Origin of the sequence: Lacrimispora amygdalina (genome assembly GCF_003432035.1) — a bacterium.
Lineage (GTDB): Bacteria > Bacillota > Clostridia > Lachnospirales > Lachnospiraceae > Lacrimispora > Lacrimispora amygdalina.
In genome coordinates this window covers 1-57,671 of sequence record NZ_QOHO01000029.1, presented here as the reverse complement: position 1 = coordinate 57,671, position 57,671 = coordinate 1, and the positions used below count along the sequence as shown (strand labels likewise).

The following is a 57,671-nucleotide window of genomic DNA, read 5'->3' as shown; positions in this document are numbered from 1 at the left end:
TAAAACTTACTCCTATCGAATTTGATATCCTGTATCTGCTGGCTTCCAATCCGGGAAGAGTGTTCAGTACAGATGAGATATTTGAAAAAGTGTGGAATGAAAAGGTATATGAAGCCAATAACACAGTAATGGTACATATCAGGCGTCTGAGAGGTAAGATGAAGGAAGACACCAGACAGAACAAGATCATCACAACTGTTTGGGGGGTAGGATACAAAATTGAAAAATGATATCAATCGCCGTTTCCATACCCGGGTCATTGCCAATATATTTTACAGTGCAATTGTTACGGTTCTGATCGAGATATTTCTGGTAACCAATGTATCCCTGATTGCATCATATATGAGGAGCGCTCAAAAGGACAATGTTTTCCTTGAGATGCTCACCTCTTTTGATGTGGTGGTGATACTCATCTATGTTGTATTTGGAATCGGCATATTTGCAGTTACGTTTCTCCTTCTTCAGGAAAAATCCATGCGTTATATCGGGAGAATCTCCGATGCCATGCAGAGAATTTCGGAAGGAGATTTAAACATAACGGTGGACATTGAAGGAGATGACGAATTCTCCGTCATGGCTGCCAGTTTAAACAAGATGGTGGGGGATTTAAGGGATTTAATGGATAAGGAGCGGGAGGCAGAACGGACTAAGAATGAACTGATTACCAACATCGCTCATGACCTGCGGACTCCCCTTACTTCCATCATCGGTTATCTGGAGCTCTTATCCAAGGATGGAGCCATCGACCAGGACGTGCAGAAAAAGTACATAGGGATTGCATACGTAAAGACAAAGCGGCTGGAAAAGCTGATCGAAGACTTATTTGGTTTTACAAAACTTAATTACGGAAAGATTTCCATGAATGTAACAAAAGTGGATGTCATAAAGCTTTTAAGCCAGCTTCTGGAAGAATTTTATCCCAGTTTTATGGATAAGAATCTTTCCTATGAGCTGCAAAGCAATGTCCCCGTCCAGATCGTTTCAGCAGATGCCAATCTTCTGGCCCGTCTGTTTGATAATCTCATTAATAATGCAATCAAATACGGAGCAGATGGAAAACGGATCCTGGTAAAGGTACATGGCAGCGAAGGCCTTGTGTCAATCCAGGTGGTAAACTACGGTTATGTGATACCGGAAGAAGAACTTCCTCTGATCTTCAATAAGTTTTACCGTGTGGAGCAATCCCGTTCCACCAATACAGGAGGAACCGGACTTGGGCTTGCCATTTCCAAAAGCATCGTGGATATGCATGGAGGAACCATCGATGTGACCAGTGATTTATCCGGAACTGTATTTACGGTAAAGCTGAAAACTAATTTTGATGTGAATAAAGAGAACTTTGGAAAGATAGGGTGACAAAATGAAAGTCAGACAGATATCCCTGATTTGTGCCATGGCGCTCACGTTGGCAGGCAGCACTTTGCTGCCTGCTTTCGGCATGACCGCGAATGGCCCGGAGAATGGAGGGAATGGGGAAAGCTCCTATTCCGAAGAATACGGCGGTGAGAATCATTCTGGTATTGGCATGGAGGTTTCCTATGGATACGATGGGAATGCCAAGTCAGACCGTTATGTTCCGGTAAATTTTACACTGAAAAGCCAGTCAGATGCCCCCTTTAACGGCACAGTACGTGTGGAGGCGATGGAATCCGACTATGATATCTATCAATATGATTATCCCATTTCTTTAGAGGCTATGGGGTCTGCAGAGGAATCTCTTGATGTTCCGGTAGGTAGGGCGGATATTTTATATGTAAAGCTGTTGGATGCCCAGGGAACGGAACTGATACGTAAGCGTTTAAAGATGAATGTCCCCACTGACGTAGCGGAGCTTTATGTAGGAGTGCTTTCTGATGAGCCGGATAAGCTGTCCTATATGGAGGGAGTAGGTGTCAATTACAGCGCTGTGAAAATAAGGACGTTCCAGCTACAGACGGAGCAGCTGCCGGATCATGTGATCGGTCTGGATCTGCTTGATGTTCTTCTTATAACAGATTATGATACCAGGAAACTGTCGAAAGATCAGATCCAGGCTATTATGGAGTGGGTGAAGGAAGGCGGCACTCTTCTGATAGGAACCGGTGCCCGCGCGGATGATACACTGTATGCCTTCCGGTCAGATCTTTTGAATGAAGATTACGCAGTACCTGCGGAAAAGTCTGTGGATATGGGCGTGGAATATGCTACCAATGGGCCTGGCGATTCCTTTATGAACCTGGTCTGTGCTGATATTTCTTTAAAAGGAGGAACCGGTGTCCTGGCAAATGACCAGTTTCCGGTTCTTACCGCAGCAGCCAGAGGGAAAGGAGTCGTAGGAGTTGCAGCCTATGATTTTGTAGATATCGCGCCATTCTGTGAGGTACAGCGGTCCTATGTTGATAAGCTGTTTACCGCATTGTTAGGGGATACCAGATTAAATAATTTATCTTCTTTTTTATACAGCGGTAATTCCGGCCAGTTCTGGTCAGTTCAGAATATGCTTAATACCGGGGATGTAGATAAGCTGCCGGGACTTGTATTCTATTCCATTGTCATTTTGTCCTATATAGCACTTGTAGGACCAGGAACCTATCTGTATTTAAAGCGGAAGGATGGCAGACGGTATTACCGGACCGCGATTGTGGCTTTATCCCTTTTATTTACTGTACTGGTTTATTTAATGGGGGTAAGGACACGTTTTCGAGATACCTTTTTTACATATGCTACGATTTTTGATAACTCGGAAAAATTTGAAGATGAATATACATATATCAATATGAGGACCCCTTATAACCGGGCCTATTCCATACTTCTGGATCCTTCCTACAGTCTCCTTCCCATAACCAGGAGCAAGTCTTATGAAAGGGCGCCTGTTCCGAAATTTACCGGAAGTGAAGATTATAATGTCCGGATCAGCTATGAGGATGACGGTACAAGAGTTTCTGTACAGAACGCGGCTGCATTTGCTCCCAAATACTATGCATTGAAGAAAAGAACCTTAAATGAGAACCGGAAGGGCCTTTGGGGTGATATCACTCTGTTTAAGGGGAATGTCTACGGAACAATCACCAATGAATATCCTTTTTCTGTAGAAAAAGTGGGAATTCTCATGTATGGGAAAATGGTGGTCATCGATGAGTTAAAGCCCGGAGAGACCCAAAAGCTTGATGGTACCCCTGTAATTAATTATCCCATAAACAACTCATTCCAGGTATCCGCCAGAGTGACAGGAAGCTATCAGTATTTAAAGGCGGATATTGAAGATCCTGATTATATGCTGGCTTTGTCAAGAACCAATATATTAAGCTTTTATCTGGACAGATATTCATCCTTTTACAATCAGGAAGCACGGATCGTGGCATTTGGCGAGGATCAGAAAGACAGCCAGTTCCTTACGAACAGTGGATATGAGACTTATGGAGTGACGATGTATACTTCTACCATTGATGTGAAATCAAGAAAGAATGATGAGACATACCGGTCTGCACTGATGAAAATGCCTGTGACAATAAGCGGGCAGTACTATTCGGATTCCAATGCCATTTACGGTGTAGATCCGGTTTCCCTGGAATATTCTCTTGGAAATGATTTAAGTGTGGAAAAACTCATGTTTGAGTATCCTGCTGAAGAATTTTTAAATAATCAAAGCACCAATTATACCAATATATTTAAGGGAAAAATTTACTTTTATAATCATGATACCGGCAATTACGATCCCATGGATTCAGAAAAAACAGAATATACAGCAGGAGAACTAAGCCCATATTTGTCGCCAGGCAATACGCTGACAGTCAAATATGTCTGTGAGGATACCGTGGAAAACAACTGGTATGTTACACTGCCCATGCTGATGGTTCTGGGGAGGGATAAATGATATTAGAGATTAAAGATTTAAAGAAAAAATTCGGGAAATTCCATGCTTTAAATGGTTTGGATATCATGATTCCGAAAGGTTCCCTTTATGGTTTTGTAGGACCTAACGGAGCGGGAAAGACGACCGCCATTAAGATTATGACAGGACTTCTGTTTGCAGACAGCGGTCAGGTATTCATTGATGGGACCGACGTATCTGACGGTTTAAAACAGCTGAAAGAGAAAATAGGTTATGTACCTGATTTTTTCGGTGTGTATGATAATTTAAAGGTGAATGAATACATGGAATTTTTTGCATCCTGCTACGGTATTAATGGTCTGAAAGCAAGAAGCCGCTATATGACTCTTTTGGAACAGGTTGGACTGGAGGATAAATCAGATTTCTATGTAGACAGCTTATCAAGAGGGATGAAGCAGCGTTTATGCCTGGCCAGGGCTTTGATCCATGATCCCCTTTTGCTGGTCCTCGACGAGCCGGCATCCGGTCTGGACCCCAGAACACGGTTTGAATTTAAGGAGATTTTAAAAGAACTGAGAGAACAGGGAAAGACCATATTGATCAGCTCCCACGTATTATCTGAATTGTCAGAACTGTGTACCGATATCGGAATCATTGATCAGGGAAAGATGGTTTTAAACGGCAGCATGGAAGAGATTTTAAAACGGGTGAATGCCACCAACCCCCTTGTTATCTCCATTCTCGGCAGTAAGGAAAAGGCACTTACCATTTTAAAAAGCCAGCCCTGTGTGCAGACGATTGCGGTGAAGGAAGGGGATATCCGTGTGAATTTCATCGGAGACCAGCAGGATGAGGCACTTTTGCTTCAGCAGCTGATTGATGCGGAAGTGATGGTCCATGGATTTTGCAGGGAACAGGGAAGCCTGGAATCCTTATTTATGCAGATTACAGATCCTGATAAAGAAAAGGCGGTGCTTGTACATGAAAATGAATCCGGTTTATAAACGGGAGACAATGGTCAGCGCCAGAAGCTTCCGTCTGGCACTGATTCTGGTGATTTTTAACTCCATACTGGCTCTGGTAATTCTGCTGAATATGTATTCCGTAGTAGAACGGGTGAAACTGACGGCTGAGATCCAGTATTCTTCTTTTATCAATTTATACGTATTTGTTGCAGTCGTGGAATTTGTCCTTCTGATGTTTATCATGCCGGCACTCACTGCGGGAAGCATAAGCGGTGAAAGAGAGAGGCAGACTCTTGATATTCTGATGACTACCACCATGAAGCCGTCAGAAATTATCTGGGGGAAGCTTTTATCGTCTTTCAGCACCATGTTTTTAATGGTCGTATCCAGCTTCCCTTTGCTTGCAGTTTCTTTTGTATACGGCGGAGTGATGGTTTACGATGTGTTTCTTTTACTGCTGTGTTACCTGACAGTGGCACTTCTTTGCGGAAGCATGGGAATCTGTTTTTCCTCCCTGTTCAAACGGTCTACTGTTGCCACTGTGGTGAGCTATGGAGTATTGGTTTTTATAGGAGCCGGAACTTATGCAGTGAATATATTTATGCTGTCACTGGCAAGAATGAATGTAAACAGCTCATACGTATCAAGTATAAACGGAGTGACCGATCAGGCCAGTTCCGGGGCATGGCTGTATCTGCTTCTTTTAAATCCGGTGGCAACCTTTTATGTCATGATTAACCGCCAGGCAGGTGATAATCAGGTGATTAACAGCTTAAATACCTGGTTTGGACCTCATCCGGATAACTTTATCATGGAGAACTGGGTGCTTCTTAGCATCTTAATCCAGCTTCTTCTGGCAGCCATATTTATTTTTATTGCAGTCAGAGGGGTTGGCCAGTCGAAGCGAAGAAAAATGAGAAGAAAATAGGAAGGAGAATTTTATGCTGACAATCGGCTGTCATCTTTCTTCTTCCAAAGGGTTTCTTGCCATGGGCAAGGAGGCTGTGAAGATTGGTGCGGATACATTTCAGTTTTTTACAAGAAATCCCAGAGGTACCAAAGCCAAAAAGATTGACCCGGAGGGTATCCGGCATTTTCTCTCTTTTGCAGAGGAGCATGGTATTAACAGAATTCTGGCTCATGCTCCCTACACACTTAATGCCTGCTCTGCAGACGAAGGGTTAAGAACACTGGCCAGAGATACCATGAGGGATGATTTAGAACGGATGGAGTATATTCCGGGAAACTGCTATAACTTTCACCCCGGAAGCCATACCGGTCAGGGGACGGAAGCTGGGATCCATTATATTTCTCTTATGCTGAACCAGATTTTAGAACCGGATCAGAAAACCACGGTTTTATTGGAAACCATGTCAGGTAAGGGCAGTGAGGTTGGAAAAACATTTGAAGAGCTGCGTGAAATTCTCGACCGGGTCAGGGAGAAAGAATGTATGGGAGTCTGTCTGGATACCTGTCATATTTGGGATGCAGGCTACGATATTGCCGGAGATTTAGACGGGGTTCTTCATGAATTTGACCGGATTATCGGACTGTCTAAGTTGAAGGCCATTCATTTAAATGACAGTTTAAATCCCCTTGGTTCCCACAAGGACCGGCATGCGGCAATTGGACAGGGAATGATTGGATTTGATGCGTTAAAACGGATTGTGGAACATCCAAGCCTTAAAAACCTGCCGTTCTATCTGGAAACTCCCAATGATTTACCTGGATATGCAAAAGAAATTGCCATGATGCGCGGCAAAGGATAGCCAGAGTATCATATATGCAGTATAATATGAAATAAAATTCTAAAGGAGGAATCGGAATGGGAATTGTGAAAGCATTGACTTCAGCAATCGGAGGCTCACTGGCAGACCAGTGGCTGGAAGTGATAGAGGCAGGCAGTATGGGAGACCAGACCATATTTACCAGCGGGGTAAAGGTCCGGAAGGGATCCAATACAAAGGGAACGGATAATACGGTATCAGACGGGTCCGTCATTCATGTTTATCCCAACCAGTTTATGCTTTTGGTTGACGGAGGAAAGGTGATTGATTATACAGGAGAACCAGGCTATTTTACCGTAAAAAATTCCTCCATGCCATCTCTTTTTAACGGGCAGCTAAAGGAAGCAGTAAGCGAATCCTTTGACCGTGTCCGGTTTGGAGGTCAGACACCTACCTCCCAGAAAGTATATTTCATTAATCTCCAGGAAATCAAGGGAATCAAGTTTGGTACACCCAATCCCATTAATTATTTTGACCAGTTTTATAATGCGGAGCTGTTTTTAAGAGCTCATGGTACGTATTCCATTAAAGTGACAGATCCTATCCTTTTTTATGCAGAAGCTGTGCCAAAGAATGCAGAGCATGTTGAGGTAGAGGACATTAACGGGCAGTATTTATCGGAGTTTTTAGAAGCGCTCCAGTCTTCCATCAATCAGATGTCTGCAGATGGAATCCGTATTTCTTATGTATCCTCAAAGGGAAGAGAACTGGGGCAGTATATGGCCAATGTGTTAGATGACCAGTGGAGATCCGGAAGAGGAATGGAAATCCAGTCCGTGGGAATTGCAAGCATCTCCTACGATGAAGAATCAAAAGCTTTAATCCAGATGAGAAATCAGGGAGCAATGCTCAGCGATCCAGGTGTGCGGGAAGGTTATGTACAGGGGGCGGCAGCCAGGGGAATAGAAGCAGCCGGAAGCAATGCGAACGGATCTTTGGCAGGCTTTATGGGCATGGGTATGGGAATGAATACAGCGGGTGGATTCATGGGTGCTGCGTCAGCGGCCAATGCAAACCATATGCAGATGAATCAGGCAGCGAAGAGTGCAGGTGCACAGGAGACATGGACCTGCAGCTGCGGCAGTGTTAACACAGGAAAGTTCTGTCCGGAATGCGGAAGTAAAAAGCCGGAGGGTCCATGGACCTGCGGGTGCGGAGCGGTTAACACCGGTAAATTCTGTTCTGAATGCGGAAAGCCAAGGCCATGAGTGAGATCATTTCATATAAGTGTCCCAACTGCGGGGGACCGTTAAAGTTTAATCCTCAAAAGCAGAAATATGCCTGCGAATACTGTTTATCTGAATTTGCCCAGGATGCATTCATGAATGAGGAAGAAAAAACGCAGGAAGAAAAGAAAGAATCATCTGGGAAGGCAGAGACGTTACTATACACCTGCCCCAGCTGCGGAGCTGAAATTGTAACAGATAATACCACTGCGGCATCATTTTGTTATTACTGCCATAATCCGGTCATATTGTCCGGACGGCTGAGCGGGGAGTTTCACCCGGATTATGTCATTCCCTTTTCTTATGGAAAGAAAGAGGCGGTGGAAGTATTCCGGGACTGGATGAAAAAGAAGCGGTATGTTCCTAAAGCATTTTACAGTGAGGATCAGATTGAAAAGATCACTGGCGTATATTTTCCGTATCTTTTATATAGTTGTACGACTCAGGGAAGCGTGGAGGCGAGTGGGGAACGGATCCGGGTATGGGAAAGCGGTGACAGAAGATATACGGAGACCCAGACATATGAAGTACACCGGTCCGGTTCCATGCCTGTGAAATATGTACCGCGCAATGCACTAAAGAAAGCAAACCGTAAACTTGTTGAAGGAGTTCTGCCTTTTGAGACTGACAAATTAAAACCCTTTCAAATGGGGTATCTTTCCGGTTTTGTAGCAGAGCGGCGGGATATGGAGAACCAGGAGTTTACGGAAGAGCTAAAGACCGAAATCAGGAACTTTGCAGAAGATACCCTGCGTAACAGCATTTCGTCTTATGATCACGTAAGAGTCCAGAATCAGGATATCCGGTTAGAAGATGAGACCTGGGAATATGCACTTCTACCAGTGTGGACACTTACTTATAATGATGGGAGCAGAAATCGGATTTATTATTTTACGATTAACGGACAGACCGGAAAAGTATGCGGTGAGCTTCCGGTAGACAAAGGTAAGCTGATGCTTCTCTTTGCCCAGGTATTTGTTCCTGTGTGTCTTTTGATGCTGCTTGTGGGGTATTTTATATGAGGATAACAAAACTTTTTTCCGGAATTTTAATATTTTTATATACTGTGCTTCTGTTATTTGGAAGAATGCCGGTGGCTTATGCTGCACAGAATCAGGAAACCAGCAGTAACGAAACCAGGGTTTTTGATGATGCAGGTCTTTTCACGGCGGATCAGAAGAAGGAATTTGAAACCACAATCCAGTCTATGAAAAAAGAGATGAATATGGATGTGGTGATAGCAACTGCCGATGATGCCGGGGGAAGAACAGCAAAAGAGTATGCGGAAAACTTCTATATTGAAAGAAAATTCGGAGTGGGAAGTGACTACCGTGGTGTTTTATTTTTAATAGATATGGATAACCGGGAGATGTATATTCTTCCTGTAGGTAAGATGAACCGGTTTTTGACCGATAAGAGGTGGAATTCGATTCTTGATGATGCATATAAACAAATCAGCCAGGGTGATTATGCTGCCTGTGCCAGGACTTACCTGGACGGAGTGATGAAGTATTACCGGGAAGGAATACCAGGAGGACAGTATAATTACGATGCGGATACGGGAAAAATAAGTGTTTACCGCAGTATACAATGGTATGAAGCTGCTTTGGCAGTGTTAATTGCAGCTGCATCCGGCGCAGCAGTGTGCGGCGGTGTGATGAGCCGGTATTCGATGGGAAAAGAGAGAGGAAGAGCGCGCAATTCCCTGATGGCCTACCGGGCAGATTGTGAATTCCATTATTCAAGCCGGAATGACAATTTAGTGAACACCAGTGTAACCCACGTAATCATACCGCGTAACACAGGAGGAAATCGGCCTTCAGGCGGCATGTCATCCTCAGGGAGAAGTACTACTCATACAAACTCCGGCCGCACCATGGGAGGCGGAGGCAGAAGATTTTAACATAAAGCAGCAGGAAACGGTTATGAATAATCAAACTTGGTAAAACAGGATAGAAGCAGGAAAAATCTGTATACGGCACAGATTTTTAAGTTTCTATCCTGTTTTTAACTTATAAGCCGGATTTACCAGAGGCAGGAAATTTATTTATAACTAGCAAGGAGAATTGTTCTCCTGCCATGGTAATTCCTACGCCTGCGGCGACCAGAAGACCGCCGGAAAAGGTGGCCATTGTAAAACCTTTCTGTGTGATCAGATCCAGTAATATGCCGGTAAAAATCTGCCCGGTGAAGGATAAGAGTGTAAGTCTGAATGAAGGTATTTTGGGAACCGTTACATTAAAAAGCAGAACAGTGATAACTCCTAAAATTCCTCCCAGGTAAATCCAAACATGATGAGAAGGTATACCCCCTTTAAAAACTGCTTCATTTCTTCCTAAAAGAAGCAGAAGAATCAGTGTTACCGGCAGTCCCGTCAGATGATTGATAAAGGAACCCTTAAGCGCTCCGGTCTGTTCCGACAGGCCCGCATTGACCGTGCGGGAGAGAACTACGGTAATCCCGCTTAAAAGAGAAATAAATACTGGCAGTGCAGTTCCGTAAAATGAATGGTTCAACATGACGGCAATGCCAAGAAATGCCACCATCACTCCTGCCAGTATATGCTTTTTCGGCGGATATTTGGTCATTCCAAAGAGTCCCAGCCAGTCTATGACAAGGGAAGCGATTGCCTGTCCCAAAAGTCCTAAAGCTATGATTCCTGTTATACTTATTTTACCATAAGCAAAATTACTAAATGCGGTAGTCAGTACTCCGATTATTCCGCCGGTATACAGCCACCAGGAGATTTTTCCATCTGTCTTCCGGCTGGAGGAGGGAAGGAGCTTAAGCAGAAATAGCGCAAAGAAAACACCAACAATATGAATGATGACAGCAGCTCCAAATATACCGTATTTTGAGGTCAGACCGCCATTGACTGCAAGCATAAACGAAATAATCACGCCAGCCAGCAGTGAGAGAAAATTATACATATTATCACCTCCGATTTCGGTTTTAAGCATAGCATATCCCGTTGACAAAGCGGTATGACATATGTCATACTCCCAGAAAGAGAGAAAGAGGGAGCAATGAAGATGAATATCACAGAACAGAGGATAAAACGTTTGCTTTTTCAGTTTCATTTATCAGACATGGATATAGGCAGTTCCGCTATACTTCGGTTTGCACCGGGAGAAACCGTCTTACAGGAAGGCAGGGAGATGGAATACCTCCTTCTTGTTGTTTCAGGGAAAGCAAAGGTCTGTTCTGCTTCCGCGAATGGGAAGGCTCTCCTGCTTTGCCATTATATTTCAGAGGGAATTATTGGGGATGTGGAGTTAATGACAGGTTCCCGCATTGCAAGCGCTACCATCAGTGCAATGACGGAATTTATCTGCATCGGTCTTTCCTATAAAAAATATGAAGAGGAATTAAAAGGTAATCTGCTTTTTATCAATGAGATAGGAAGAGAACTGGCATTAAAGCTTTTAGGAAGTTCTAAAAAGAGTGTGATTACTGCTCTTCATACCTGCGAAGAACGGCTTTGTGCGTATATTCTGTTTGCGGAACAGGAAGGTCTTTATCTGGAGACATTAGCAGATACGGCAAAATCCATCGGAGCCAGTTACCGCCAGACATTCCGCATTATAAATGCTCTTTGCAGGGACGGTGTAATAAAAAAGGAAGGCAGAATATACCGGATTGTTGACCGCGGGGAGCTTTTGTCCCGCACCCCGGAATTATATCTGGAGTGAGGGGCAGATGCCCGGTCAGTCTATGAAAACAGGAACCGGCTGGTCCACAGTCATTGAATTCTCCGTAACCTGACAGTCATATGCAAGGATGTGAACTCCTGCAGAAGAGGCCTTTTTCAGAGCTTCTTTGAATTCCGGATGAGTTTTCCCGTTAGGAGAAAAGCGGGTCATTCCTTTCATCTGGATTACAAAAAGAAGATATGCTTCATATCCGTCTTTTTTCGCATGGATCAGCTCTTCGATATGCTTTACTCCACGTATTGTGGGGGCATCTGGAAAAAGAGCATGGTTATGTTCCTCTAAGGTCACTCCTTTTACCTCCATGAATGCCGGGATATCCGTCATATTTCCGGAGCCGTCCTTTTCAATTAACTGAAAAGCAAGATCAAATCGGGACTGACCGTATGTTACCTCTCTTTTTACTTCACGGATGGCGGGCGAACCCAGAACCCATTCATAAGCGGCCAGATTGGGAGCCTGGGAATCCATATTGATTAACAGTATATCTTCTTCTCTTTCCTTATAGACCCCAATCAGAGAATATTCTGTTTTCCTGCCGAGGACAGAGGCTTCCGGATGATATTGAAGGAGTACTGTGACGCCCGGCAGCAGAAGCTCTTTACAGCGTCCTGTATTTTTTACATGGCAGACAACCGTCTTTCCTGCCGCTTTTCCTGTTAAAATCTGGACGTAAGCGATGAAACGGTTGGGACGGTTAATAAAACTGCCCTTTACAATATTTGGATAGTTCAATGTAACAGCATCTCCTTTCTGTATTTCTGACAGTATCTTATCACATCATTGCAGGAGATGCAAATCAGGAAAATGTCCTCTATACAAAAACATATGTCCGTAATAAGAAAACTTTTTTGCCTGTTTTTCTTGCACAGGGGATTAAAGTGTGCTACAATGCTGGCAAGGTTTTTTTGATTCATACTTAATTAGAGAGAGCAGAAAGGAACGCGATACCATGGAATTATCCTATCAGAGTACCAGAGGCAAAGAGGCCAATGTGACGGCTTCCCAGGCAATTTTAAAAGGACTGGCAGCAGACGGCGGGTTGTTTATGCCATGCTTTATACCCAGGCTTGACAAGACCATGAAAGAACTTTCTACATTGACATATCAGGAAACTGCTTACGAAGTCATGAAGCTGTTTCTAAACGATTATACAGAGGAGGAATTAAAAGGCTGTATTAACAGTGCATATGACAGCAAGTTTGATACGGAAGAGATCGCTCCTCTGGCTAAGGCAGATGGTGCGTATTATCTGGAATTATATCACGGCAGTACCATTGCATTTAAAGATATGGCGCTTTCCATACTTCCCCACCTGATGACAGTTGCTGCAAAAAAGAATCAGGTAAAGAATAAGATTGTGATACTGACGGCTACATCCGGCGATACCGGCAAGGCAGCCATGGCTGGATTTGCCGATGTGGAAGGAACGGAGATTATTGTTTTTTATCCTAAGAACGGAGTAAGCCGTGTCCAGGAGCTTCAGATGGTAACACAAAAAGGTACGAATACCCATGTGGCAGCCATTCACGGCAATTTTGACGATGCCCAGACAGGCGTGAAAAAAATCTTCGGAGATAAGGAATTTGCAGCTCAATTGGAAAAGAAAGGTTATCAGTTATCATCTGCCAATTCCATTAACATCGGAAGACTGGTGCCTCAGGTGGTTTATTATGTGTATGCTTATGGGAAGCTGCTGTCAGGCGGAGAAATATCTGATGGAGAGCGGATCAATGTAGCTGTTCCGACTGGGAATTTTGGCAACATTCTGGCCGCTTATCTTGCCAAGCAGATGGGGGTTCCCATTGAAAAATTAATCTGTGCCTCCAATGAGAATAAAGTTCTTTACGATTTCTTTCAGTCAGGTACCTATGACAGAAACAGAGATTTTATTCTCACCAGTTCCCCTTCCATGGACATTCTGATTTCCAGCAACTTAGAACGCCTCATTTATTTAAGCACCGGCTGTGATGCAGAGGAAAATGCAGCACTTATGAAAGAGCTTAGTGAAACAGGCAGCTACACTGTTACACCAGCCATGAAAAAGTTCATGGAGGATTTTATTGGGGGATTTGCAGGAGAGGCAGAAAATCAGAGAACCATTAAAGATCTGTTTGACCGCACCGGATATCTGATTGATACTCATACGGGCGTTGCCTCTTCTGTATACCATCAGTATAAAGAGCAGTCAAAGGATGAGACGAAAACGGTTATCGCCTCTACAGCCAGTCCTTATAAGTTTTCCGGAAGTGTTTTGGAGGCTTTGGAAGGGGAGAAGTCTGCAGAGGACGAGTTTAAAATCATTGACCGTTTATCAAACGTATCCGGAATTTTTATTCCCCAGGCAGTTGAAGAAATCCGCACCGCACCAGTTCTTCATCAGACCGAGTGCGATGTGGATAATATGAAAGAAACCGTTATGGGATTTTTGGCTTAGTTTAAACTTCGCATTGCATAGCGGCGCCATTTCCCGCTTAGAACCCGGGTTGTGAAAAATATGGCGCGCACAAGCCAGTCGATTGTCATTGCAATCCAGATCCCCATCAGGCCGAGTCCGAAATAAAGACTTAACAAGTATGCCATTACGATCCGGCAGATCCACATGGAGCAGATGGATACAGTCATGGTAAAACGAACATCATTGGCCGCCCTGAGACCGTTGGTCAGGCAAAATGACAGAGGATGAATCAGCATGCAGCAGATGCTGTGATAAACCATAAGTTCGATCGCCAGCGCACTTGTCTCAGCGGAGAGCTGGAACAGACCGCAGATCACTTTTAAGAAGGGAAGAAGGGACAGATTCAGAACCAGCAGCCACAAGTAAGCTGTTTTTACAAGCCTGCCCATATAATGGCGGGCTTGTGAAAGTTCACCGGCTCCAATGCACTGGCCTACTACGGTTACCATTGCGATTCCGATTGCATTGGCTGGTATGATTTCAAGCCCGCAGATGGTGCTGGCGACTGCGTTTGCTGCGATGGCAACAGTTCCGAAGCCGGCAATCAGACTGGATAACAACAGCTTTCCCAGCTGGAAGATACTGTTTTCCAGTCCGTTTGGTACTCCAATGTAAAGGATCTGGCCAAGGATGCGTTTATCCGGTTTAAGCCGGTATTCTACAGAAAATTCCCCCTGTTTTTTTAACAGAATAAGAATTAATACAGCCGAGATGATACGGGAAATCAGGGTAGAAATTCCTGCACCAGCAACACCTAAGTGAAAAACATAGATAAGGAGGGCGTTTCCGGCTATGTTGAATAGATTAGAAAACAGGGAAATCTGCATGGAGACTTTGGAATTGCCCACTGCCCGGAACAGTGCTGCCGCACTGTTATAAAATGCCAGAAAGGGATAGGAAATTGAGGATATATAAAAATAGATTCTCGCATTTGCCATTACATCCTTGTCAATTGATCCATAGATAACCCGAAGAAGCGGCTTGTTGAAAATAAGCGTAAAAACCATTAAAAAAAGGGAGAGCCCTCCGATTGCCAGAAAAAGCTGCCCTGCAGCCCGGGCTACATTCTGTTCATCCTTTCTTCCAATATATTGGGCGGTAACAACGGAACCTCCGGCTGCCATGGCTCCAAATAAACCGATTAAGAGTACACTGATGGTATCTACGATCGAAATGCCTGATACAGCCGCTTCTCCGCAGGAGGCCACCATTATGGTATCTGCCATTCCCATAAACACAGCCAGAATCTGTTCAATCACCAGAGGAAAGATCAGTCGTTTCAGCTGTTGACCTGTAAACAGATCCGGGTGTTTCGGGTTAATTTCTGATGCTTGTTTTTGGTTTTGGCTGTTCAGACTGCCGAATCTTCTCTTATGTCTCATAAAACTCTCCTGTTATTTTTTTCTTTGTTTGCATTCATTATAGAACAAAGAGTTTCTGAAAGCAAAATGTAACTTTGTTATAAAAAAAACAATCTTCAAAAAATAATCTTTCCAAATAGGACAAAATGGTATATAATGAAAAAATGTAAGACAATAAAAAATATGGAGGTTTGTGATATGTTAGTTTCAGCAAAAGAGATGCTTGAAAAAGCAAGAGATGGAAAATACGCAGTTGGACAGTTCAACATCAACAACCTTGAGTGGACAAAGGCTGTTTTACTGACAGCCGAAGAACTGAAATCTCCGGTTATTCTGGGAGTTTCCGAAGGCGCTGGTAAATACATGACAGGCTATAAAACTGTAGCAGCTATGGTAAAAGCTATGATTGAAGAATTAAAGATTAGCGTACCGGTAGCACTTCATTTGGATCATGGTTCTTATGATGGCTGTTATAAGTGCATTGAAGCTGGTTTTTCTTCCATCATGTTTGATGGTTCCCATTACCCAATCGCAGAGAATGTGGAAAAGACAACAGAACTTGTAAAGGTTTGTAATGAAAAGGGACTTTCCATTGAAGCGGAAGTTGGTTCCATCGGCGGTGAGGAAGACGGCGTAGTTGGTATGGGTGAGTGTGCAGATCCTGATGAGTGCAAGCAGATCGCTGATTTAGGCGTAACCATGCTGGCAGCAGGAATTGGTAACATCCATGGCAAATATCCGGCAAACTGGGCAGGCTTAAGTTTTGAAACCCTGGCAGCCGTAAAAGATAAAGTCGGTGGTATGCCTCTGGTACTTCACGGCGGGACAGGTATTCCGGAAGATCAGATTAAAAAGGCTATCAGCCTTGGCGTAGCTAAGATCAATGTTAATACAGAGTGCCAGCTTACTTTTGCAGAAGCAACCCGTAAATACATTGAAGCAGGCAAGGATTTAGAGGGTAAGGGATTTGATCCCCGTAAGCTTCTTGCTCCGGGAACTGATGCCATCAAAGCAACAGTGAAAGAGAAGATGGAACTGTTCGGATCCGTTGGAAAAGCATAAAAACCTTCTAAAAAAATTTTTTTTTCAAAAAGTACTTGATTTTTTTAGGAAAATGGTTTATTTTAATTAAGAACAATGGCGTTCTCCTTATGACGGGAGGGCGCCTTTTCTGATTTATGCGCATATTCAGATAATGAGGAGACTAAAAAAAACGATTAGACTTAATTTTATTAAGTGGAAATTAATATGAGAGGATGGAAAATTTATGAGCGAAGTTGTGAATGTAGCCGAGCTGTTCGGTAAGAATGTATTTAACGAGACCGTTATGAGAGAGCGTCTGCCAAAAAGTGTTTTCAAGAAGTTAAAGAAAACCATTGAAGACGGTGCAGAACTGGATCCTTCCATTGCAGATGTAGTAGCTCATGCAATGAAGGATTGGGCAATTGAGAGAGGCGCAACTCACTATACACACTGGTTCCAGCCGCTGACAGGCATTACTGCCGAGAAGCATGACTCCTTCATCTCCTCTCCCACATCAGAAGGTAAGGTAATCATGGAGTTTTCCGGTAAAGAGCTGGTAAAAGGCGAACCTGATGCCTCTTCCTTTCCTTCCGGTGGTTTAAGAGCAACGTTTGAAGCAAGAGGATATACTGCATGGGATTGTACCTCCCCTGCATTCTTAAGAGAAGATGCCATCGGTGTAACTCTTTGCATTCCCACTGCTTTCTGCTCTTATACAGGAGAAGCGCTTGATAAAAAGACTCCTCTCTTAAGATCAATGGAAGCGGTTGATGAGCAGGCTTTAAGAATCTTAAGACTGTTTGGCAATACCACTTCAAAACGTGTGACACCTTCCGTTGGACCGGAGCAGGAATATTTCCTGGTTGACCATGAAAAGTATTTACAGAGAAAAGACTTAATTTACGCCGGAAGAACGTTATTCGGTGCAATGCCTCCAAAAGGACAGGAAATGGAAGACCACTACTTTGGTTCCATTCGTGAAAGAATTGCAGCGTATATGAAGGAAGTAAATGAAGAACTCTGGAAGCTTGGCGTACCGGCAAAGACTCAGCATAATGAGGTTGCACCGGCTCAGCATGAGCTGGCACCAATTTATGAGCAGGCCAACGTAGCAGTTGATCATAATCAGCTTGTTATGGAAACCTTAAAAAAGGTTGCAGGACGTCATGGATTAAACTGTCTGCTTCATGAGAAGCCATTTGCAGGCGTGAATGGTTCCGGTAAGCATAACAACTGGTCTTTAACCAGTGACGACGGTATTAATTTATTAAATCCAGGCGAAACACCTCATGAGAACATTCAGTTCTTACTGGTATTATCCTGTATCTTAAAGGCAGTTGATAAGCATGCCGATCTTCTCCGCCAGTCTGCAGCAGATGTTGGAAACGACCACAGACTTGGTGCAAACGAAGCACCTCCTGCAATCATCTCCGTATTCATCGGCGAACAGCTTGAGGATGTAGTAGATCAGCTTTGCAGCACTGGTGAGGCAACTCACTCCAAATCAGGCGGTACCTTAAAGACAGGCGTTAAGACTCTGCCAGACTTATTTAAAGATGCAACTGACAGAAACAGAACTTCACCATTTGCATTCACCGGCAATAAATTTGAATTCCGTATGGTAGGTTCTTCTGATTCCATCTCATCACCGAACGTTGTATTAAATACTATTACAGCTGAGGCATTTAAAGAAGCAGCGGATGTACTTGAGAAAGCAGAAGACTTTGATACGGCTGTACATGATATGATTAAAGAACAGCTGGCAGCACATAGGAGAGTAATCTTTAACGGCAATGGTTATTCTGATGCATGGGTAGAAGAGGCAGAGAGAAGAGGACTTCCAAACATCAAGGCAATGGTTGATGCAATTCCTGCACTTACGAAAGAAAAATCCATCAGCATGTTTGAATCATTCAAGGTATTTACAAAGGCTGAGTTAGAGTCCCGCGTTGAGATTGAATATGAGACCTATTCAAAAGCCATTAATATTGAAGCAAGAACCATGATTGATATGGCAGGAAAGCAGCTTATTCCGGCAGTTGTAAAATATGCAACCGTTCTTGCAGATTCGTTAGGCAAGGTAAAATCAGCATGTCCGGCTGCAGATACCAGTGTACAGGAAGAACTTCTGACTGAAGTAAGCGCATATCTTTCTGATATGAAGGTAGCACTTTCTGCTCTGATTGATATCACTGACAAATGTGCAGCAATCGGAGAGAACAAAGAGCAGGCAGCTGCTTATCACAGTGAGGTTGTACCTGCCATGGCAGCACTCCGTGAGCCGGCAGATAAACTGGAAATGATTGTGGATAAGGAGATTTGGCCTCTTCCAAGCTATGGCGATCTGATTTTTGAAGTATAAGAAAGAATGATTAAAGGCTGCAAAGCCAGATCCGGTTACCCCGGCTGGGCTTTGCAGCCTTTTTTCCATATTCTTAAGTAGATTTCCTTTTATAGATCTGCTAAAATAGAAAAAAACCAGAAAAGAAGGCAGATATTATGGAAACCATGACATATGTAACAAACATATTGGAAAAAATTGTGAATATTCCAAGTCCCAGCGGATATACCAGACAAGTGCAAAAAGCAGTAGAAGAGGAAGCTGCAGGGTTCGGATATACCACCTGTTATAATAAAAAGGGCGGTTTAATCATTGAAGTTCCGGGAGAAGAGAAGGAAGTTCTGGGCTTATCCGCTCATGTTGATACCTTAGGAGCCATGGTTCGCTCCATTACCTCAAAGGGAATGCTCATTATGGTTCCTGTAGGCGGATTTATGATGGAGTCCATAGAAGGCATGTACTGCAAAGTACATACCAGAACCGGAAAAACCTATACCGGGACCATACTCACCAAAGAGCCGTCGGTTCATACTTATGACGATGCCAGAACTTTGGAGAGAAAACCAAAGAATATGGAAGTACGTCTGGATGAGATGATTGACAGCGAAGAAGATGTAAGAAGGCTGGAAATCGCTCCCGGGGATTATATCAGCTTTGATCCCATGTATGTGCATACGGACAGCGGCTATATTAAATCCCGTCATTTAGATGACAAGGCTTCAGTGGCCGTTCTTTTAGGTGTTTTAAAGGATATCAGAGAATCAGGAATTAAACCAAAAAAGACTTTGAAGATTGTGATCAGCAACTATGAAGAGGTGGGCTTTGGTGCCAGCTGGATACCGGAAGATATTGAAGAATTTATCGCAGTGGATATGGGAGCACTTGGAGATGATTTATCGGGAGATGAACGAAAAGTATCCATCTGCGCTCTTGATTCAGCCGGCCCCTATGACTACGAAATGACCAGCCGCCTGATTGCCCTGGCAAAGGAAAAGAATATAGACTTCGCAGTGGATGTGTTCCCTCATTACGGCTCTGATGCAGGAGCAGCAATACGGGGAGGACATAACATCAGGGCAGCATTGATCGGGCAGGGAGTACATGCTTCCCATGGAACGGAGCGGACTCATGTAAAGGGAATGGAACAGACGTTAAAGCTCGTTGAGGCTTACATAGAGCTGATTTAATACTTACTTTGACAGTCCTGCCAGTGGAAGATATTAAATAATAAATACAAAATAAAAAAGTACGCATACCGGGCGCACTATATCTATATGATATCCCATCCGAAAGAAAAAGTCTATATATTTATAAAATTCTATTATATAATCTTCATTGCTGCAGCAAAAAAATGAAAGATTGATAGGAGAATAAATATGACAAAAACTAATGCCCCGTAAATTATCTCTGTAAAGTAATACAGACAATTCCCATATTTGATTTTACGATGTTTCTTGGAGAAATTGTTGCCGCATATGCAGATGAGGAATGTTTAGAAGAAGGAAGACCAAATGCGGCAAAAGTGAAACCCACCATTTTAATGGACAGCGGATATTTTGACATCAATAGTCGGGTTGGTTCCATATTTAAAGCCTGCAGTGGCAATAAATAAGCATAGAAATACAAAGTAGAATAAATTTATCATAGCAAAGCAGGGTATTCTGAGCCATATGATTCAGAATACCCTGCTTATTAAAATGCAGACACTTTTCAGTATTGTACTATCAGGGTGTAGTTTACCCCCTTTTTAGCCTTCTATGGAGATGTAATTGTTCTGTTCAATTTCAGTTTTCTTATTCTTAGGAACGGACAGCTTCAGAATACCATTTTCAAATCTGGCACGGATATCTTCTTCTTTAACGGCATTTCCTACATAGAAACTCCGGCTCATACTTCCGGAATAACGTTCCCGGCGGATATAGCGGCCCTCCTTGTCTTTTTCCTCTTTATTCTCCCCTTTTGAAGCTGTTATGGTTAAATAGCCGTCTGTGAGACGGGCTTTGATATCATCCTTTTGAAAACCAGGAAGATCGATATCCAGTTCATAGCCGTTATCAACTTCCTTCACATCGGTTTTCATAAATTCTTTCGTACCAAAAACAGAACGGTCGAAGGGAAAATCCATCCAGTTACTAAGCAGACTCTCTCCAAAAATACTAGGCATCATCATAAGTCATATCTCCTTTCCAATGATTTAAATATTTATTTGTTATATGTGTAATATAACACGCATTGTCAGCACTGTCAATAGGCGAGTGCTAATTTAATGAAAAATTTATTTTTTAAGATTATGCCGGGTAAATTCTTTCAAAATAATGAATATGGTAGTATGTTTTATTATTTTTATGATATAATCATAGCCAGACAAAAACAAACGTATTCTTTGAGGTATATAATGAAACCACATGCATTTGCAATCTGCGCGTACATGGATTCTCCTTATCTGGAATCCTGTATCCGGTCTATTAAGGCACAGAGTGTGGAATCCGATGTAATTATGTGTACTTCCACGCCCAGCTCCTATATAAGCGGGCTTGCCGACAAGTACGGGATTCCTCTTTTTATCAGGCACGAGAAAAGCAGTATCCGGGACGACTGGAATTTTGCCTATTATATGGCGGATGCCACATTTGTGACAATCGCCCATCAGGATGATCTATATCAGAAAGACTATGTAAAGATGCTTCTGGATTGTTATGGAAGTTACCCGGACATGACTTTATTTACCGGTGGTTATACCGTTGTAAAAAAGGACAGGCTTGCGGTTTTCGAACCGGTTGAATTTATCAAACGGTTTTTACGTCTGCCTCTGCGCCTGCGTTTTATCAGTCATTTATCCTGGGTGAAAAAAAGCGTCCTGCTTTTTGGAAATTCCATATGCTGTCCTGCATGTGCATATAATAAGGAACAATTGGGGGAACTACTCTTTACCTCCCCCTATCATTTTGCCCTGGACTGGGATACGCTTTATAAGCTGTCTAAGCTGCCCGGACGTTTTGTCTGCGTGGAGAAACCCATTCTTTATTACCGGGTTCATGAGGAGGCGGCGACGAAGGCAGCCATAGAGGACAACAGCCGTTTAAAAGAAGAGACGGAGATGTTTAAAAAGATGTGGCCGGAACCAGTTGTAAAGGTGCTGATGCATTTTTACCGGAAGGCTTACCACGAATATGAATAAAAGAATGACAGGAGGAAGAAGGATGAAGGTTGTATTATTAGCAGGGGGTCTTGGAACCAGAATCAGTGAGCAGAGCCATTTAAAACCGAAGCCAATGATTGAAATCGGTGAAAAGCCTATATTATGGCATATTATGAAATATTATTCCCAGTTTGGATTCCATGATTTTGTGATCTGCCTGGGATATAAGCAGTATGTAGTAAAGGAGTTTTTTGCAGATTATTTTCTTCACACCTCAGATGTGACGTTTGATCTGGCAAACAACAGCATGGAGGTACATAATAATTATTCGGAACCGTGGAAGGTAACCCTTGTGGACACAGGACTTAATACCATGACTGGCGGGAGAGTCAAGCGCATTCAGCCGTACATCGGTGAGGAACCTTTTATGCTTACCTATGGAGACGGAGTCTGTGATGTGGACTTAAATGCGCTTTTAAAGTTCCATGAAAGCCATGGTAAGACAGCAACCATGACAACGGTTAATATTGCCCAGTTAAAGGGAGTTTTAGACATTGATGAAGGCGATGTAGTGCGTTCATTCCGGGAAAAGGACGAGACAGATGCCAGCCTGATTAATGGCGGCTTCATGGTATTCAATCCGGAGATTTTCTCTTATCTGGAAGATGATTCCACAGTTCTGGAGCAGAAGCCATTACAGAGACTGGCTGCAGAAGGAGAATTGATGAGCTTCCATCACACCGGATTCTGGCAGTGCATGGATACCCAGAGGGAGATGAAAAAGCTGGAAGATTTATGGCAGTCCGGGAAGGCACCATGGAAGATATGGGAGAAATAATATGACGAATAAAACAAATGACTGCTGGAAGGAATTTTCTGAGTTTTATAAAGGAAAGAGAGTACTTCTTACCGGGCATACCGGTTTTAAAGGAGCATGGCTCAGCCGTATGCTGATAAAAGCAGGTGCTAAGGTGACGGGGTACTCTATGAAATCACCAACTGATCCTGCTCTGTTCGAGGTGGCAGATATATCCGGGCAGATGAATTCAGTAATTGGGGATATCAGGGATCTTGCCCATTTAAAAACTGTTTTTCAAATGGAAAAACCGGAAATTGTATTCCATTTAGCAGCACAGCCTATTGTAAGAGATTCCTATAAAGATCCGGTTTACACCTATGAGACCAATGTGATGGGCACGGTCAATATTTTAGAATGTGTTCGCCTCACTGAGACGGTCCGGTCTTTTCTTAATGTAACTACGGATAAGGTGTATGAGAATAAGGAGTGGGAATACGGATACCGGGAATGTGATCCCTTAGATGGCTATGATCCTTATTCCAACAGCAAGTCCTGTTCCGAGCTTGTGACCCATAGCTATGCTAAGTCCTTTTTTTCCGGAAGGAATACGGCAATCTCTACCTCAAGGGCAGGCAACGTCATAGGCGGAGGGGATTTTGCCAATGACAGAATTATTCCGGACTGTATCCGGTCTGCCATGAAAAAGCAGGAAATCGTATTGAGAAATCCCTATTCCACAAGACCTTACCAGCATGTATTGGAGCCGCTTGCTGTTTATATGACAATTGCCATGAAGCAGTATGAAGACCCCTCTTACCAGGGATACTATAATGTTGGCCCTGACGATAAGGATTGTGTCACAACCGGAGAGTTAGCCGATTTGTTCTGTGAAGCATGGGGCGAGGGGATTACATGGTCTGCACAACCGGATGAAGGTCCTCATGAGGCCAACTTTTTAAAGCTGGACTGCTCAAAAGTAAAGAAGGTCTTTGGCTGGGCGCCCAGATACGGGGTGAAGGAGGCCGTTCAAAAGACCGTGGAATGGACCAGAGATTATCTGGCCGGAGCAGATATGATAACGGTGATGGACCGTCAGATCGGCGAATTTTTTAACCAATAGAACAAGAGAGGAAATAATTTTATGATAGATAAAAAAACAGAAAAAGAAGCCAGGGAAGAAATTCTGGCACTTGTAAAGGAATATTGTGATACCTATCACAATCAGAAGAAACCGTTTGAGGACGGAGACAGAATACCCTATGCATCAAGAGTATATGACAGTAAGGAAATGGTGAATCTGGTAGACAGCTCCCTGGAATTCTGGCTTACTTCAGGACGCTATACCGATGAATTTGAGAAAAAATTTGCCAAATATTTAAATGTCAGGTTCTGTTCTCTGGTCAATTCCGGATCCTCAGCCAATTTACTGGCATTTATGGCGCTTACTTCTCCTCTTTTAAAAGAGCGTCAGATCAAAAGAGGCGATGAAGTGATTACGGTAGCAGCCGGATTTCCCACTACTGTAACACCTGTGATACAGTATGGAGCAGTTCCGGTATTTGTTGACGTGACAATTCCCCAGTATAACATTGATGTGACTATGCTGGAGGCAGCGCGTTCAGAGAAGACGAAAGCTGTGATGATCGCCCACACTCTTGGTAATCCATACGATTTATCTGCAGTAAAGGCGTTCTGCGATAAATATGGTTTATGGCTTGTAGAAGATAACTGTGATGCGCTGGGTACGGTTTATACCATAGACGGAGAAGATCGTTTCTCCGGAACCATTGGAGATATTGGAACCTCCAGTTTTTATCCGCCTCACCACATGACTATGGGAGAGGGAGGTGCCGTTTACACCAGCGATTCCCTGTTAAACCGGATTATCCGTTCCTTCCGTGACTGGGGACGGGACTGCGTCTGCCCTTCCGGGACGGACAATTTATGCGGCCACCGGTTTGACCGTCAGTATGGAGAACTTCCTCTTGGATATGACCATAAATATGTCTATTCCCATTTTGGCTATAACTTAAAGGCAACTGATATGCAGGCATCGATTGGCTGTGCGCAGATTGAAAAGTTCCCATCCTTTGTTGAGCGCAGACGCCATAACTTCAGCCGCCTTTATGAGGCGTTAAAGGATACAGCGGAAAAGCTCATTCTTCCGGAAGCCTGTCCGGGATCAAAACCAAGCTGGTTTGGTTTTCTGATCACCTGCAAAGAAGGAGTTGACAGAAATCAGCTGGTACAGTATGTGGAATCAAAAGGTGTTCAGACCAGAATGCTTTTTGCAGGAAATTTAACCAGACATCCATGCTTCAACCAGATGCGTGAATCAGGAAGCGGATACCGGGTTGTAGGTGAGCTAAAGAATACAGACCGGATTATGGAGGATACGTTCTGGATTGGAGTTTATCCCGGTATGACAGATGACATGATCGACTATATGGCAAAAACCATAAAGGAAGGCTTAAACCAGCAGGCTTAGGCTCCTGTTTCTTAATTCAGTCAGAATGGAGGAATTATGAAGGAGTATGATTTGACGAAGGTGCATCAGGCAAATCTGCGGATTTTAAAAGAGATTGACCGGATCTGCCGGAAGCACCGGATTCAATATTTACTGGATGCGGGGACACTTTTAGGCGCTGTGAGGCACAAAGGATTTATTCCATGGGATGATGACGCAGATGTGGCATTTACCCGTCCCAATTACCAGGCCTTTTTACGGGTGGTGAGGTCGGAACTTCCGGAAGATATGGAACTTCTCGAACCTGGGGATTTGCGGGGAGGGAAGGCATTTTATGATTTTACAGCAAGAATTATCTATAAAAAAAGCAGAACCCATGATGATACAGCTGAGATGAAATATTATGAAGGCAGATTAAATCATCTGTGGGTGGATTTGTTTACCATTGATGAGCTGCCTAAAAACCGGGTGGCATCTACCATAACTTTGCTGCTTCATACGGTAATATATGGCCTTTCCATGGGACACAGATATAAGGTTGATTTAAGTAAATACAGTCTGTTAAACAAGATATGTGTTGGAATTCTGGCATTGGCCGGCAAGCTGATTCCCATGAGTATCTTGAGAAAGCTTCAGTACTGGGCGGCTGTAAAAGACCGGAAGGGGAAAAGCGGTCTGCGCTACTACAGTAATTATCAGCCGGATTATTTGTATGTGACGCTGAAGAAAGAGTGGTGTGAGGAAACGGTAGATCTGGAGTTTGAAGATACCAGATTGATGGCACCAAAGGGCTGGCATGAAGTTCTTACGTGGATTTACGGAGATTATAAAAAGCTTCCGCCAAAGGAGAAACAGGTCCCTACTCACTCCAGTACGGAAATTCAGATTTTTGAATAGAAAAAAACAGCTGCTGCATATTTTGCAGCAGCCTTTTTTTACGGCTGATTTAAATATTCTTTCGCATCCCGAAAGAAGCTTAATATGATGAGAAGTATGATAATGCCAATTGGAAATGCGGCGATGATGGACACAGTCTGTAAGTTTGCCATTGAATTTTCTGAAAAAATCAGGGCAATGGGGAATAACATCAGTAGAATTGCCCAAAACAGTTTAACATGTTTATGGGGCTCTTCGTGATCAGGCAGTTCCTTATAGGAATAGGAAGCAGCAACCAGTGTCAGTGCATCAAAGGATGTGGCATAAAAAGCAATCATGGTAAGGGCTAATAGCACCAGACCCATTTTATAAAATGGAAGTGTTACTAAAACTGCCATAATGGTCTGATAAAGGTTCTGTGTTGCATGATAGATTCCCATAACATCAAGAATCCCCTTAGTCTGAAGAGCAAGGCTGTAATTGCCTAAAATAATAAAGGAAGTAAAGGTTCCTGACAACCCAAAGAAGTAACCGCCAAGAACGGTCTGTTTGATTGTCCGTCCCTTGCTGATGGTGCCAATGAAAAACGGAGTGGCTACGCACCATACCATCCAGTATGCCCAGTAAAAGATCGTCCAGTTCTGGGGAAAGGATGAGGAGCGCAGTGCATCAGTCCATGTGGACAGACCGATGAAGTTCTGTGTCAGGTTTCCAATTGCGGTGATTCCTGTTTCAATGGTATATCTCGTCTGGCCTCCGCCGATGAGAACGTAAAGGAGAAGTCCAAAGAATAAATAAGTACAGGAATCAGCAAGCTTTGAAACTCCCTTCATGCCAAAATAGACGGTAAACGTATATACTGCGCAGATAATGACCAGGATGGCTATGGTTAAAAATCTGGATTCAGGCAGTCCGGTTACCCTGCTGACAGCCATGGAAAGGAGTGGAGTTGCCAGGGAAAATGTGGTGGCAGTTCCTGCCAGCAAAGCGAAAACAGCGATTAAATCAATGAGTTTTCCGGCAGGTCCGTCTACCAGCTTACCAAGGATTGGACGGCAGGCTTCTGAATATTTCTGTTTCGTCCGTTTCTTGACATGAAGCATAAAACCAAAGGCAACAGCAAGAACCAGATAGAAACTCCAGGGGATGGGACCCCAGTGAAACAGAGGGTAGGTGGAAGCCCAGTCCTGTACAGAGCCTAATTCCGTTATGTGCGGTTCACCTGCATAGAGCAGCCATTCACAAAGAGAGTAAAATAAGATGTCAGCCGCCAGGCCTGCTGTAAACATCATGGCTCCCCATTTAAAATTAGAATATTGAGGTGTTTCGCAGTCTCCCAGTCTGATTGCTCCATATCGGGAAAAAGCCATGTAGAGGGAGCAGATAAATGTGAATAGTCCTATAATAAGGTAGTAGCTGCCCAGCTCATCTCCGAGAAAGGACCGTATGGAAGCCAGCACGGTTCCTGAGGCCTTGGGGTATGTAAGAAACAGAATGCATAATAACACGATCCCTGCAAACGGTACCAGGGTAGTCATAATATCCAGCTTTTTTATCAACGATATTTTCTCTTTGTGGTTCATGACGCGGCTCCTTTATAGTTCAAAAATAATATTTATAACTTATTATTGAACATGATACCACGTACTATAAAAAAATGCAAGGGTGAATAAAATAATTTTATATCTTTAAAAGCGGTGAACCATAAGGAGGGGGAGTTTTGGTGAATTATATGGAATCTAAGGAAAAACAAGCCACTAATACCAGAAAAAAGTCTGACGCATTTGTGAAGTTTTTCTGACTTTTTGCTGAAAGCACTACAAAAAAAGCATTGGATCGGATATAATGGTGATGTTCATTAAGGAGGATATTATGATGAGGAACAAAGTGCTAATGATATGTGCCGTATCAGCAATGCTGTTAACGGGCTGTACCCAGAGCCATATTCTCGCAGGCGGAGGTCCTGCAGAACCTGTCTTTGAAACACAGCAGGGAATCGTATTGGACTGGACTCAGATTGGAAATGATATGGATGAAGAGTTTGTGGATAATAAAGATTATCCCATGGCTCTCAGCGTTAATTACAGCGTGGATCAGGAAAAGAAAAGTATTGATTTGACATTAATTGTAAAAGCAGGTACAACTCCGGAAGAGGCAGTAACATTTGGGGATGCAGCAGTGCGCTATTTGAACGATGTAGCGGCAGATCAGGATTTTTCCTATGAGAGATCAAGTGAGACCTCTTATGGCGGCTTTTTTAAGAATTATGACCTGCATCTGATTGTAATGCCCGATTATACAATGAAAGAACAGCAGTACTGGCTGGTGGATATGGATATTCCAAAAGGTTCTGATGAAAAGATTGTACCGAAGGAAGGTGCTGTTGTGATGGAAACAACGGCAGCTGACGATACAGAAGAAGCAGACGAAACGGAAACGGAAACAGAAGCGGAGCAGACACAGGCTTCCAAATAAAAGCTGTTAAAAAAGCATGGACCAGAACGCGGCAGGCGTTTTACGATCCATGCTTTTTTTAACAGAATACAATAATCAGTCATTGTCCACAGCCAGACCGCTGTGATAGGAATAATTACCCAGCTCACGAAGCAGTTTGTTATGATCCAGACTGTTTAAAGGAACCGGGGAAGCCAGTTCCTCGTTTAACCGGAAAAATACATTTCCGCATTTGGACATGCACTGATGAAAAAGCTCCGGAAATGATGCCTTCGAAGCAAGTCTGCGGTCCCAGGGATTGCACCATGTATCATGGTTTAAATTAAACGTGATTACAGGATCAGAAGTCATATCGGTAACCAGTTTCCGTGAAGCAACGGGATTTTTAAGGAATAAGGATTCCACAAATTCGATGCTGTTTTTCTTACGGCTGTTTGGATCGGCAAGCGTCCGGCAGCCCAAGCGCATCGCCAGAATAGAACGGGATACCATACGGGGAGTGACCTGATAATTATTACGGTAGTTTAAGGGATAGTATGTTTCATTGATACAGGCAGACAGGAAACCGGAGATAAACTGCATCTCCTGACCATTTAAGCAGATGGTGGCAGCCTGATTAAACTGGGATGGCTTTTTCTGCTTATATATCATTAACAAGAGAGCATCAATATCATTCTCAAGCATGGCATGAAGCCCATGATAATAGTTTCCGGAATTTTTAATATCGTACTCAATCCTTCCATATACATAAGGGTGGCAGATAGAGTCTCCGATATAATGGCAAAAGTAACCGCTCATGTATGCAATGGCCTGCTCTCTCTGCTGTCTGGACTCAATGGCTGCGATGTGGTTTAAGCAGGTAACAAAAAAGCTGTTCACATGATTTTCATGCATATAGGAACCAACGTTACGGTAATCTCTGTGACGAAGTATGGGAATATTATAAAAAAACATATCCGGACCCTGAAGCCCCAGCTGATAAAGCCAGCGGTATTTGGATATTATTCGTTTTAAAGGAGAGTTTGGCATATTGTTATAAACCTTGACACCTAATAAGTAGTGGGTAGTAAAACCGGGCATATTGTCACCTCGTATTGTTGTATATAATTCGGCACATAATAAGATTATACCATAGTAAAGTGAAATTTGTATAAAAATGAATGGAAATTTTCATACAATCCTCCCAGAATGAATATGTGATAAAAAGGACATAAGGGAGCATAAGGAATGATTCATTACATACATGAACTGGTATGGGGACCCTGGCTTTTAATCCTGTTTCTGGGGATCGGAATCATCTATACGGTAAAAACAGGCTTTTTTCAAATCAGGAAACTGACCTTTTGGTGGAAGCAGACCATTGGGAGCATACAGGAAGACGAAGACGGGGACAAAGGAGATGTGACCAGATTTCAGACCGCCTGTACCGCTCTTGCAGCGACCATTGGTACTGGAAATATCGTGGGTGTGGCAACTGCGCTGACAGCAGGGGGACCCGGAGCCATCTTCTGGATGTGGGTGTCTGCTGCGATCGGCATGATGACAGGATATGCAGAGACCATGCTGGGTATCCGTTACCGCTACCGGGATCAGAACGGAGCATGGATCTGCGGACCTATGGTCTATCTGGAAAGAGGTTTGAAACTGCCGGTCCTTGGTATGATTTACAGCTTTCTCTGTATTATGGTATCACTTGGGATGGGAAGTATGGTCCAGTCCAACTCCATTGCGGATACTCTTAACTATTCCTTTCAGGTTCCAACTGCATTAGCCGGAATCCTTCTGACCGGTCTGGTTCTTTTCGTTGTTTTGGGCGGCATCAGCCGGATTGCTTTTGTATCCGAACGCTTGATTCCTCTGGCATCCGGAATTTATATGCTTTTTTCCATGGTTGTTATTATGTCCTGTTATGATAAAATTCCATATATTTTTCATGTTATTTTTCAGGATGCATTTCGGCCTGTATCCGTTTTTTCAGGAGCTGCTGGTTTCGGGATCAGTAAGAGTCTCCAATACGGTATATCCCGGGGAGTTTTCTCCAATGAAGCAGGTCTTGGAAGCATGGCGGTTTTACATGGGGCAGCAGAAAATACCACACCGGAAAAACAGGGAATGTGGGCAATGTTTGAAGTGTTCTTTGATACGATTATAATTTGTACCATGACTGCATTTGTAATACTGTGTATGTCTGAAGGAGATGCAGGCGGCTCCGGCTACGATGGAGCCGCCCTGACGGCATACAGCTTTTCCAGGCGCCTGGGCGGTCTGGGAGAATATGTGGTGTCAGGCTCCATGCTGGTATTTGCATTTGCTACCATTATTGCCTGGTATTATCTGGGAAAGCAGGCTGCCGGGTATCTGGCAGAAAGCCTGAAAAAACGGGGACGTTTTTATCTGATGCAGCGGGTTTTAAGAGGAAAGATATATACCTTTCTCTATTTGTGCGCTGTATTTGTGGGGTGCCTGGCGAAACTGGAAACGGTTTGGGAATTCTCTGATATCTGGAATGGTTTAATGGCAGTTCCCAATATTGTTGCGCTGATTTTTTTAATGAAAGAAGTGATAGTGCCGGAATAGAAATGGAAACAGAACGTGCATACTAAAGAAAAAGAAAGAAGGTGTTTTTATGAAAACAGAGGTTGTACCAAATAAGCTGATAAACGAAAAAAGTCCATATCTGCTGCAGCATGCATATAACCCAGTTAACTGGTATCCGTGGTGTGAGGAAGCATTTTCAAAGGCGGAAAAAGAGGAGAAGCCGGTCTTCTTATCAATTGGATATTCTACCTGCCACTGGTGCCATGTCATGGCTCATGAGTCCTTCGAGGACCAGGAGGCAGCGGATGTTTTAAATGAAAATTACGTGGCAATTAAAGTAGACCGTGAGGAACGCCCTGATATTGACTCAGTCTATATGTCAGTTTGTCAGGCGCTCACAGGATCAGGCGGCTGGCCCCTCACAGTCATTATGACCCCGGACCAGAAGCCTTTTTACGCAGCAACCTATTTACCAAAGCATTCAAGATGGGGGAATACCGGACTGATCGAGGTCTTAGATGCCATAACCGGGCTTTGGAAAAATGACAGGAAAAAAGTTTTTCAGGCAGGAGAGGAGATTACCCGGTATTTAAATGAGGATAGGAATGATGGTGAGAACAGTGCTTCTGATCCTGGTAAAGAACTGTTTTTCTCTGCCGCCCGGCAGCTTATGAATTCCTATGATAAAACATGGGGAGGTTTTGGAAGAGCGCCCAAGTTTCCCATGGCTCATAATCTTATTTTTCTGATTCGCCATTCTGTTTATGAGCAGGATAAGAATGCCCAAACCATATGTGAATCAACGTTAAGACACATGTACCGGGGTGGAATTTATGATCATCTCGGAGGCGGATTTTCCCGTTATTCTACCGATGAAAAATGGCTGGTTCCCCATTTCGAAAAAATGCTTTATGATAATGCACTTCTTTCTTACGCGTTTCTTGAAGCTTATGAGTTAACAAAAGAATCATTTTACCAGTTGGCGGCAAGAGGAATTCTCGGTTATATTATGGAAACCCTCACAGACAAAGACGGCGGGTTTTACTGTGGAGAGGATGCAGACAGCGAAGGGGTGGAAGGAAAGTTCTATGTTTTTGAAAAAGATGAGATTACAAAGGTATTAAAGGAAGACGCTCCCTATTTCTGCCATTGGTTTGGAATTACCAGTGACGGCAATTTTGAAGGAAAAAATATTTTAAACCTCATAGATAATAAAGACTATGAAAAAAAGGATGATAAAATAAGCAGGCTGTGTCAGATACTTTATGATTATCGTAAGCTAAGAACCGTTCTTCACAAGGATGATAAGATCCTTACTTCATGGAATGGTCTGATGATTGCAGGAATGTCAAAGGCATATCAGGTCCTGGAGGAGGAGGCATATTTGCAGTCGGCCCGCAACGCCCAGGCTTTTATTGAAAGGAAACTGACAAACAGGGGAGGCAGACTTTTCATCCGGTACAGAGATGGGGAAACCGGGCATGACGGACAGCTGGATGATTACGCATTTTATGCATTTGGACTATTAGAGATGTATCAGGCATGCTTTGAGGTATCATACTTTGAACAAGCAGTCAGTATCTGTGAAAAAATGGTTCTTCTTTTTTTCGATGAGAAAAACGGAGGATTTTATATGTATGCACATGACAGGGAAAAACTCATCAGCCGTCCCAAAGAGCTTTATGATGGTGCCCTTCCATCAGGGAATTCCGTAGCTGCTTATGTGATTGGTAAACTATATCATTTAACCGGAGAGGTTAAGTGGCAGGAAATTTTAAAGAAGCAGCTGAAATGGATGGGGAAAGAAGCAGGGGTCAGTCCTGCTAACCACAGCTTTTCACTTCTGGCTTTTCAGACAGTTCTCTATCCTGCAGCGCAGCTGGTTGCAGTATCACCGGAACGGGGAATAGAGAGGCAGCTCCTCACATTGAAAAGAGAGGTTTTTAATGGTATCGATATTATTTTCAAGACTCCGGGAAATGAAGAGGTGCTTTCTAAAATTGCCCCATTTACAAAAGACTATCCGGTAGACCTTGTAAAAAGCCAGTTTTATCTCTGTAAAAACGGAACATGTCTAAAGCCTGTGGAACGTATGGAAGAATTAAAGGAAGCAATAAAAGCCATATCATCATAAATCATGGAAGGCGCCATATATATAATTAAATAATCAATACCAGAGGTGTAACTATGTGTACGGCTATGACACTGGTAACGAAAGAGAATGAATTATTTTTCGGGAGAAATATGGATTTTTCATTTGAAATAGATCCCCATATTTTTATAGTTCCAAAAAACTATCCTTGGGTGAATGCTCTGACCGGGACCCGGATGGATGATGATTACGGCTTTATCGGAATTGGACAGGAGACGGAAGGTCTTCTGGGATTTTTTGACGGAGTAAATGAAAGAGGGTTCGCAGCAGCAGCTCTTTATTTTGCAGGGTACGCAAAATATGAAGACAGGGTAAATGCTAAGGGACGGACTCCGGTTGCATCCTTTGAATTTCTTCATTATATATTAGGAAAATGTGCTTCCGTCCAGGAATTAAAGAGCGTGGCAAAGCAGGTAGCCATAGTCGGCATGGAAGATCCGGTCACCGGTTCAGCAGCACCTCTTCACTGGATTGCAGCTGACCGGACCGGTGATTGTGTTGTAATTGAACAGACAGAGTCAGGTATGATTATCTTTGATAATCCCCTTGGCGTTCTGGCAAACAGTCCTGATCTTCCCTGGCATATGACGAATTTACGAAATTATATGGGGGCCAGTCCTGAGCAGGAAGAAGAAGCGTTCTGGAGTGGTATAAAGCTCACTCCGTTCGGTCAGGCAGGCGGAACCAGAGCGCTTCCCGGAGGCTATACTTCTCCGGACCGTTTTGTACGGACCGCGTATTTAAAATCATTTCTTCCGGTTCCCCGGAATCGGAAGGAAGCGGTAGTTTCCTGCTTCCACATCATGGAAGGTGTGACCATACCAAAAGGAGCAGTCATGACAAGCCGGGGTTCTTATGATTATACAAAGTATACGGCATTTATAAATACAGCTTCATGTGAATATTATTTTAAAACGTATGACAGCCTTCAGGTGTGTATGGCTGGTCTGTTTGAAAGCAATACAGGTGTCATGCAGACAGTTAATCCGGGGAAGATGTGAGCGGTTCTTTTTTTGCTGAGGCAGGCAGTTTATTGGAGCAATAATGATGATTCCCTGTAAGATGCTGGCGGCATCCTTTTCTTGGTTCTTTCTTTTCCGCCATCGCACACAGAGCTTGCCCGGCAGCTTCAATAAGCTGCCGGTTTACATCGTAATGAGTGTAATAACCCCGCTTTTCTCCTGCCACGATACCTGCATTTCGCAGTATTTTCAGATGCTGGGATACGGCAGCTTCTGAAATTTCCAGCTTTCTGGAAAGTGCTCCCACGCAAAAATCGTACTTCATTAATAATTCTATGATTGTAAGCCTGTTTTCATCAGATAAGGCTTTCATAATATTTAAAAGATTATCCATCTTTTTATTTCCCCTCGTATTTGCTTAAAATATTGAAATAATGTGCTTTGAATAGAATACAACCCCATTTGTTTTATGTCAAGTTAACATCTATAAAGACATAAAAATTAAATAATCAAACGCTTAATTAATTAAGGTTGACATTTAATAAAAATCCTGATATATTTTATTTAGTTTTCTGCCAGTGAATGGCAGAAAAATTTTAAAGTGTGGTTAGTAAAAACTAACTAAAACCATCTCACAAGTTTGGAAAGGAGAATCAATGGAAAAGGAACTGTACGAAAAAATGCTGAAGTCAGAACCTGAGGATTATGGTATGGTAGAGGCGTTCTGGGATAACAGAGCACAGGAGTTTAACCAGAATCAGCAAAAAGAAAAAACGGGTTTCATAAGCGGTATTTTGACACTGTTGAAGGAGAAGGGGATATTTCCAGGGTCAGAAATACTTGATGTGGGAGGGGGAAGCGGACGCTATGCGATTCCATTTGCTGAAAATACACGTCATGTTACGGTCACGGACATATCATCCAACATGCTCGCTTTAACAGAAAAGAATGCATTTGAGGCAGGGCTTCACAATCTTGAATGCCGAAAGCTGGAATGGAGCGGTGCAGATATCCAAGCATTGGGCTGGGAGAAGAAATTTGATCTTGTATTTGCCTCCATGTGTCCTGCAATAAGAAATAAAAGAGGATTTGAAAATATGAGTCTGGCTTCTGGGAAATACTGCCTGTTAAATCAGTTTATAAAAGATACAGATTCTGCATCCCAGTATCTGGATCAGGTCTTATCAGTAAAAAGAAACAGCGGTCCTCATAATGACCGGCAGTCAGTTCAGGCAATTTTCAATCTTTTGTGGCTTGATGGATACAATCCGGAAATCACATATCTACATCTAAATGAGGACCTGGAGCTGGATTATGCAGATGCAGTAAAAAAATATGGTCTGCAATACCGGGAACAGCTGGAAAATATCGGTAAAACAGTGGAGGAATTTTTAAAACCGCTGGAATCTGAAACGAAACTAAAAATTAAAAGGCAGAAGACAACCGCTTTAATCTTGTGGAAGGTTCAGGCTTAAATAACGGAGAGAAAATGAAAAAAAGGCTTAATATAAAAAATACTTTACTGACAGCAGCAGGAATTATGCTGCTTTCTATTGCGCTAACCGGCTGCAGCCAGAACGCTGCAGCAATAAAAGAAACGGACAAAAGTACTTTAACAGAATCAGCCTCTGAACAGGGAGATACGCACCGTGTGATTCACCTTGAGGGAGGAGATACCGGATATCCCAATCCGTTCAGACATACATCCCGGGGACCTGGAATTGCAAAAATGCAGCTTCTTTATGATTCTCTTTTGGAAAAGGATGAAAAGGGGCTGATACCCTGGCTGGCAAAAAGCTGGGAGACCAGCGGGGATGGAACTGTCTATACGTTTCATCTTCAAAATAATGCAAAATGGCACGACGGTAAACCGCTGACTGCCGAAGATGCCGCATTTACTTTTTCCTATTATAAAGACCATCCTCCGGTATCCAATGATCTGCTGGTTGACGGGGAGTATATTGTGACAGAGGCAAAAGCACTGAATGATCAGACGCTGCAGGTGACATTTTCCCATTTTGATCTTACGTTTCTGGAAAAAGCCGGGTCCGTTCGCATTTTGCCTAAGCACATCTGGTCCGGTGTTCAGGATCCTGCAGCTTATGACGGGGATGATGCAGCAGTGGGAAGCGGTCCTTACCGGCTTGAATCTTATAATCCGGAGCAAGGTGCTTACCGTTATCTGGCATTTAACGATTACTGGGGATTAAAGCCCGCTGCTGAGGCAATTGAATGGGTTCCTGTGAGCGACCGTGTACTGGCATTTGAAAACAGAGAGATTGATTTAATCAATGCTTCTGCTGATCTTCTGGCAAGATATGAAAATGGCAAAGCATATACCTTAAAATCCAGTCCCTCCTATCACAGTTACCGTCTGATGATAAATATGGAGACAGAGCCCCTGTTAAAGGATAAGAATATAAGACAGGCGATGGCATATGGAATTGACAGACAGGAGCTGGTTGAAAAAGTGGCCAGAGGTGCAGGTAGTGTAAGCAGTATGGGTTATATTCCGGTATATAGCCAGTGGTATAATCCCCGGATTCAGCAATATAACTACGATGTCAATAAAGCAAAAGAGCTTCTTGGCGGGCATACATACAGTTTCCAGCTGTTAACAGATAACTCTCAGGAGGGGTTAAAAACAGCTGAGCTTATAAAACTCTCACTGGAAAAAATCGGTATTACGGTTACCATTCAGAGTGCGGAATCCAAAACAAGGGATCAGGCACTTCAAACAGGTGATTATCAGCTTCTGTTAGTCAACTCCGGAGGTATGGGCGGTGATCCCGATTACATCAGAACTGTTTATGGAAGTGGCTCTGTAACAATAAAAGGCTGGTCTGATGAGGCAATTGAGGATCTGGCAGCCAGACAGTCGGTGCAAACCGATGAATCACTCCGGAAGGATCTTCTCGGTCAGCTGCAGGAGAAGATTGCAGAGGAAGTTCCCATGATCATGCTTTACGGTACTACTGATAACTATGTTTACAGAAGTGATGATTATAATGGCTGGATGTTTCGCTATGATCACAGCAAATGTGATCATAACAAGCTGTCCTACCTGATTAGGGAATAAAAATGAAGAAAAGTAATATTGCTGTAATTGGAGTAATTATAGTCTTGAATTTTTTTCTTCCCAGGCTGATGCCTGGAGACCCGTTCCTCTACCTGTCAGTAGAGGACGGGAACACTGCTCCTGTATACTCCAGTCAGCAGATTAAAGTTTACGAGGAATATTACGGACTGGATAAACCTCTGCATGAACAGTTGATCCGGTATTTAACGGGAATTGTAAAAGGAGATTTAGGGTACAGCATCTTTTATCATGAAAAAGTGACTGATATGATCGCGGCGAGAATTCCGTGGACACTGCTGATTGTTATCTCAGCCTTGGTGCTCAGCAGCGTTTTTGGAACGATGCTTGGTACCATCTGCGCCTGGCATCGGGACAGTTTTCTTGACCGGTGTGTCTATTTCTTTATGATGGTACTTTCTGAAATACCGGGATTTTTAATTGGTATCTTTTTGCTGTTTTACCTTGGGGCGAATTTGAAATGGTTTCCCATGTCAGGAGGAGAGACGGTATTTGCTTCCTATAGCACCCCTTTGGAACAGGTAAAAGATATAATTCATCATATGGTACTGCCTGTACTCACATTATCTCTCAGCCGGCTGGGGAGTTTTTATCTTCTATCCCGTAGCAGCATGTTAAATGTCCTGTCCAAGGATTACATACGGACAGCAAAAGGCAAAGGTTTAAAAAAACATACTGTGATATTAAAGCATGGTCTTAAAAACTCTCTTCCGCCAGTTGTTACGCAGTTTTTCATGAGTCTCGGAGCCATGGTGGGACAGGCAGTATTGGTGGAAAATGTATTTTCCTATCCGGGAGCAGGCAGTCTGATGCGGGAAGCAGTTGTAAATCGTGACTATGTACTGATGCAGGGGATATTCCTGATTATGTCCGCAACAGTACTGATTATGAATGGGCTTGCAGAATTTATGCTAAAAAAAATGGATCCAAGGATGGTGTAGTGGGTGATCAGACAGACAAAAATATGGAAATCCTTATCCGGTTCTGGAAAGGTGAGCATTGTACTGCTTCTTTTAATTGTAAGCTTTACAGTGGGATACCACCTTTTTGGCAGTGAGACGTATCGTCAGCCCAGTGGATCATCTTTGGAAGCTCCAGGGTTGAGACATATGATGGGAACCGATGATTTGGGAATTGATATTGCAGCGCAGATTGGCCATGGGGCAGGTGTGAGCCTTCTGGTAGGAATAAGTTCTGCTCTGCTTGCAGGCTTAGGCGGCAGTATTCTTGGCATTCTTGCGGGGTATTACAGAGGCTGGAAGGATAAGCTGGTTATGGGGCTTTGTGATGTTGTCATGACCATGCCCCAGATGCCGCTTTTAATTGTTCTGGGGGCATTTTTCGGATCCAGCACCAGAAATATAATTCTGGTAATTGGATTTATGTCATGGGCAGGACCTGCCCGTATTGTACGATCCAGGATGCTTTCCATGGGAAAAGAGGCATACGTAGCGGCAGCGAGGAGTTATGGGGCTGGCTTTTTTCATTTGCTGATGAAGCATTTCATTCCTGGTTTGTACCCCCTTATTCTTGTCAGCATGATCCGGATTGTTGGACATGCCATTGTTGCTGAAGCAGGGCTTTCCTTTTTGGGTTTAGGGGATCCTGTTTCAAAAAGCTGGGGAGTTATTTTAAACCGTTCCATTAACTTTCCGGGGATATTTTTTGTGGAGAGCTGGAAATGGTGGGTACTGTTTCCTTTGGTATTTTTACTTGTGCTGGTAGTGTCATTTGCATTTTTAGGGAGAGATTTAGAAAAGATTATGAATACCAAGTGATGAAAATAAGGAGTAGGAGATGCCTGTTTTAAAAATAGAAAATTTAAATGTCCGTTATGACCGGGAGAGTAGAAAGGATGCAGTACATCAGGTCAGTCTGTCTTTAAAAGAAGGAGAATGTGTCGGGTTGATTGGAGAATCAGGGAGCGGTAAATCCACAATAGCGCTGGCAATTATGGGACTTTTGCATAAGCGGACAGAAGTAAAAGGGAATATCTGGTTTGAGAATAAGAATCTTCTGGAACTTTCGGACAGAGATATGGAGTCTGTCCGCTGGGACAGGATTGCTATTGTATATCAAAACGGTCTGGATGTTTTAAATCCCGTAATATCTGTGGGAGAACAGATTGCGGAGGCAATTATCTGTCATACCGGCATGCAAAAGGAGTATGCCCGGGAAAAAGCCAGCGATATGCTCGTGAAAACGGGGCTGGAAACCTTCTGGTATGATGCATATCCCCATCAGCTTTCCGGTGGAATGAGACAAAAGGTCTTAATAGCAATGGCATTATCCTGTAATCCTGACATTCTGATTGCAGATGAGCCGACAATGGCTCTTGATATTCCGGCTAAAAATGAAATTATCAGCCTCTTAAAGAATATGCAGAAAAAAGAAGGTTTCTCTCTTCTGGTCATTTCCCATGAACTGCCGGTGATCTCAGCCCTGGCAGATTCGGTGGCTGTCATGTATATGGGAAACATTTTAGAAAAAGCGGATACAAAAGAACTTCTGTCAGATCCCCTTCACCCCTATACCAGAGGACTGATCTATTCTTCCCCTGCAATTCTGCCTATGCGGGATATGTGGGGAATACCAGGAGAGATTGTAATTCACAGTGAAAATCAATGTCCGTTTTACAGCCGCTGTAACCAGCGTGTGGAACAGTGCCTGAATGAAAACCCTCCTCTCAGGGTAAGATCCGATGGACGGAAAGTTGCATGTCTGAGGGGAGGTATTGTTACTTTGTTAGAGGGAAATGGACTGAATAAAAGCTATAAATCGGGAAAGCGTGAATTGAAAGTCTGTTCTGACTGCAATATACGCATCCGGTCAGGAGAAGTTGCCGCTTTAATCGGGAAATCCGGTTCCGGAAAGACTACTCTGGCTCAGATCCTTTCGGGAATCATATTTCCTGATTCTGGGATTGTGCGTTTTGAGGGCAGAGCTGTTTTGGGAAACAGCGAGTCCGGAAAAAAACATGGTATTCAAATTGTTTTTCAGGACCCTTTTTCAGCTACCAATGAACAGTTTACCGTCAGGGAGATTGTGCAGGAAGGGCTTGATATCATAAAAAGCGGTTCCCAAAGTGAGCGAAGAGAGCAGGTAACGGAAGCATTGCTTAAGGTCGGTCTTCCGTATGATGAAGGCTTTCTGAGCCGGAAAGGACATACATTAAGCGGAGGACAGCGGCAGAGGGTTGCTGTTGCCAGGGCACTGGTTATGGAACCAAAACTTTTAATAGCTGATGAAATCAGCTCCATGCTTGATCCCTCCAGTGCAGCGAATCTTATGCGGCTGTTAAAGGAAATCCAGAATAGAAGTGGATTTTCGATGCTTTACATTACTCACGATATTGCACTGGCTCAGAAAATTTCAGATTATGTTTACATAATGAAAAAAGGAAAAATAGTCGAACACGGAAATGCAGGAGAAATTTTTACAAATCCAAAAGAAAATGAAACAAAAAATCTGATTGAAGCGATCAGTATACGGCAATAATATAAGGAGCTGTCATAGGCAGCTCCTTAAAAGTTATTTCAAAAGGGAGGAGAGCTGATAATAAAATTACCAGCTCGAGTATTATGAAAAAAATCTTATAAGCATATTTAATTTATAATTTTAGTATAACCATGAAACGTGAAGAAATCATGTTGTTTGTGTAAAAGATTTTTGAATGAAATTGAAACAAAGTATGAACAGCTGGACAAAAACTTAAGGATTTGATAAAATACACACATATGTTAAACTTATACAAGAAAGGGAAAAAACATGAACAATCCTGTTATTACAATTACAATGGAGAACGGTGATGTAATAAAAGCAGAGCTTTACCCTGAAATTGCACCGAATACAGTGAATAATTTTATCAGTCTGGTAAAAAAAGGCTACTATGACGGACTGATTTTCCACAGAGTCATCAATGGTTTTATGATTCAGGGCGGATGCCCCCAGGGAACCGGAACCGGCGGTCCCGGATATTCCATTAAAGGCGAATTCAGCCAGAATGGTGTTTCCAATGCTTTAAAGCACTCCGAGGGAGTTCTTTCCATGGCAAGAGCCATGCACCCGGATTCAGCCGGCTCACAGTTTTTTATCATGCATAAGGCAGCTCCGCATTTAGATGGCGCTTATGCTGCATTTGGTAAAGTAATCGAAGGCATGGATATTGTCAATCAGATCGCAGATGTGAAGACGGATTACAATGACCGTCCCATGGCAGAGCAGAAGATACAGTCCATGACGGCAGAAACCTTCGGAGAAGAGTATCCGGAACCGGAGACTTTATAAATTATGGTGTGGGAACGGGAGATTGCCATAGAAGGGAAGAATTTCCGGGTTACCATATCAGACGAATATGAAGCCCTGCGCTCTGCTTTGGCAGAAGGCAGGGCTGTTATTGGTTTATGGGACCGGGAGAGGACGGATCAGTGTCTCTCACCGGCAGCCTATCTGGTGGAATCTCTCTCGGATCTCACACCTGAATTTCTGGAACGTGTGGTGAGGAGAAAAGAAGGGCTGCCATGGAATATTACCAGCACCAGACGATTGCTGATCCGGGAGTTTGCGGCGCCGGATGCAGATGAAATTCCAGAGGAACCCGACGGAGGAAGAGATGGAGAGCTTTTTTGCAGCAGGGAGACTTTAGAAATTTATGTAAGACAACAGTATGGTTTTTACGAATATGGAATCTGGGCTCTATACGATAAAGATAAGAAGATCATAGTGGGAAAAGCCGGGATTTTTAATCTGGATACCGCAGATAATGAGGAACTGAGTTCCTTTATTAAAAAAAATGATACCCCTCTGGAACTGGGATATCATATTTTTACACCTTACAGACGTCAGGGATATGCAAGAGAGGCCTGCCAGGCGATATTAACATACGCTGCCGCTTCCCTGACAGAAACAATCTATGCCAGAGTTTTGGAAGAAAATCGTGCCTCTGTCAGTCTTCTAAAAAGTCTGGGCTTTCAACTCAAAGGCCGTACACATAGCGGATCAGCTTCACGGCAGTGTCTGTACGAGTGGAGTTGCTTATAATTCCCAAAATAGGATCATCCATAGTTAATCCTGTCTTTTTTAAGAAATCCGTACTGCCTATCTTGATACCGCAGGCAATTTTTTCACCGGTTTCCTGGTTGGTCACCTCATAGAGCTGATCCTTTACCTGATCATAGACATCGGGGGGAAGAACCGTCTTTAAGTCTAAAAAGCCGCCCATCTCTCCGAAGTGGTCAATACTGTCCTTTCTGCCGATCATCACATCCAGTTCTTTGCTGGAGATAAGAGCAGAGAGTTTGGCAAGTTCCGCGTAGGTGAATTCGGTCATATTGGAATTGTCAAAACTTATGGACATGGAATGATCCACATCAATCTTCGTTTCGTCGGCCAGGCCGATGTATTGACGGAAGCCCTGGTCAAAGTATTGGCTTACCAAATCCTCTTCGCTGTAAGGCCGGCTGTTTAAAATCACGCAGGAAAGAGCGGTTTCAAACCGGTTATTGTGGACAGCTGAAAAAATGGAGACAATAAGGGCAGCGGCTACAGCAGTTCCGATTATGGGTATCTTATAATATTCCCAGATATACCACAGTCTGTCCTTTAAGCTCATGTTCTTCAACTTATTTTTCTCTTCCTGCAGTGTGTCTTTCAATGTTTTGTCTTCATAGGGGGTCATAATCTGCGCCTCTTTCTGTTATTAATCCGGATACTTTTTTGATTATATCACAGAATCAGCAAATTTCCTCCACATCTAATTATAAAAAATTGATGAAATGGAGGAGAATGTTTGCTTTTTAAAAATAAATCCGCTATAATGATTTTTGACGTTAACGAGAGAAGGGGAATGACATATGTTATCTGGTTTTTTTAATTATGATAATCCGGTTTGGCGTTTCATCGGCAAGTTCGGAGACCTGATTATTTTAAATGTTCTGTGGATTGTCTGCAGTCTTCCGGTTTTTACCATAGGAGCTTCCACAACTGCAGTGTATTACGTAACGCTGAAGCTTGCAAGAGACGATGACGGCTATACCATTCGTTCCTTTTTTAAATCCTTTAAAGAGAATTTTAAACAGTCTACCATTATATGGCTGATAATTCTTCTTGCAGGAGCCATCCTGGGAGTGGACCTGTATTTCTTTGCCCGGCTTTTTAACGGATCGTCCACTGTTAAGACCGTTATGCTCACCGTGTTTCTTGCCATGGCATTGATTTACACGGCTATAGTTATGTACATTTTCCCGCTTCAGTCAAGATTTTATAATCCTGTCAAACGCACGTTTTTTAACGCATTCTTTATGTCTATCCGGCATTTGTTCCGGACGATAGGAATGATCGTGATTGACGGAGCGCTTATAGCCGCAGGTTTTGTATTTTTGATTCCCCCTGTGCTGATGATTTTCATGCTGTTTGGTTTTCCGCTTCTGGCATTTATCAATTCCTATATCCTGTCACCGGTATTTAATATTTATATGCCGAAGGAGGAGAGGACAGAAGAAGACGGGTTAAGACCACTGTTTTCCGATGACAGTGAGCCGGTAAGCAGTATTTTGATGGCGAAGAGTGATGAAACGAATAAGGAGACAGACGGCCAGGAGACCTCAAAAGAAGACATGAAAGAATAAAGATAATAACTCATACCAGTCCCGTGGAATTAATCCATACGGGGCTGTTTTTTTGAATGCAGGATCGTTCAAAGTTTGGACACGTTATGGACACAAAAAAAAGATATACTAGATACTTATATGAGGATTGTTTTGGAGGTGGAGTATGACCGAAGAAGAATATTTAAGTTTCATTCAGCCTTATGAAGATGCGCTGAATAATATACAGGTCAGGGTAGATGTGCTGAATAAGGACTATAGAAGAAAAAAACTTAATTATCCCATTCATCATGTTCAGTACCGATTGAAACAGAGAGAGAGCATTGAAAACAAATTAATAAAATACGGGAAGGAGCCAACCACAGACGCGGCCAGAAACTGTCTCACTGATATTGGGGGGATCCGTGTGATCTGTTATTTTGTAAGAGATATCTATGGGATTGTGGATCTGCTTCGAAAACAGACGGATATTGTTGTAATAAAGGAAAGTGATTACATTAAGACTCCAAAAGCGAATGGATACAGGAGTTATCACATTGTTTTCGGTGTTCCGGTTTACCATACGGATGGGATGGAATATTATCCGGTGGAAGTACAGCTTCGCACCATGGCCATGGATTTGTGGGCCAGTATGGAGCACAGAATCTGTTATAAGGGAGAGAAAAAAGATGAGGCGGCGGAAGAGTTTAAAAATTATGGAGCTGCGTTAAAACAGATGGAGGAGGAGATGGAAGGGTTTCTTTCCGACTGACAGGAAGGAAAAGCCCCGGCGTTGTAATTGCCGGGGCTTTTTCGGAAGTATGATATATAAAATATGAGGGAAAGCTGATTATTTATCCATACGGAATCCGCTATAAGCTGACATTCCATGTTCGTGGATATCCAGACCATCCAGTTGTTCCTGATCGGATACTCTTAAACCTATGGTCTTCTTAATAATGGTGAAGATAATAAATGCCATCACTCCGGCATAAGCCAGTACGGAAACAACACCGATTAACTGAGGCAGGAAGCTGACACCTTCGCCGAACACACCGGTAAGAAGAGTACCAAGGAGACCGCAGCAGCCGTGAACACCTACTGCACCAACCGGATCATCAATTTTAACAACTTTATCGATAAATTCAATTGCAAGAACGACTACCAGACCAGCAATAGCACCAATAATGATTGCTTCATACGGGGTTACCACATCACAGCCTGCAGTGATAGCAACAAGACCGGCTAAGGAGCCATTTAAAGTCATGGATACATCTGGTTTGCCATAGCGTTTCCATGTGAATAACAGTGTTACCAAAGTGGAAGCCGCAGCAGCCAGGTTTGTGGTCATGGCGATATCACCCACGGTTGTAGTAGCGGCAGTTGTAGAACCACAGTTAAAGCCGAACCAGCAGAACCAGAGAATAAATACACCAAGAACGCCCAAAGGAATATTATGTCCCGGAATTGCATTGGGAGTTCCGTCTTCATTGTATTTACCTATACGTGGACCTACAATTTTTGCTCCTACCAGAGCACATACACCGCCTACCATATGAACCGCAGTTGAACCTGCAAAATCATGGAAACCAATACTTGTCAGCCAGCCGCCGCCCCAGATCCAGTGACCGGTAATGGGATAGATGAAAACGCTGATACAGGCGGAATAGATTAAATAAGAAGAAAATTTAGTACGCTCTGCCATTGCTCCGGATACAATTGTTGCAGCTGTTGCACAGAATACGGTATGAAAGATCATAAATACGGCAATGGGCAGTCCATTGAATAATCCATCGGAATCAGCAAGCGAATAGGGATTAAAGAATCCGGAACCGCCCAGTATTCCTCCGATGTTGTTTCCGAACATGAGAGGGAAGCCCAGAATGAAGAAGAAAAGGGAGCCAAGGACAAAGTCCATCATGTTTTTCATACAGATATTTCCTGCATTTTTAGCTCTTGTAAAACCAGTCTCAACCAGTGCAAAACCTGCCTGCATAAAGTAGACTAAAATTGCACCCAGCATGGTCCATATAATGTTTAGTAATAAAGTGGTATTTTCCATAATGATAACTCCTCCTGAATTCTTAGAATGGATAGCGATAGCGCGGAATGTAAAATAAAAGAGGATAATCGCCTTTGAAAAGGCAATTATCCTCATTGATAATTTATATTCATTCCATATTCAGTTTATCTCTTTCAGGTTCCCCTACAAAGCCTCACGGCCATGTTCACCGGTTCGGATTCGTACTGCATCCTGAACATCGTAAACAAAGATTTTACCGTCTCCATATGTTCCGGTATTGATCTCTTTAACGACTGCGTCAATAATTGGATCAGCCAGTTCCTTTGGTACGACTGTCTCAACTTTGACTTTAGGGAGCAGATTTACATTATACTTGGTACCGCGGTACATCTGAGTATAACCTTTCTGATTTCCATAACCCATGACATTGCTGATCATAAGTCCATTGACTTTACAGCCTTCCAGTACTGCCTTAAGGTCTTCAAGCTTATCCGGCTTGATAATAATTTCCAATTTTTTCATACAGCACTACCTCCTTGATTTAATAATAGCAAAAAAGAGCAGTTCCGCTTGTGGAACGCCCTCGTTCGTTATAACAACATTATACATGGATCCTTCAGTTTGTCAAATAAAATTTTTTAACAGGAACATTATAAAATTTTATGAAAAATTAACAAAAATTTAATGAAAGAAAGGCAGGACAAAAGATTATAAAACACTTGTGCTTTTATGTACTTCGTTATATAATAAATACTGTATACAAAAAAATAGAAAAATACAATCCGAAAACCGAAAAGTGAGGGATGTTTGCTTATGATAAGACATCTGGGATTAAAGGCCTATGGAAAGATCAATCTGGGTTTAGACGTATTAAGAAAGCGGGATGATGGTTACCATGAAGTTCGGATGATCATGCAGACTGTAGGTCTATATGATAAAATTGATATTTATTTGAAAGAAACGCCGGGGATTGAAGTTGTTACCAACTTATATTATCTGCCGGTCAATGAGAACAATCTTGTTTATAAAGCAGCAAAGCTTCTTATGGATGAGTTTCATGTACCTCATGGAATCCGTATTCATTTAAAAAAGTTTATCCCTGTTTCCGCTGGAATGGCGGGAGGAAGCAGCGATGCAGCGGCGGTTTTATTTGGTGTAAATAAGATGTTTCAGCTGGGGCTTTCCAGAGAAGAGCTGATGGAGCGTGGCGTAAAGATCGGGGCAGATGTACCTTACTGTATCATGAGAGGAACGGCGCTATCCGAAGGAATCGGTGAGATACTTACTCCTCTTGCGGATATGCCTCAGTGCCAGGTGCTGATAGCGAAACCGTCAGTCAGTGTTTCCACCAAATTCGTATATGACCACCTGAATGTGGCCGGATTGAAACAAGAGGATCATCCGGACATCGACGGAATGATAGAGGCGATTAAGAACCATAACATTTATCAGGTATCCGAACGTCTTGGAAATGTATTAGAGACTGTAACTATCCCGGAATATCCTGTGATAGCAGACATAAAAGAAAAATTGAAGGAGCTGGGAGCTGTCAATGCATTGATGAGCGGAAGCGGACCTACGGTTTTTGGCATCTTTACCAACCCCATTGCCGCTGGAAGAGCATATGAAGAGCTGAGGTATGGTGAGAGCAGGAATCTGGCTAAACAAGTATATTTAACGAATTTTTATAATACCAAGGAGGTACCCCATGGGTAATGATTTAAAAGTCAATATGAATGAATATCTGCCGCTTCGGGATGTAGTATTTAATACCTTAAGACAGGCCATACTAAAAGGAGAACTGGCACCCGGGGAGCGTCTGATGGAGATTCAGCTGGCAGAGCGTCTTGGAGTCAGCCGCACCCCGATCAGGGAAGCGATCCGTAAGCTGGAACTGGAAGGTCTGGTTCTGATGATCCCGAGAAAAGGCGCTGAAGTCGCTAAAATATCAGAAAAAAGCTTAAGGGATGTATTGGAAGTCCGCAGATCACTGGAAGAGCTGGCAATTGAGCTTGCCTGCCAGCGTATGACACCAGACGAAGTTACAGAACTGGAGATGAAGCAGGAGATGTTCCGCAATGCAATTCTGAAAGGAAAACCTATGGATATAGCGGAAACAGATGAAGCATATCATGATGTGATCTACAAAGGAACCTGTAATGACAGGCTGGTACAGATGATTAATAATTTAAGAGAACAGATGTACCGGTACCGTCTGGAGTATATCAAGGATGAAGATAAACGGCAGGTATTATTACTGGAGCATGACAACATATTGAAGGCAGTAAGACAGCGCAGAGTGGAAGACGCCAAGTCAGCGATGCGGGAACATATCGACAATCAGGAAATTACAGTATCCAAAAATATTAAGGGACAGGAATAGAAAGAGGAAAGATATGACATTTAAAGAAAAATATCTGGCCGGCGAAATTGATTTTGAGGCGATTGATGATTATGTTGATGAATGGAACAACAGTTCAACTCCGGATACTCTTGCCAGATTCCTCGGATTGAATGAAGAGGAAGAGGACTTATGGATTGAGGAAAGCGATGAAGCATTAAAAGAGTTTCTGGACAGGAATAAATAAACTAATCTGGAAATTTATTAAATAAATATAACTTTGTTGACAAGGTGACAAGGTGTCATTATAATAATGGCATGTTGTCACCTTTTTAAATTAAAACATAATACATGCGGAATAAATAAGGGAAATGAGGTGTAAGGATGCCTACGGAGCGGTTTTATAATCTTCCGGCGGAGAAAAAAAAAGTGATATGCAATGCAGCGATAGAGGAGTTTACCAGAGTGCCGTTTGAAAAGGCTTCCATTAATAAAATAATTAAAGCAGCAGGAATATCCAGAGGAAGCTTTTATACTTATTTTGAGGATAAGCGTGATATTTTAGGCTATATTTTTGAAGATGCTGCGGACAGCTTTTTTGACAGCTGGACGCACTGCGCGAAAAAAAACGATGGTGATCTATGGAAAACAGCAGTTGATTTTTTGGAGTATTCAATTAAGAATGCACAAAAGAAGATGTTAAAACTGGCAGAGAATATTCGTGACAGCGATAAACTTTTTGGTGCGGCTCATAATCTTTGTCCTGACAAAGATGTGAGGCTTGAACAGATGTGTGAGGTATTGTACAGCAGTATTGATACATCAGATTTTAAGAGAACGGATCTTGAAACATTCGGACAATTGATCTCATTAATTATAATTGAGCTGGCCCGGTGCATAAGCTGGACCTTCCATCATCCGGAAGATGAAGAAAAAATTAAGAAAATATTCCAGGAAAAATTAGAGATATTACAATATGGAATTCGAAAAAAGTAATTAGAATCATATTATTGACTGAAAAGATAATAAGGAGCTTGATATGACAAAGAAAAAAGTATTTATAATTGCAGGAACTGTAGTTGTAGTGGCTGTTCTCGCAGGGCTCGTTCTTCCTAAGATTCTTAGTGGAGGCAAGGAAGAGCTGGTAGCAGAAGCACCGCCGGTAGTAACTGCCGAAAAGCCGCAGACCCGCACGATAGAAATCAGCAATGAACTGATTGGTACTATTGAACCGGACAGTATTGTTCATGTGACACCTCTTGGCTCAGGCGAAGTTACAAACATAGGTGTGAAGACCGGAGACACAGTAACAGCAGGTCAGCTTCTCTGCGTGATCGATACAAAACAGGTGGAAAGTACCCGGATTGCCATGGAAACCTCCAGAATCACATATGAGGATGCCAAGAGGAATTTAGACCGTTATACGGTTCTTCATGCTGCAGGAGATGTGGCTGATGCAGATTACCAGTCCACTGTGGATAAGGTTGAAACTGCCAGACTTCAATATGAGAATGCTAAGATTTTATATAATAACCAGCTGGAAGGCAGTCAGGTGACGGCACCCATTTCGGGAAAAGTGGAAAGCTTTGATATCAGCCTTCACGATATGATCTCTCCTCAGACAACAATCTGCGTAATTTCAGGAGATGGCGGAAAGTCTCTTACATTTTATGTATCAGAGCGGATTATAAGCGGATTAAAAGCCGGAGATGCAATCCGGGTAGAGAAAAACGGAACGGATCATGAAGCAACCATAACAGAAGTAAGTACTATGGTTGACAGCGGCAGCGGATTATTCAAAGTGAAAGCTTCTATACCTGCAGGGGATACACTAGCCACCGGAACCTCCGTCAAGCTTTATGTAACTGCTCAGAAAGCCGAAAATGTACTTACAGTTCCTGTTGACAGTGTCTATTATGAAGCAGGAAATCCATTTATTTATACATATTCCAACGGAACATTGAAAAAGAATGCAGTTACCATCGGTCTTACGAATAATGAATTTGCAGAGGTTCAGTCCGGGATCAGCGCAGATGATCAGGTGATCACAACCTGGACCAGCGAATTATATGACGGTTCCAAAGTAACTCTGGCAGAAGAGAATAATCAGGAAACCACGACAGAAACAGAGACGACAGAAGGCAATGGAACCGAGGTAGAAACTTCTGCTTCTGCACAATAAGGAGGCGGTAAAATGGGAATGACAAAATTTGTTTTAAAGCGGCCCATAACTGCCGTATTAGCTGTCTTATGCCTTCTTGTATTCGGCCTGTCATCTGTTTTATCAGCAAAGATGGAACTGACGCCGGAGATGAATTTCCCTATGCTTTTAGTGACAACTACTTATGCAGGGGCGAGCCCGGAAGACGTTAACGATCTGGTAACCAAACCAATCGAAGAGTCGGTTGGTACTCTTTCTGGTATTAAAAATGTTCAGTCCAGTTCCCAGCAGAATCTTTCTATCGTGTACATGGAATATAATTACGGTACCGATATGAATAAGGCATATAATGATTTAAAAAAGAAAATGGACAGTGTGGATCTTCCAAAGGATGTGGAAAAACCGTCCATTATGGAATTTAACATTAATGAGATGCCATCCATGACTCTGTCAGTGAATGATCCTTCACAAAGCAATCTGTATAATTATGTAAGTGATAAGATTGTACCTGAACTTGAGAAGATACCATCCGTTGCCAGCGTCAATATCAGCGGTGGTGAGGAAGGCTATGTCAGAGTTACTCTTTCACCTGAAAAGATGAAACAGTACCATCTCAATATGGACTCTATCAGCCAGGCGATCAAAGCAGCAGATTTCACTTATCCCGCAGGCAGTACCGGTGTGGGAAAAAGAGATTTATCCGTTAGTACCGGAGTGGAAGTAAAGACTGTGGAAAGTCTGAAAAAGGTACCTGTCGTAATCAGCCAGGGAAAGACTATTTACATGGAAGATATTGCGGACATCTCGGAAACGAACCAGAAGAAAAAAGCAATCGGCCGTTATAATGGAGAAGATACCATTACCTTATCCATTAGCAAACAGCAGAAAAACAGTGCGGTTGATGTATCCAGATCCGTAACTAAAACCATTACTTCTTTAAAAAGTGAATATCCCAATCTGGATATTGTAGTTGTAGATGATAACAGTGAACAGATTATCAGCGCACTGAACAGCGTTAAAAATACCATGATTATGGCAGTTATTATTTCCATGGTTATTATCTTCCTCTTTTTCGGGGATATTAAAGCGTCACTGATTGTTGGAAGTTCAATACCGGTATCCATTCTTGTATCACTGATCATGATGTCTGCCATGGGATTTTCACTGAATGTAATCACCATGAGCAGTATTGTATTGGGAGTCGGAATGATGGTAGATAACTCCATTGTTGTACTGGAGAGCTGCTTCCGCTCGCAGAAAGGGACCGGATTCAGGGAATATTTGTCAGCGGCCCTGGAAGGAACCGGCGTTGTTATGCAGTCCATTCTCGGAGGAACGTTAACCACCTGCGTTGTATTTATACCTCTGGCATTCTTACAGGGTATGACTGGCCAGCTGTTTAAACCTCTCGGATATACCATTGTCTTTTGTATGCTGGCATCTTTCGTTTCTGCCATAACAGTTGTTCCATTATGCTATAGCAGGTTCTGTCCTGTGGAAAGACAGAATTCTCCAATGGGAGGAATTGTAAAAGCTCTTCAGAACGGTTATAGAAAGATCGTTGGTAAGCTGTTAAAAAGACGGGCTCTCGTTATGATCCTGTCCGTATTGTTATTATTTTCATCATTTCTATTTGCAACAAAGCTGGGCTTTGAACTGATGCCGTCAGTGGATCAGGGAACGGTTTCCGTTACTGCCAAGATGAAGCCGGGCTTAAAGATTGAAGAAGCGGATCAGGTTTTGAAAAAGCTGGAGGCAATCGTCACCAGTGAACCGGATCTGAAATCCTATATGGTAAGCTATGGTTCAGGAGAACTCAGTTTTGCAGGAGGAACAAGCGGTTCTTTGACAGCCTACTTAAAGAGCGACAGAACCCTTACTACAGATCAGGTAGTTAATAAATGGAAAAAACTGATGGGGCAGATTCCGGACTGTAACGTTACCGTGAAATCAACCTCCAGCGTCAGCCAGACGGGAGGCGGAGGCGGCAATGATTTTGAGGTAATTCTCCAAAGCGCCCAGCTGGACCATTTAAAAAACACCTCTGACCAGATGGTTGCTGAATTAAGCAGCCGGCCGGAAATGATTAAGGTGCATTCCGACCTTGAGAATGCGGCACCAGTTATAAAGGTGAGTGTAGACCCGATTAAAGCAGCAGCGGAGGGGGTGGCTCCTTCAACAGTGGGCGGTATGCTGAACGGAATGTTAAGTGGTGTGAAAGCCACGACCATGGATGTAGACGGACAGAATGTGGATGTAAGGGTTGAATATCCGGAAGGCACCTACGATACTCTGGAAAAGGTAGAGGGGGTTACGGTGCCCAACAGCACAGGCGGTTCTGTAGCGCTGACAGATATTGCCAGTATCGGTTATGAAGACAGCCCCACTGCCATCAACAGAAAAAACAAGCAGTATCAGGTTACGATTACAGGATCCTTCACAGATGTTGTTAAGACGAAGAAGGATAAGGCTGCAGCGATTAAAGAACTTGACAGTAAAGTTGTTAGCAAATATTTAAACGAAAGAGTCTCAAGAGCAAAGAACAGTGAAGATGAATCCATGCAGGAAGAGCTTGGTAATCTGGTAAAAGCGATTCTGATCGCTGCATTTTTAATCTTTATAGTTATGGCGGCTCAGTTTGAATCACCAAAGTTCTCACTCATGGTTATGACAACCATCCCTTTCAGTCTGATTGGCTCCTTTGCCTGTCTGCTGGCTGCAGATGTTGCGATCAGTATGCCATCTCTTCTGGGATTTTTAATGCTGATTGGTACCGTAGTAAATGCCGGTATTCTCTATGTCGATACGGTTAACCAGTATCGGGCTACCATGGATAAGAATACTTCCCTTATAGAAGCAGGAGCTACCAGGCTTCGTCCCATATTGATGACCACCCTTACTACGATTGTATCCATGGTTCCTATGGCATTGGGAATCGGACGCAACACAGAGACAATGCAGGGACTTGCGCTTGTTAACGTGGGAGGTCTTACTGCTTCCACCATATTATCGCTGCTTATGCTTCCGGTTTATTATTCACTGATGAGCGGAAAAGTAGATAAAACCCAGCTGCCGGATTAAACGCCGTCAGCTGGAAACCCAGCCTTCCGTATTGGTTGGAAGAATGTGGTTTTCCGCCTTTTGACAGGTTGTGATATGATAGTAAGAGAACACAGTATAAAAATTCCAATTAAGGAGGATTTAGGATGAGAAAATGGAAACAGATTGGTGCATTTGCACTGGCAGCGGTGCTGACCTTCTCCGGTCCGGCATCAACGGTTTGGGCCGGAAGTCCGGAATTTTCAAGAACTTCTGAGGAATGGGCTAAACTTAGAGATAATGTGATGGAGTATGATGAGCTGAAAGATCTGATACATGAATATAATGTAACGGTTCAGAAAAACCAGCTCGATATCAGTGACAAGAAAAAAGATGATAAAGTTACCCGGGATCAATATGCTCAGTACTACCGTGATGCGGCGTTTGATGCCAGAAGCAATGTCTCTGGCGATGATCCAGTGGCAGATGCGCAGGCTCAGGTGGCTGCAGCTCAGGCAGAAGAGGCTGCAGATAAGGTTACTGAAGATATAACTGTGCACCAACTCACCTATGACCAGCAGGAAGCTGGCCTGGTAGCTTCTGCTCAGTCCTCTATGATATCATATTTTCAACAGAAATTAGAGTTGGAGTCAGCAAAAGACAGCCTGGAATATATGGAAGCTCAATATCAGGCGATTCTTGTAAAGCAAAGTGCAGGAATGGCCACCTTATCTGATGTGCTTGCAGCCAAGGAAGGTGTTCAGAGCACTCAGGCTTCAATTGAGAAACTTACCGGGTCAATTGAAGAGACAAGACAAAAACTTCTTGTTATGTTGGGCTGGAAGTATAGCGATACACCTGAAATCAGGGATATACCGGCTGTTGATTTTGAACATATTGCTGCGATGAATCCGGAAACAGATAAAGATGCTGCGCTGGAAAAAAATTATACTTTTAAAATCAATAAAAGAAAGCTGGAAAATGCGGTGGCTGAACTGACGAAAGAAACATTAAAGCGGACGGTTCTCAGCAATGAGCAGAATATAAAATCTGAGATTGTAAAGAACTATCAGGCTGTTCAGCAAGCCAAAGCCTCTTATGAACAGGCAAAGGGAGAATTTGAGCTGGAAAGTAAGAATATGGAGACAGCAGAGCATAAGCAGCAGATCGGAACTTTAAGCAGACTTGATTACATGAAGCAAAAGAATGTATATAATACAAAAGATAATTCGATGAAGAAGGCTCAGCTTACATTATTTCAGGCGGTCCAAACCTATGACAATGCTGTTAACGGGCTAGCTTCGGCAGGAGGCTGATGAGATGAGAAATAAAAAAGTTTGGCCAATCTGTTTGGCCGCGCTGTTAACGGCTTCCTCGGTTTCTCCCGCATATGGAGCTGTTGGACCGGGGCAGGCAGAAAAACCGATCCCTGAGGGAATAACAGCGGAACAGTGGAGTAAATTAAATGACAGCAACATAGAATTTGGTGAACTTTCCGACCTGGTCCGGTATTTTAATCCGGATTTGCAGAATATAGTGGATTCTGCCAATTCGAATATAGATAATCTTAAGTACGTTTATAATGAGCTTGTAGGAATCGAAATGAAAAATAAAATAAAGGAACTTGAGGATCAGGCGAAGGAACTTAAGCCAACTGGTATAACTAATGAAGATGGAATCCCTGTATATAAGGTTTTAGAGGGAACAGTAAAAAGTATAAAGACCCAGACTGATAAGTTACAATGGACCCTTAAAACTCTTAACCAATCCAATTCCAAGATCAACTCCGGTATTACACAGGCCTCAAGGCAATATGAGTATTATGCCGATCAGCTTATGATCGGATATAACAACGCTGTTGCAAACCGGGCACTGCTTCAAAAAGCATCGGAAGTATGTAATTCTGCTTATGAAGCTCAGCAATTAGGTCAGCAAGTTGGTACGGCAACACTAAATGATGTCCTGTCTGCAAAAAAGGAAGTACTTACCACCCAGGCTTCTGTATTAAGCTTGGAACAGACGGTTGATGGTCTGCGGCGGTCACTGGCTCTAATGACAGGGTATTCCTTAGATTCTCTGCCAAATGTAGGAGATCTCCCGGAACTGGATCTGTTAGCAATTTCCAACCTGGACCTTGAAAGCGATACAGCAAAAGCCATAAGCAACAATTATGCCCTTATCGATATGCGCCGTACCAATTCCGATAAGACTTCTACGGGAATGGAAAATAAAAAGGCAAGAGTATCGGAAGGCGAACAGAATGTTGCAGTCACCATGCAATCTTTTTATCAGAATCTGAAGCAGGCAAAGACCGCTTATGAAGCAGCCAATACCTCCTACGAGAAGGCAGTGCTTGATAAAGAGAAAGCAGAGCGTTCTTTTCAGATGGGTATGTTAAGTAAAATTACATATCTTCAGTCTCAAATGGCATTTTTACAGGCAGAGGGTGCAAGGCAAAGTGCATATGCAGAGCTGTATCAGGCATACACTACTTACCAGTGGGCTGTAAAGGGAATCATTGTGGATTCTGCGAAATAGCGGTTTTTTTATTCACAGGAAGTAGATCCAAAACTTTAAGCTTTACATGGATTTTTACAGGTTCTTTTCTTAATTTTAAATAATCAGATTCATCTATGGAGTGCCGCAGGATCTCTTTTGAGGTATCCGGCACGACTGCATAGGAAGAATCCGTAAAACAGAGCGGAGGATAGAGGACGCACCACCAGTTGTGTCCTTTTCCTTCGCCTATTTTTACCCTTACGGCTTCATAGGTTCCGCAGGGAAACACCATATCTCCGTAGGTCTTGGTTGGAAAGTAGCAATCCGTCAGTTCCATATGTGCGGGATAATTATATCCCAGGTTCTTCATGTAGTTTTCTGCTTTTTTCTCCAGAATGGATTCGTGGGAGCGGATATAGGTTTTTGTATCTTCCAGGGATGCATTTTCACCAAGGTCTTCATATATTGAATTGAGAAGCATGGTGCGTACTTTCAGCTTTAAATTCTGATCCTGTGTGCTGTTGCTGTTAGCTAATACATGAAACCGCAGGATTTCGGGAGCGATCCGGGCAGCTAGGGCCTCATCATTTGATCTGTCATTTGCCAGTGTCAGTAAAAAAGCAATGAGCAGACAGGTAATACATAAGAATAAATCACGTTTCTGTTTCATAGGGTATCTCCTTTTTTCTGGAATCTATTTGTAATTGTAACCATATGTGCTATAATATAAACGCTGTAAATCAAGAATTTATTAAGGAGACTGGAATGAGTAAGAAAACTGCGGTTGTATTATTTGGCGGACAGTCATCGGAGCACGTTGTTTCCTGTATGTCAGTTGTCAATGTGATAGACCATATAAATAAAGATAAATATGATCTGCTTTTGATCGGAATTACTGAGGAAGGACACTGGATTAAAACAGAATCCGTAAAGGAAATCAAAGACGGATCGTGGAGAGAGGGGCGGATCAGTGCCATTCTTTCTCCTGACGCCGGAATGGGTGCTGTTGTACTGCTTGACGGGGATAAGACAGAGCTTGTTAAGGCTGATGTGGTATTTCCGGTGCTTCACGGCCTTATGGGCGAAGACGGAACGGTTCAGGGCCTTCTGGAGCTTTCCAGAATTCCATATGTGGGATGCGGCGTTCTTTCCTCTGCTGTTTCCATGGATAAATTATATACAAAGATAATTGTAGATGACCTGGGGGTTTTGCAGGCTGCCTATGTACCGGTTATGCGTCATCAGTTAAAGAATATGGAGCAGGTAATAGCCAGAGTCGAAGAACGGTTTGATTATCCGGTATTTGTAAAGCCGTCCAATGCGGGTTCTTCAAAAGGTGTCAGCCGTGCGTCAGACCGGAAGGAACTTGAGGATGCATTACTGGAAGCATCCAGACATGACCGGAAGATTCTGGTAGAAGAGATGATCGTCGGCAGAGAGATCGAATGCGCCGTTCTGGGCGGCGGGAATCAGCCTGTTAAGGCATCTGGTGTAGGAGAGATTCTTGCGGCAGCAGAATTTTATGACTTTGACGCAAAGTATCACAATGCGGACTCAAAAACTGTCATTGATCCGGTATTGCCGGAGGGGGCTGCACAACGGGTAAGAGAAGCGGCAAAAGCCGTATTTCAGGCAGTGGATGGCTGCGGGCTGGCAAGAGTGGATTTTTTTGTGAAGAAAGATGGAACGGTTGTCTTTAATGAGATTAATACAATGCCGGGATTTACGGCGATCAGTATGTATCCCATGCTTTGGGAGGCAGCAGGAATAAGCAAGGACCAGCTCGTGGACCGTCTGATGGAAGACGCTTTGAGCCGGTTTGACGATTAAGGAGCAGATAGTGTGAAAGAAAGTAGAG

The 57,671-nt window shown here is 43.0% G+C and carries 52 protein-coding genes (1 of these 52 running past the window's edge); 41 read left to right on the top strand and 11 right to left on the bottom strand.

The window, feature by feature from the left end; translation table 11 throughout:
- The 9 genes in view from DS742_RS10395 to DS742_RS10355 are tightly spaced (at most 56 nt apart) and all read left to right on the top strand, a layout consistent with a single transcriptional unit that may run on beyond the window.
- Window positions 1-230, top strand: the end of a protein-coding gene (locus DS742_RS10395) for a response regulator transcription factor (RefSeq protein WP_097002614.1). Its footprint begins 478 nt before the window's first position; the window shows 230 of its 708 coding nt (coding positions 479-708); its start codon lies off the left edge, out of view; it ends in the stop codon at window positions 228-230.
- Complete coding sequence (locus DS742_RS10390) at window positions 220-1,356, top strand: sensor histidine kinase (RefSeq protein ID WP_117416935.1); 1,137 nt, start codon at window positions 220-222, stop codon at window positions 1,354-1,356. Before DS742_RS10395 ends, DS742_RS10390 begins: the two co-directional genes overlap by 11 nt.
- Before the next feature lie 4 nt (window positions 1,357-1,360).
- Window positions 1,361-3,853: a DUF8725 domain-containing protein gene (locus tag DS742_RS10385; RefSeq protein WP_117416934.1), complete on the top strand. Its 2,493-nt coding sequence runs from the start codon at window positions 1,361-1,363 to the stop codon at window positions 3,851-3,853.
- Entirely contained in the window at window positions 3,853-4,815 is a 963-nt protein-coding gene (locus tag DS742_RS10380) for an ABC transporter ATP-binding protein (RefSeq protein ID WP_117416993.1), read from the top strand. The genes DS742_RS10385 and DS742_RS10380 overlap by 1 nt, the downstream gene beginning before the upstream one ends.
- Window positions 4,793-5,704, top strand: coding sequence for an ABC transporter permease (locus DS742_RS10375; protein WP_117416933.1), 912 nt, complete (start codon window positions 4,793-4,795; stop codon window positions 5,702-5,704). Before DS742_RS10380 ends, DS742_RS10375 begins: the two co-directional genes overlap by 23 nt.
- Before the next feature lie 13 nt (window positions 5,705-5,717).
- Window positions 5,718-6,545 carry a deoxyribonuclease IV gene (locus tag DS742_RS10370; protein ID WP_117416932.1) on the top strand — a complete coding sequence of 276 codons (828 nt, stop codon included), beginning with the start codon at window positions 5,718-5,720 and terminating at the stop codon, window positions 6,543-6,545.
- A gap of 56 nt (window positions 6,546-6,601) precedes the next feature.
- Window positions 6,602-7,771, top strand: coding sequence for an SPFH domain-containing protein (locus tag DS742_RS10365; RefSeq protein ID WP_117416931.1), 1,170 nt, complete (start codon window positions 6,602-6,604; stop codon window positions 7,769-7,771).
- The gene (locus DS742_RS10360; protein WP_117416930.1) at window positions 7,768-8,811 is read left to right on the top strand and encodes a TFIIB-type zinc ribbon-containing protein; all 1,044 of its coding nucleotides are present in this window, start codon (window positions 7,768-7,770) and stop codon (window positions 8,809-8,811) included. The genes DS742_RS10365 and DS742_RS10360 overlap by 4 nt, the downstream gene beginning before the upstream one ends.
- Complete coding sequence (locus DS742_RS10355) at window positions 8,808-9,692, top strand: TPM domain-containing protein (protein WP_117416929.1); 885 nt, start codon at window positions 8,808-8,810, stop codon at window positions 9,690-9,692. The genes DS742_RS10360 and DS742_RS10355 overlap by 4 nt, the downstream gene beginning before the upstream one ends.
- 109 nt (window positions 9,693-9,801) lie before the next feature.
- On the opposite strand, the gene DS742_RS10350 is transcribed toward DS742_RS10355, so the two are convergent.
- Window positions 9,802-10,719, bottom strand: a complete 918-nt coding sequence (locus tag DS742_RS10350; RefSeq protein ID WP_117416928.1) for a DMT family transporter — start codon at window positions 10,717-10,719, stop codon at window positions 9,802-9,804.
- 102 nt (window positions 10,720-10,821) lie between these two features.
- Between DS742_RS10350 and DS742_RS10345 the strand changes: the two genes are divergently transcribed.
- On the top strand, window positions 10,822-11,481 hold the full coding sequence (locus DS742_RS10345; RefSeq protein ID WP_242996446.1) for a cyclic nucleotide-binding domain-containing protein: 660 nt from the start codon (window positions 10,822-10,824) through the stop codon (window positions 11,479-11,481).
- A gap of 15 nt (window positions 11,482-11,496) precedes the next feature.
- On the opposite strand, the gene sfsA is transcribed toward DS742_RS10345, so the two are convergent.
- The gene (sfsA, locus tag DS742_RS10340) at window positions 11,497-12,234 is read right to left on the bottom strand and encodes a DNA/RNA nuclease SfsA (RefSeq protein ID WP_117416926.1); all 738 of its coding nucleotides are present in this window, start codon (window positions 12,232-12,234) and stop codon (window positions 11,497-11,499) included.
- Window positions 12,235-12,451: 217 nt separating this feature from the next.
- Here sfsA and thrC point away from each other — a divergent pair, with 217 nt between their 5' ends.
- Complete coding sequence (gene thrC / locus DS742_RS10335; protein ID WP_117416925.1) at window positions 12,452-13,936, top strand: threonine synthase; 1,485 nt, start codon at window positions 12,452-12,454, stop codon at window positions 13,934-13,936.
- Here thrC and DS742_RS10330 read toward each other — a convergent pair.
- The gene (locus DS742_RS10330) at window positions 13,933-15,339 is read right to left on the bottom strand and encodes an MATE family efflux transporter (protein ID WP_242996445.1); all 1,407 of its coding nucleotides are present in this window, start codon (window positions 15,337-15,339) and stop codon (window positions 13,933-13,935) included. The genes thrC and DS742_RS10330 overlap by 4 nt on opposite strands.
- 177 nt (window positions 15,340-15,516) lie before the next feature.
- Here DS742_RS10330 and fba point away from each other — a divergent pair, with 177 nt between their 5' ends.
- The 3 genes from fba (at window position 15,517) to DS742_RS10315 (ending at window position 19,869) form a co-directional block, all read left to right on the top strand.
- The gene (gene fba / locus DS742_RS10325) at window positions 15,517-16,380 is read left to right on the top strand and encodes a class II fructose-1,6-bisphosphate aldolase (protein WP_117416924.1); all 864 of its coding nucleotides are present in this window, start codon (window positions 15,517-15,519) and stop codon (window positions 16,378-16,380) included.
- Window positions 16,381-16,585: 205 nt separating this feature from the next.
- On the top strand, window positions 16,586-18,703 hold the full coding sequence (locus tag DS742_RS10320) for a glutamine synthetase III family protein (protein ID WP_117416923.1): 2,118 nt from the start codon (window positions 16,586-16,588) through the stop codon (window positions 18,701-18,703).
- Between the two features lie 137 nt (window positions 18,704-18,840).
- On the top strand, window positions 18,841-19,869 hold the full coding sequence (locus DS742_RS10315; RefSeq protein ID WP_117416922.1) for a M42 family metallopeptidase: 1,029 nt from the start codon (window positions 18,841-18,843) through the stop codon (window positions 19,867-19,869).
- 560 nt (window positions 19,870-20,429) lie between these two features.
- On the opposite strand, the gene DS742_RS10305 is transcribed toward DS742_RS10315, so the two are convergent.
- Window positions 20,430-20,852, bottom strand: a complete 423-nt coding sequence (locus DS742_RS10305) for an Hsp20/alpha crystallin family protein (protein WP_117416921.1) — start codon at window positions 20,850-20,852, stop codon at window positions 20,430-20,432.
- Between the two features lie 222 nt (window positions 20,853-21,074).
- On the opposite strand from DS742_RS10305, the gene DS742_RS10300 reads away from it, so the two are divergent.
- From DS742_RS10300 to DS742_RS10280, 5 genes are read left to right on the top strand one after another with little or no spacing between them, the layout of a single operon-like run.
- A complete protein-coding gene (locus tag DS742_RS10300; protein WP_375340407.1) occupies window positions 21,075-21,860 on the top strand; it encodes a glycosyltransferase family 2 protein in 786 nt (261 codons plus the stop codon).
- A 22-nt stretch (window positions 21,861-21,882) separates the two neighbouring features.
- Window positions 21,883-22,659, top strand: a complete 777-nt coding sequence (rfbF, locus tag DS742_RS10295) for a glucose-1-phosphate cytidylyltransferase (protein ID WP_117416920.1) — start codon at window positions 21,883-21,885, stop codon at window positions 22,657-22,659.
- Window position 22,660: 1 nt separating this feature from the next.
- Window positions 22,661-23,740: a CDP-glucose 4,6-dehydratase gene (gene rfbG, locus DS742_RS10290; protein WP_117416919.1), complete on the top strand. Its 1,080-nt coding sequence runs from the start codon at window positions 22,661-22,663 to the stop codon at window positions 23,738-23,740.
- Window positions 23,741-23,761: 21 nt separating this feature from the next.
- Window positions 23,762-25,108, top strand: coding sequence for a lipopolysaccharide biosynthesis protein RfbH (gene rfbH, locus DS742_RS10285; protein WP_117416918.1), 1,347 nt, complete (start codon window positions 23,762-23,764; stop codon window positions 25,106-25,108).
- A gap of 36 nt (window positions 25,109-25,144) precedes the next feature.
- A complete protein-coding gene (locus tag DS742_RS10280) occupies window positions 25,145-25,984 on the top strand; it encodes a LicD family protein (RefSeq protein WP_117416917.1) in 840 nt (279 codons plus the stop codon).
- Window positions 25,985-26,022: 38 nt separating this feature from the next.
- Here the strand turns inward: DS742_RS10280 and DS742_RS10275 are convergent, their stop codons facing one another.
- Window positions 26,023-27,546, bottom strand: a complete 1,524-nt coding sequence (locus DS742_RS10275) for a BCCT family transporter (protein WP_117416916.1) — start codon at window positions 27,544-27,546, stop codon at window positions 26,023-26,025.
- Between the two features lie 289 nt (window positions 27,547-27,835).
- Here DS742_RS10275 and DS742_RS10270 point away from each other — a divergent pair, with 289 nt between their 5' ends.
- Entirely contained in the window at window positions 27,836-28,438 is a 603-nt protein-coding gene (locus DS742_RS10270; RefSeq protein WP_117416915.1) for a hypothetical protein, read from the top strand.
- 75 nt (window positions 28,439-28,513) lie between these two features.
- Here the strand turns inward: DS742_RS10270 and DS742_RS10265 are convergent, their stop codons facing one another.
- On the bottom strand, window positions 28,514-29,497 hold the full coding sequence (locus DS742_RS10265; protein WP_117416914.1) for a zinc dependent phospholipase C family protein: 984 nt from the start codon (window positions 29,495-29,497) through the stop codon (window positions 28,514-28,516).
- A 147-nt stretch (window positions 29,498-29,644) separates the two neighbouring features.
- Here DS742_RS10265 and DS742_RS10260 point away from each other — a divergent pair, with 147 nt between their 5' ends.
- Genes DS742_RS10260 through DS742_RS10250 form a run of 3 tightly spaced genes read left to right on the top strand, consistent with a single transcriptional unit; the run spans window position 29,645 to window position 34,108 of the window.
- The gene (locus tag DS742_RS10260) at window positions 29,645-30,994 is read left to right on the top strand and encodes an alanine/glycine:cation symporter family protein (protein WP_117416913.1); all 1,350 of its coding nucleotides are present in this window, start codon (window positions 29,645-29,647) and stop codon (window positions 30,992-30,994) included.
- Window positions 30,995-31,043: 49 nt separating this feature from the next.
- A complete protein-coding gene (locus DS742_RS10255) occupies window positions 31,044-33,089 on the top strand; it encodes a thioredoxin domain-containing protein (protein WP_117416912.1) in 2,046 nt (681 codons plus the stop codon).
- A 53-nt stretch (window positions 33,090-33,142) separates the two neighbouring features.
- Complete coding sequence (locus DS742_RS10250) at window positions 33,143-34,108, top strand: choloylglycine hydrolase family protein (RefSeq protein WP_117416911.1); 966 nt, start codon at window positions 33,143-33,145, stop codon at window positions 34,106-34,108.
- Here DS742_RS10250 and DS742_RS10245 read toward each other — a convergent pair.
- Window positions 34,089-34,463 (bottom strand): ArsR/SmtB family transcription factor, encoded by a 375-nt coding sequence (locus DS742_RS10245; protein WP_117416910.1) that lies wholly within the window; start codon window positions 34,461-34,463, stop codon window positions 34,089-34,091. The two genes, DS742_RS10250 and DS742_RS10245, sit on opposite strands and share 20 nt — an antisense overlap.
- A gap of 262 nt (window positions 34,464-34,725) precedes the next feature.
- Between DS742_RS10245 and DS742_RS10240 the strand changes: the two genes are divergently transcribed.
- The 7 genes from DS742_RS10240 to DS742_RS10210 all read left to right on the top strand — a co-directional run bounded on the left by DS742_RS10240 (window position 34,726) and on the right by DS742_RS10210 (window position 42,206).
- Window positions 34,726-35,544 carry a class I SAM-dependent methyltransferase gene (locus tag DS742_RS10240; protein WP_117416909.1) on the top strand — a complete coding sequence of 273 codons (819 nt, stop codon included), beginning with the start codon at window positions 34,726-34,728 and terminating at the stop codon, window positions 35,542-35,544.
- 14 nt (window positions 35,545-35,558) lie between these two features.
- On the top strand, window positions 35,559-37,148 hold the full coding sequence (locus DS742_RS10235) for an ABC transporter substrate-binding protein (protein WP_117416908.1): 1,590 nt from the start codon (window positions 35,559-35,561) through the stop codon (window positions 37,146-37,148).
- A 2-nt stretch (window positions 37,149-37,150) separates the two neighbouring features.
- On the top strand, window positions 37,151-38,107 hold the full coding sequence (locus tag DS742_RS10230; protein ID WP_117416907.1) for an ABC transporter permease: 957 nt from the start codon (window positions 37,151-37,153) through the stop codon (window positions 38,105-38,107).
- A gap of 3 nt (window positions 38,108-38,110) precedes the next feature.
- On the top strand, window positions 38,111-38,944 hold the full coding sequence (locus tag DS742_RS10225) for an ABC transporter permease (protein WP_117416906.1): 834 nt from the start codon (window positions 38,111-38,113) through the stop codon (window positions 38,942-38,944).
- 19 nt (window positions 38,945-38,963) lie between these two features.
- Window positions 38,964-40,664, top strand: coding sequence for an ABC transporter ATP-binding protein (locus tag DS742_RS10220; protein WP_117416905.1), 1,701 nt, complete (start codon window positions 38,964-38,966; stop codon window positions 40,662-40,664).
- 270 nt (window positions 40,665-40,934) lie between these two features.
- On the top strand, window positions 40,935-41,453 hold the full coding sequence (locus DS742_RS10215) for a peptidylprolyl isomerase (RefSeq protein ID WP_117416904.1): 519 nt from the start codon (window positions 40,935-40,937) through the stop codon (window positions 41,451-41,453).
- A 3-nt stretch (window positions 41,454-41,456) separates the two neighbouring features.
- Window positions 41,457-42,206 carry a GNAT family N-acetyltransferase gene (locus tag DS742_RS10210; protein ID WP_117416903.1) on the top strand — a complete coding sequence of 250 codons (750 nt, stop codon included), beginning with the start codon at window positions 41,457-41,459 and terminating at the stop codon, window positions 42,204-42,206.
- Here the strand turns inward: DS742_RS10210 and DS742_RS10205 are convergent.
- Window positions 42,142-42,843, bottom strand: a complete 702-nt coding sequence (locus DS742_RS10205) for a hypothetical protein (RefSeq protein WP_117416902.1) — start codon at window positions 42,841-42,843, stop codon at window positions 42,142-42,144. The two genes, DS742_RS10210 and DS742_RS10205, sit on opposite strands and share 65 nt — an antisense overlap.
- Window positions 42,844-43,018: 175 nt before the next feature.
- On the opposite strand from DS742_RS10205, the gene DS742_RS10200 reads away from it, so the two are divergent.
- The gene (locus DS742_RS10200) at window positions 43,019-43,792 is read left to right on the top strand and encodes a YesL family protein (RefSeq protein WP_117416901.1); all 774 of its coding nucleotides are present in this window, start codon (window positions 43,019-43,021) and stop codon (window positions 43,790-43,792) included.
- A 145-nt stretch (window positions 43,793-43,937) separates the two neighbouring features.
- A complete protein-coding gene (locus DS742_RS10195; protein ID WP_117416900.1) occupies window positions 43,938-44,522 on the top strand; it encodes a GTP pyrophosphokinase in 585 nt (194 codons plus the stop codon).
- A 78-nt stretch (window positions 44,523-44,600) separates the two neighbouring features.
- Here the strand turns inward: DS742_RS10195 and DS742_RS10190 are convergent, their stop codons facing one another.
- The gene (locus DS742_RS10190) at window positions 44,601-45,812 is read right to left on the bottom strand and encodes an ammonium transporter (protein WP_117416899.1); all 1,212 of its coding nucleotides are present in this window, start codon (window positions 45,810-45,812) and stop codon (window positions 44,601-44,603) included.
- A gap of 144 nt (window positions 45,813-45,956) precedes the next feature.
- The gene (locus DS742_RS10185) at window positions 45,957-46,295 is read right to left on the bottom strand and encodes a P-II family nitrogen regulator (RefSeq protein WP_117416898.1); all 339 of its coding nucleotides are present in this window, start codon (window positions 46,293-46,295) and stop codon (window positions 45,957-45,959) included.
- Between the two features lie 291 nt (window positions 46,296-46,586).
- Here DS742_RS10185 and ispE point away from each other — a divergent pair, with 291 nt between their 5' ends.
- The 8 genes from ispE to DS742_RS10145 all read left to right on the top strand — a co-directional run bounded on the left by ispE (window position 46,587) and on the right by DS742_RS10145 (window position 55,852).
- On the top strand, window positions 46,587-47,489 hold the full coding sequence (gene ispE / locus DS742_RS10180) for a 4-(cytidine 5'-diphospho)-2-C-methyl-D-erythritol kinase (RefSeq protein WP_117416897.1): 903 nt from the start codon (window positions 46,587-46,589) through the stop codon (window positions 47,487-47,489).
- On the top strand, window positions 47,482-48,156 hold the full coding sequence (locus tag DS742_RS10175) for a GntR family transcriptional regulator (RefSeq protein WP_117416896.1): 675 nt from the start codon (window positions 47,482-47,484) through the stop codon (window positions 48,154-48,156). Before ispE ends, DS742_RS10175 begins: the two co-directional genes overlap by 8 nt.
- A gap of 13 nt (window positions 48,157-48,169) precedes the next feature.
- Complete coding sequence (locus tag DS742_RS10170; RefSeq protein WP_117416895.1) at window positions 48,170-48,361, top strand: hypothetical protein; 192 nt, start codon at window positions 48,170-48,172, stop codon at window positions 48,359-48,361.
- A 137-nt stretch (window positions 48,362-48,498) separates the two neighbouring features.
- A complete protein-coding gene (locus DS742_RS10165) occupies window positions 48,499-49,110 on the top strand; it encodes a TetR/AcrR family transcriptional regulator (protein WP_117416894.1) in 612 nt (203 codons plus the stop codon).
- A gap of 43 nt (window positions 49,111-49,153) precedes the next feature.
- Window positions 49,154-50,296 (top strand): efflux RND transporter periplasmic adaptor subunit, encoded by a 1,143-nt coding sequence (locus tag DS742_RS10160; protein ID WP_117416893.1) that lies wholly within the window; start codon window positions 49,154-49,156, stop codon window positions 50,294-50,296.
- Between the two features lie 12 nt (window positions 50,297-50,308).
- On the top strand, window positions 50,309-53,356 hold the full coding sequence (locus DS742_RS10155; protein ID WP_117416892.1) for an efflux RND transporter permease subunit: 3,048 nt from the start codon (window positions 50,309-50,311) through the stop codon (window positions 53,354-53,356).
- A gap of 125 nt (window positions 53,357-53,481) precedes the next feature.
- Window positions 53,482-54,630 (top strand): TolC family protein, encoded by a 1,149-nt coding sequence (locus DS742_RS10150; RefSeq protein WP_117416891.1) that lies wholly within the window; start codon window positions 53,482-53,484, stop codon window positions 54,628-54,630.
- A gap of 4 nt (window positions 54,631-54,634) precedes the next feature.
- The gene (locus DS742_RS10145) at window positions 54,635-55,852 is read left to right on the top strand and encodes a TolC family protein (protein ID WP_117416890.1); all 1,218 of its coding nucleotides are present in this window, start codon (window positions 54,635-54,637) and stop codon (window positions 55,850-55,852) included.
- Here DS742_RS10145 and spoIIR read toward each other — a convergent pair.
- On the bottom strand, window positions 55,830-56,483 hold the full coding sequence (gene spoIIR, locus DS742_RS10140) for a stage II sporulation protein R (RefSeq protein ID WP_117416889.1): 654 nt from the start codon (window positions 56,481-56,483) through the stop codon (window positions 55,830-55,832). The genes DS742_RS10145 and spoIIR overlap by 23 nt on opposite strands.
- Window positions 56,484-56,578: 95 nt before the next feature.
- Here spoIIR and DS742_RS10135 point away from each other — a divergent pair, with 95 nt between their 5' ends.
- The gene (locus DS742_RS10135) at window positions 56,579-57,643 is read left to right on the top strand and encodes a D-alanine--D-alanine ligase family protein (protein WP_117416888.1); all 1,065 of its coding nucleotides are present in this window, start codon (window positions 56,579-56,581) and stop codon (window positions 57,641-57,643) included.
- Window positions 57,644-57,671 lie beyond the last annotated feature (28 nt).

Excerpts from the sequence above, each read along its gene's own strand:
- DS742_RS10385 (WP_117416934.1), top strand. The coding sequence starts at position 1,361 with ATGAAAGTCAGACAGATATCCCTGATTTGTGCCATGGCGCTCACGTTG.
- DS742_RS10375 (WP_117416933.1), top strand. The coding sequence starts at position 4,793 with ATGAAAATGAATCCGGTTTATAAACGGGAGACAATGGTCAGCGCCAGA.
- DS742_RS10370 (WP_117416932.1), top strand. The coding sequence starts at position 5,718 with ATGCTGACAATCGGCTGTCATCTTTCTTCTTCCAAAGGGTTTCTTGCC.
- DS742_RS10365 (WP_117416931.1), top strand. The coding sequence starts at position 6,602 with ATGGGAATTGTGAAAGCATTGACTTCAGCAATCGGAGGCTCACTGGCA.
- DS742_RS10360 (WP_117416930.1), top strand. The coding sequence starts at position 7,768 with ATGAGTGAGATCATTTCATATAAGTGTCCCAACTGCGGGGGACCGTTA.
- DS742_RS10355 (WP_117416929.1), top strand. The coding sequence starts at position 8,808 with ATGAGGATAACAAAACTTTTTTCCGGAATTTTAATATTTTTATATACT.
- DS742_RS10350 (WP_117416928.1), bottom strand. The coding sequence starts at position 10,719 with ATGTATAATTTTCTCTCACTGCTGGCTGGCGTGATTATTTCGTTTATG.
- DS742_RS10345 (WP_242996446.1), top strand. The coding sequence starts at position 10,822 with ATGAATATCACAGAACAGAGGATAAAACGTTTGCTTTTTCAGTTTCAT.
- thrC (WP_117416925.1), top strand. The coding sequence starts at position 12,452 with ATGGAATTATCCTATCAGAGTACCAGAGGCAAAGAGGCCAATGTGACG.
- DS742_RS10330 (WP_242996445.1), bottom strand. The coding sequence starts at position 15,339 with ATGAGACATAAGAGAAGATTCGGCAGTCTGAACAGCCAAAACCAAAAA.
- fba (WP_117416924.1), top strand. The coding sequence starts at position 15,517 with ATGTTAGTTTCAGCAAAAGAGATGCTTGAAAAAGCAAGAGATGGAAAA.
- DS742_RS10320 (WP_117416923.1), top strand. The coding sequence starts at position 16,586 with ATGAGCGAAGTTGTGAATGTAGCCGAGCTGTTCGGTAAGAATGTATTT.
- DS742_RS10315 (WP_117416922.1), top strand. The coding sequence starts at position 18,841 with ATGGAAACCATGACATATGTAACAAACATATTGGAAAAAATTGTGAAT.
- DS742_RS10305 (WP_117416921.1), bottom strand. The coding sequence starts at position 20,852 with ATGATGATGCCTAGTATTTTTGGAGAGAGTCTGCTTAGTAACTGGATG.
- rfbF (WP_117416920.1), top strand. The coding sequence starts at position 21,883 with ATGAAGGTTGTATTATTAGCAGGGGGTCTTGGAACCAGAATCAGTGAG.
- rfbG (WP_117416919.1), top strand. The coding sequence starts at position 22,661 with ATGACGAATAAAACAAATGACTGCTGGAAGGAATTTTCTGAGTTTTAT.
- rfbH (WP_117416918.1), top strand. The coding sequence starts at position 23,762 with ATGATAGATAAAAAAACAGAAAAAGAAGCCAGGGAAGAAATTCTGGCA.
- DS742_RS10280 (WP_117416917.1), top strand. The coding sequence starts at position 25,145 with ATGAAGGAGTATGATTTGACGAAGGTGCATCAGGCAAATCTGCGGATT.
- DS742_RS10275 (WP_117416916.1), bottom strand. The coding sequence starts at position 27,546 with ATGAACCACAAAGAGAAAATATCGTTGATAAAAAAGCTGGATATTATG.
- DS742_RS10270 (WP_117416915.1), top strand. The coding sequence starts at position 27,836 with ATGATGAGGAACAAAGTGCTAATGATATGTGCCGTATCAGCAATGCTG.
- DS742_RS10265 (WP_117416914.1), bottom strand. The coding sequence starts at position 29,497 with ATGCCCGGTTTTACTACCCACTACTTATTAGGTGTCAAGGTTTATAAC.
- DS742_RS10260 (WP_117416913.1), top strand. The coding sequence starts at position 29,645 with ATGATTCATTACATACATGAACTGGTATGGGGACCCTGGCTTTTAATC.
- DS742_RS10255 (WP_117416912.1), top strand. The coding sequence starts at position 31,044 with ATGAAAACAGAGGTTGTACCAAATAAGCTGATAAACGAAAAAAGTCCA.
- DS742_RS10250 (WP_117416911.1), top strand. The coding sequence starts at position 33,143 with ATGTGTACGGCTATGACACTGGTAACGAAAGAGAATGAATTATTTTTC.
- DS742_RS10245 (WP_117416910.1), bottom strand. The coding sequence starts at position 34,463 with ATGGATAATCTTTTAAATATTATGAAAGCCTTATCTGATGAAAACAGG.
- DS742_RS10240 (WP_117416909.1), top strand. The coding sequence starts at position 34,726 with ATGGAAAAGGAACTGTACGAAAAAATGCTGAAGTCAGAACCTGAGGAT.
- DS742_RS10235 (WP_117416908.1), top strand. The coding sequence starts at position 35,559 with ATGAAAAAAAGGCTTAATATAAAAAATACTTTACTGACAGCAGCAGGA.
- DS742_RS10230 (WP_117416907.1), top strand. The coding sequence starts at position 37,151 with ATGAAGAAAAGTAATATTGCTGTAATTGGAGTAATTATAGTCTTGAAT.
- DS742_RS10220 (WP_117416905.1), top strand. The coding sequence starts at position 38,964 with ATGCCTGTTTTAAAAATAGAAAATTTAAATGTCCGTTATGACCGGGAG.
- DS742_RS10215 (WP_117416904.1), top strand. The coding sequence starts at position 40,935 with ATGAACAATCCTGTTATTACAATTACAATGGAGAACGGTGATGTAATA.
- DS742_RS10210 (WP_117416903.1), top strand. The coding sequence starts at position 41,457 with ATGGTGTGGGAACGGGAGATTGCCATAGAAGGGAAGAATTTCCGGGTT.
- DS742_RS10205 (WP_117416902.1), bottom strand. The coding sequence starts at position 42,843 with ATGACCCCCTATGAAGACAAAACATTGAAAGACACACTGCAGGAAGAG.
- DS742_RS10200 (WP_117416901.1), top strand. The coding sequence starts at position 43,019 with ATGTTATCTGGTTTTTTTAATTATGATAATCCGGTTTGGCGTTTCATC.
- DS742_RS10195 (WP_117416900.1), top strand. The coding sequence starts at position 43,938 with ATGACCGAAGAAGAATATTTAAGTTTCATTCAGCCTTATGAAGATGCG.
- DS742_RS10190 (WP_117416899.1), bottom strand. The coding sequence starts at position 45,812 with ATGGAAAATACCACTTTATTACTAAACATTATATGGACCATGCTGGGT.
- DS742_RS10185 (WP_117416898.1), bottom strand. The coding sequence starts at position 46,295 with ATGAAAAAATTGGAAATTATTATCAAGCCGGATAAGCTTGAAGACCTT.
- ispE (WP_117416897.1), top strand. The coding sequence starts at position 46,587 with ATGATAAGACATCTGGGATTAAAGGCCTATGGAAAGATCAATCTGGGT.
- DS742_RS10175 (WP_117416896.1), top strand. The coding sequence starts at position 47,482 with ATGGGTAATGATTTAAAAGTCAATATGAATGAATATCTGCCGCTTCGG.
- DS742_RS10170 (WP_117416895.1), top strand. The coding sequence starts at position 48,170 with ATGACATTTAAAGAAAAATATCTGGCCGGCGAAATTGATTTTGAGGCG.
- DS742_RS10165 (WP_117416894.1), top strand. The coding sequence starts at position 48,499 with ATGCCTACGGAGCGGTTTTATAATCTTCCGGCGGAGAAAAAAAAAGTG.
- DS742_RS10160 (WP_117416893.1), top strand. The coding sequence starts at position 49,154 with ATGACAAAGAAAAAAGTATTTATAATTGCAGGAACTGTAGTTGTAGTG.
- DS742_RS10155 (WP_117416892.1), top strand. The coding sequence starts at position 50,309 with ATGGGAATGACAAAATTTGTTTTAAAGCGGCCCATAACTGCCGTATTA.
- DS742_RS10150 (WP_117416891.1), top strand. The coding sequence starts at position 53,482 with ATGAGAAAATGGAAACAGATTGGTGCATTTGCACTGGCAGCGGTGCTG.
- DS742_RS10145 (WP_117416890.1), top strand. The coding sequence starts at position 54,635 with ATGAGAAATAAAAAAGTTTGGCCAATCTGTTTGGCCGCGCTGTTAACG.
- spoIIR (WP_117416889.1), bottom strand. The coding sequence starts at position 56,483 with ATGAAACAGAAACGTGATTTATTCTTATGTATTACCTGTCTGCTCATT.
- DS742_RS10135 (WP_117416888.1), top strand. The coding sequence starts at position 56,579 with ATGAGTAAGAAAACTGCGGTTGTATTATTTGGCGGACAGTCATCGGAG.